Genomic DNA, 55,015 nt, shown 5'->3' on the forward strand with positions numbered 1-55,015 from the left:
TAGCGGGAAAAGCTAAAAACGTGGCCCTTACCGCTTGTATGAGAAAATTGTTGGTCATTCTGAATGCTATGTTGAAACATGGAACCCCGTGGAAAACTAATTTTATAATCTCCCCTTGACTTTTAAGACAGTTGCTTACAAGATCCCCGATTTTGACTCTATTAAAAAGATACCCGGGTATCATTAAGGCTTTACAAGGAAACCGTAAAGATTGTAAGGATTAGATCTTAAAAAGGTAAAAGTTTTTAAAAATAAGTATTATATTTCAATAAGGTAAGTATTTTAGGAACCAAAAAACCAGCGGGTAGGCGTCCCCATAGGGTTTGAAGGGGTGTGAATAAATTTTTCTCCGAAAGGAGTTAGACAAGAAAAAAGAAAGAAGAAAAAACAATTCAAATGGCTAAAGGGTGATGATGTCATCCCTGCTTTTTTGTTCAGCCTCATTTAAAGCTTGCACCCCTTGGCTAAGGATACTGTGGGGAGTCAAAAATTCATTGGGATAGGAAGAAACCACCACATTTAAAAAAATAGGCTCTTTGTTTTTACCTTCCATTAAAACACCATGTGTATCTTCCACCAATCCTTTTAACTTTTTCCCCACCCCAATGGCATTTTCTTTATCCGTTCCATCCAGCATGATTCCAAAGGTACTTCCATAGCAACGGCAAAGGAGGTCTCTTCCTTTTAAATTCTCCTGAAAGATTCGAGCAACCCCTTTGATGGTTTCATCCCCAACTTCTTTTCCTCTCCTTTTATTAAAGTTTTTAAAATGCCGAATGCGTGTAAAAACCAGAGCCAAAGGCTCTTTTCCTTCCTTGGATTTAAATTCGTTTCGGTGAAGAAAATCCTCGAGATATTTTTCATTAAAAAGACCAGTTAAAGGGTCAACCCAATCTTCTTTCCGTCCTTTTTGGGGTTCGGTGATAGGGTTTTTATGGATTTGAGGAATAACTTCCGTTGCCTCCAATTCCGAAGCCTTAATATGCAACCCTTCTTCAGATGCGATTCGTTTAGGCAAAATAAACGTAAAGGTACTTCCCCTCCCAAATTGACTGTCCACAAAAATCTGTCCGCCGTGCATATCCACATATTTTTTTGCAATGGGCAATCCCAAACCGCTGCCCATATGCTCCCGAGCATCAGAGGAATCCAGTTGTTTAAAATCATCAAAAATTTTCTCCCGGTCCTCTTTTCTTATTCCTTTTCCATTATCAATCACCGATATTTCTACAGCCGGTTCTCCCTTTAACAAACAAGAAGAAGACCGGATAGAAATGATCCCGTTCTTAGGTGTAAATTTTATGGCGTTACTTAAAAGGTTTAAAAGAATTTGTTGAACCTTGGTCTGGTCGGCATTAATCATTAACTCCCCATCTTCAAATTTATAATCCTCTCCCTGTGTTTTGATTTGGAATTCTATTTTCTGTTTTTTTTTCGCCGCCAAAGGAGCCACGGTTACCCGGCATCTTTTCACTAATTTTTCAACAGAAAACTCCCCAAGTTTAACTTCCATTTTCCCTGCTTTGATTCTGGAAAGATCCAGAAGATTATTAATTTCATTTAATAAAAGCTTTCCGCTCTCCTGAATACTTTCAATACATTCATTCTGTTTTGGGTTCAAATCACCGCCTTTCCCGGTTAAAAGGAATTCAGAATTACCAATAATCGAAGTCATCGGGGTTCTCAATTGATGGCTAATATTGGAAAAAAATTCCGTTTTAAAACGGTCCGCCTCCTGGAGTTGCTCCACCATGGCTTTCGTCCGTATGAACAAGGTGGCGTTTTCAATGGCAATGCTCAGTTGACTCCCAATAGACAAAAGCAATTCCATATCTTGGGGAGAAAAAGAACGGGGAGTTCGACTGGCTCCGGTTAATGTTCCCAACACCCTGTCCTTTGATTTCAGAGGAATGGCAACCACAGTGACCATTCCCAAACTTTGGAAGGGTCCTCCCGATTTTGGGGTCTTTTTCAAGTCCTCAACCACCACGGGTTGCCCTTCAAAGGCGGTTTGCCCCGCAAACATCTCTCCGATGGAAATCTCCTGATATTTCTCAATGACCTCACGGGGTAACCCCCGGGACACCTTCAAAACCAGTTTGTCCGTTGCCTCATCCCGAAGCCGAATGGCCCCCGCGTGAAAATCCATTACCTCCATTACTTTATCCAGGGTACCTTCCAGAAGGGCCTTTAACTCCAAGGTACGGTTGGTGGTTGTAGCAATAAGATTTAAGGTAGACAACTGTGTGGTTCGTTGTTCCACCTTCTGTTCCAAATTGGAATAGGATTCTTTTAGTTTTACCGCCATATTATTAAACTCATTGGCCAGTTGTTCGATTTCATCATTGGTTCGAATATCCAACCGAACATCTAAATTTCCACTGGCAATCTTCTCTGCCCCATCATGCAAGAGCTGTATGGGTCTGGCCAACTTTTTTGAAAGGAAAATACCCATAAAGGCCACAAAAACAATTAGCGCAATTCCGGAAAAAGCCACCGATTGAAGTAGAGAATTGATAGGGGCATAGAGCTCATCCGATCTCTCTCTGATAAAACTATGCCATGTCATTCCAGTGGAATTTTGGGTAATTTCTGAGGTTTTGACCACTGGGGCAAAACCAATAATGGAATTTTTTTCCACCCTCATCTCATGACTATCATCATCCGCTAAAACCCAATTCGGCAAGGGAGAGGTTATTCTGGAAACAAGGGTCTCATTTAATAATTTTCCCGTTGGCATGATGGGGCAAATGAGGACACGCCCTATGGAATCAACGAGCATCGCATGCCCAGATTCTCCAAACCGGATATCTAAAATTGGAGGCCCAAGCAACGCCCGAATGTTATGAAACACCACTAAAATCCCACTAACCTTTTGCTTTTTTTCATCAATAACGGGAACCGCCACATTGATAGCCCAAACCTGAGCTTTTTCATTAAAATAAAGGTCCCCTATATAGGTCCTCCCAATCCCGTCATTATAGGCCGTCTTCCACCAGGGCTTTTCTGCATTGATGAAATCAGGTAAAGGATTAACACTTGCCACCAAAGTCCCTTGATCATTGGTTAGAAAAAAGGCAATATATTTCTCCTTTTTGGTCATCATATAATTTCTTAAATATCGGGAACTGTCATTATGAAGTATTTCCTCTCTGAGGGAGGGATCTCCCTCTTTCCACAGCCTTTCCAACTGGTTTAAATTTTTTGTTTTTTGCATTCCCTCAATTTGCTGGGCTTCTAAATTGGAATTTTCAATGGCCTTTTTAATTTGTATGGTAGTGGCCAGATGTTTTTTACTATCCACTTCTCTTTCTATAACCAAATCGGTTTTTTGAGAGGCCTGCAAAGCCAACCCCTTAAAGTTCTCACCCATCGATTCCCGCAACTTCAGCGTTCCATTCCAATAGGTAATAAACAATCCAAACAAAACCGGAATCAAACCCACTATCAGCAGGGAAAGCACAATCTTCGTTCTGAGCCACCTCTTTTTAACTTTTAAATTTAAGGGCACCATATCCCTTCCTTGAAATTTTGGAATATAGAAATATAACCATAGAAGTTAAGTAAGGGAAACAACTAGTTAGGGAATTTTAACATATTATGAATAGGGATTTCTATGCCCTATCTGAATTAGGGAGAATTCTCTTTTTTGATGATTTTATTGGCTTTTTGGGGATCCAATTTAATCAGAAATAAAAAACAAACAAATCTATCCGGTGGGTCCCTGAATGAAGGCTTCAAAAAAAACCGACCATTAGATAAATTTACCGGTTCCAAACAAAGGTCCAACCTAACGATCAGGAAAGGATACTTTATTTCCCCCATTTGCTTTAGCAAGGAAAAGCATTCGATCTGCAGTGCACAATAAATGTGCAATATCCGGAGAGTGGGTAGGGAAACAGGCCCCTCCAATACTCACCGTCCGATCAACCGGTTTGGATTTAGGCGTATCAATATCTTTTTCAATAAATCCCCTTACCCGTTCAGCCACACAAAAAGCGTCTTCCCCTTCAACAAACGGGAGAATAACCCAAAACCGTTTGTCGTCTCTCCTGGCAATTAAGTCCGTTCCACGAATTTTCTTCCGAATCAACTGGCAAACATGGGGTAATGTTTCATCTGTTTCCGGGTGATCCAATTCCAAATCCAAAAAGGAAACATAATATAAATATCTCATGGCGAGTTTTCCCTCTAACTCCAAAAGGTATTTAAAGAAATTCATTGGGACAGTAGGACAATGGAAATCAAGCATGGGGTCACCTCCTTTCAAACAGAACGGAAAAAAAATCGATAACTGGAATCCTTTCCTCTTTAAAAAAAAACGCCTTACCTTTGAGCCCATGGTAATATCGTTTTTCGTGTTTGAAATGGTATCATTGGTATTTTTGGCCTCTTCCTCTCCGGTAAATAACAATTGACCCTTTGAGGTAAGAAAAAATATATCAAACATTTTTAAAGATGGGGTAATCAGTTAATCAAGAAATCTTCAGGGAAGGTCAAATTTCAATTTGGTGGAATTGGAAAATCAAAAAAAAGAAGATGACCAAGGAAGGGTCGACCCGCTTACAGGAAAGAATCCGGTTTAAAGAAAGGATCAGGAAGATTAAAAATCCTGAAAAAAGGGGGAGGATGGACACGAACCAAAAAGCCTATATGATGAGCGAAAAAAGTTTACACCACTTTCCCCTCTCGGAAGAAGGAGGGAAGTAATTTTAAAAAAAAGCCAGTACTCGCCAACCGGGAAAACTCTTTTTATTCGTCCTCTATATCTGCAAACTTATATCCCATTCCTCTCACCGTTTTGATATAAATGGGATTGGAGGAATCCTCTTCAATCTTAGCCCTTAAATTTCCAATATGAACATCAATCACGCGGTCAACCACACTTACATCTTCATAGGAATAAATTTTCTGAATGAGTTGTTCCCGAGAAAAAACCCTCCCGGGCAAATTGGCCAAGGCTTGAAGGATTTCAAATTCATAGACCGTCAATTTGATTTCCTGGTTTTTAACGGTGACTTTACATTTTTCAAAATCAACCTCCAGGTCCAAATATTTTATTTTTTTTCGAGAACCCGGATCTGTCGGAACACATCGGCGGAGAATGGCTTTTACCCGCGCAGTCAGTTCCCGGGTACTAAAAGGCTTGGTGATATAATCATCGGCTCCAATGGTTAACCCCAGGATCCTTTCAAACTCATCCCCCTTAACCGTTACCATAATGATAGGGACTTTCGACTGTTTTCGGATATGCTGACAGACCTCGAACCCATCCACCTTCGGAAGGCCCAAATCCAGAATGATTAAAATAGGGTCATGTTTTTCGAAAAAAGCAATTCCCTCCGGACCATCCTTTGCACAGATGGTCGGAAATCCTTCCGCTTGTAAGGTGTTGGAAATCAGAGAAGAAACACTGGAGTCATCTTCAACAATCAAAATGGGGTTGGCTAAACTTTTCTTTTTCATATGCATAGCCTCAGGGGCTTGTTCCATGAGTGCCATTCTAGCTCCTTTCTTTTCCTTTGTAAATAATCTTAAGGTTTATCCGTTGACGGGATTTGAAAACCTTTGAACCTCTTTCCTGATTTTTTTCCCAATTGCCCTCCGTTCTGACTTTAAGCCTCTTTGAAAAATTTTTTACCTGCTATAAATCAACATTGGCTATATAATAAACTGAAAGTGCCATGGCTCCAAAGGCTGCTCCCACCAGAACAAAAGCAAGCATTAAAGACTCCATCTTCTTAACCCTCCTTTCGAAAACTTAACCATCCCCTTTTTACCCACACTCAAACCGGATAGACCTAGACCAGTGGGTCAAAATCTCAAATTGGGAATGGTGATACAATTCATCCGTCAAATCAATTTATTTCAAAGGGATTCTACGCAAAATTTAAATCTCATCCCTGACCAAAGACCAAACACCAAACCCCACCATCATGGCTAGACCTAATATAGCAGCAATCCCATACTCAAAAAATCCATTCATCGGTTCCATTTTGCACCTCCTCTCTCTTATGGCATCTTCTCTCTGCCTCAAGTCAGGTTTAGGTTAAACCTTGAATAAAATTTTGGGTCCCCTTAGTTTTCACTGGTAACCAAGGACCAAATGCTGAGCCCGATCATTAATACCGCGCCCAATACAGCCGCAATTCCGTATTCAAAAAATCCATTCATTGGCTCCATGGTAAATCCTCCTTTTTGGTAACCCCCTTTTCGGATGGGGTAAACTGGTTTGAACACACCCTTTCATTAAGATTCCCCTCTCACCAGGCTCCAAATGCTAAAACCAACCATGAGGGCTGTCCCTATCAACGCTGCAATTCCATATTCAAAGAACCCCCCTAAACCTGTCATAAAATCACCTCCTTTCTAAAAAGTAACCGAATGGATTATTGTTGATATGGTTGTCAAGATACGCCGGGTTTATAAACTAAAATTAAGGGGGATATAAAAAAAAATATAGAATGTGTAAAGATAGGGTAAAGAACGGAAAATAGAGTGTCTTGGACAATGACGGGACAACTTTTTTTAAAAAAACCAAGAAAGGATAGAATAAGGGTCTTCAGAGAAAATAAATGGTGGATAAATGGAGGCGTTTATTTTTTAAAAAACTTTTTGAGAGGACTTTGCCATATCCTTCCGGAAGCGGATTTTTTTAAGCTCTGCCCGGAAAGCTTCGGTTATAAACTCGCTCAGTTTATCGTTACTCACCAGACGGTTTAAATCCTCTAAAAGTTTTTTTGGGACGGAGACCTTACAGGACTTGGGAGAGACCACTTTAATTTCAATTAGTTCACTCAATTTACCCCTCCAAAGATTACCTGCTTCAAAACGGGAATAAAACATAAATCCCTGCAGACCTGTTGAATTCTCTGATCAGGAGTAAATCCCATCCGATCTACAGAAATTTAAACCAACCCAAATGCTACCTTTTTTTTGTGAAGGGTTCATTAAGTTGGGGTTAAATTTATGTAAAGTTTAACTGGAAAATCGTTAAGAGTTGGTAAAATTAAAAAAGATAATTTTTGTTATTAGCAATCGGAACAAATCCCGGGGAATTAACCGGGAATAATAAGAAAGGATTCACTAGGCGTTGGGGGAGGAGGGCTAGGGGGAAGAGTGGTCGTAGTGGTTGTTGCAGAAGTAGTTGTTGTGGAACCCGATGTAGTCGTGGTGGTGGTTGAGGTGGTTGTCGCAGAAGTGGTTGTTGTGGAACCTGATATTGTCGTGGTGGTGGTTGAGGTGGTGGTCGATGTCGTCGTGGTGGTGGTTGAGGGAAGAGGATTAAGAACGTTTGAACTCAGAAAGTTAGTGATGGAATTAGTTAAGTCTGCCTTTAAGGCATCAGGGGATAAATTCACCCCGCTTCCACTCACCAACTCTATTGGCGAACCATGAACCTTCCCGTCAAAAGTTCCATCCGTAATATCCAGCTCAAGGGCCTCCAGCAAATCCAATACCGTAAAATTGCTAAATCCGGGATTGGCAGCGTCAATATCAAACGCCTGTTGCGACAGACCCAGGATAATTAAACCGTATTGTGTTGATGGATCCGTAAAATCAATGGGATTGGATAAAGACACATTGGGGAGTATGTTGGTTATATTAAGGTTGCTCAAATCCAAACCGGAGACCTGAATATGCTGACTGCTCATTTCCTGATTGGCGGAGGCAATGGCGGAGGAGGCAGGATTGCCATCTAAAATTTTAAAATCGGCTAAAATACACCCCAGTGTAGTATAAGGTGTAATGGCCACCGTATTTATTGCTCCCCCCGGACTCAATTGATCTAAACAGCTTCTCAGAGGATTTCGCCCTGCAAGGTCCAAAGGATCACCGGTCACTTCATCCACAAAATTTCCACTGTTCAAATTCAATTCCATCAGACCGGTGGCATTTCCAACGGATAAAGAAAAATTCCCGTTGGTATCGGTTAGTACTTCACCAATGGGGCTGGCCCCTCTCTTACCATCCGGGGCAATGGTCCAAACTTTTACTAAACCCTTATCTACGGGACCTTTAACTACACTTCCCATAATGGAAAAAGACTCACTTGGATTCGGCGGTTGGGGGCCAGGGGGTAGTGTCGTTGTGGTGGTTGAATTTGAAGTGTCATCCCCGCCCCCGCTCCCCCCACCACAGCCCCATGGTCCAAGAAAAAGAACAATCAAAATAAGAGAAAAAAACTGAAAACCTTTGCTTTTTAAAACTTTATTTAAAAAAAGGCTTAACCTCACTGAATCGCCCCCTTAATAAGAAAAAAATGCACCTTCAGGAAACATTCCTGCTTTGTATATGGCAATTTCAATGCCAATAAAATTTATTTAAAATCCATCCAAAATGGAATTTAATCTATTGATTTAATTTGGTTATTTTAAAATTTCAGTTTTAACCCTCCATCCTTTTGGGAAATTTTTTTCGCTTATTAAGAAAATTAATGGAAAGGTTGATCCGTTTTTCAGTAACCGGCTAATTCCAGAAGATGGGGTTTATGCAAAAAACAGAATACCCTTAATTAGGGATCAGGATAGCCCGTTAAAGGCGGGTTTAAAAAAGTCAAAGCAAGTGCTTTGATAATTGTTCCTTAAATTCCTCCTGAGTGATTTTCCCCTCAAAAGAATAAACCAAAGAACCATTTTTATAAAAATGCGTGGTTGGAAAAGACTCAAAGAAGTGTTCCCTTTTAATTTCCCGGCAGGCCCCCGGAACATGAAGGAGGGATTTCCCAAAACGGATTTTCTCCCCGAACTCTTTTGCGGTTTTTTCAACAATGGGCTCAAATTCTTCACATTGTTGACAGGAGGCAATTTTGAAAAGAATTAAAGCCCCCGGGGATTGGATAAAATCCTTATAATTCTCATCGGTGACACGGGGAAGAAGTTCTGTCTCTGACATAAATTTAACCCCACCAAAACAAACGGGTAAAAAATTATCATTACCGGACACCCTCTCCCTTTGCAACCCCTAAAAAGGAAAAAGGGCATCCGCAATGATAAGCTTTCCACTCGCAACACTTTTGATTCTAGTTGAGTTTCTTAAGGGCCTCTAATATCTCCTTATCATCCCGGGCAGTTGTAATTTCCTGGATCTTAACAAATTGAACTGTCCCGGCCTTATCAATCACCACCGTGGCCCGTTTTGTAATATATTTGTCCTCCATGTACATACCATACTTCTTGGCAACCGTTCCTCCCATATCACTCAAGAGTCTATGTTTAATGCCAAGGGAATCCGCCCATGCCTTATGCGAATAAACACTATCAATACTGATCCCAAGGACCTCGGTATTTGCAGATCCAAATTGGGGAAGGTCATCGGTTAAGCATTTGTTTTCATTGGTACAAACAGGCGACCAATCCAGGGGATAAAAGGCCAGAACCACATTCTTTTTTCCCTTTAAATCACTTAGTTTGACTTCTTTCTGGTCCTGATCCTTCAATGTAAAATCTGGGGCGGTTTGCCCAACTTGAATTTCACTCATCGGTTTTCCTCCTCATTTTAAAATGTATATGGTTTTTTTGTTAACAAAGACCTTTTCCCAGATCAATGCCCTTTTGTTCAACTGAGATCAGCCTTTTTTATCAAAGACCTTTTTCATGGCCTCTCCGATTACTGCAGGGTTTTTCACCATGGTTACCCCAGCACTCTCTAATGCTTCCACTTTCCCGGCCGCCGTTCCTTTTCCCCCGGTAATAATTGCACCGGCATGTCCCATTCTCCGTCCCGGGGGGGCGGTCATCCCAGCAATAAATCCAATAATAGGTTTCTTGACACATTTTGAAATATATTCGGCAGCGGTTTCTTCCGCATCTCCACCAATTTCTCCAATCATCACAATACCCCGGGTATCGGGATCCGCCTCAAACATCTCCAGAAGATCGACGAAATTGGTCCCCTGAACCGGGTCCCCACCAATTCCAATACAGGTGGATTGACCTAACCCCAACTGGGTGAGCTGCCATACCGCTTCGTAGGTTAAGGTTCCGCTTCTAGAAATAACACCCACAGTTCCCCGTTTATGAATAAAACCCGGCATAATTCCGATTTTACACTCCTCTGGGGTAATAATCCCCGGGCAGTTCGGTCCAATCAAACGGGTGGAACTCCCAAACATTTTTCGTTTCACGCGAACCATATCCATAACGGGAATTCCTTCGGTAATGCAAACCACCAGGGGAATTTGGGAAGAGATCGCCTCGAGAATCGCATCTGCCGCAAATGCGGGGGGAACAAAAATTAAAGATACATCGGGACGGACCACTTCAGCGGCTTCTTTCACGGTGTTAAATACCGGTATACCTTCAAATTCGACTCCTCCTTTTCCAGGAGTCACCCCTCCCACAATTTGGGTTCCGTAAGCAGCACAGGCATTGGTGTGAAAAGAGCCTTCCTTTCCGGTAATTCCCTGAACAATGACTTTTGTTGCTTTATTGACCAAAATACTCATAACAGGATTCCTCTTATTCCCATTAGGATGAGAGCAGTTTTACAATTTTCTTAGCCCCTTCCCAAAGATCATCAGCAACCACTAGATTTAAACCCGACTGGGCCAATAGAGCTTTTCCTTCTTTTGCATTGGTTCCTTCCAACCGAACAACCAGGGGAACTTTCACTTCAACTTCCTTGGCCGCATCGATAATTCCACCGGCAATTCTTTCACAACGGACAATTCCCCCGAAAATATTAACAAAAACCCCTTTCACATTGGGATCGGAAAGTAGAATTTGAAATGCATGCTTCACCGTCTCCTTAGAAGCCCCGCCTCCAACATCCAAAAAATTTGCCGGCTCCGCCCCCGCCAGCTTAATCACATCCATGGTGGCCATGGCTAATCCCGCGCCATTGACCATACACCCGATATTCCCGTCTAGCTTTACATAATTGAGTCCAAATTCCGAGGCGCGAATTTCCAAGGGATCCTCCTCATCGAAGTCCCTGTAAGCGCGAATATCCTCATGCTGGAAAAGAGCGTTGTCATCAAAGGAAATTTTTCCATCCAACGCAATGACCTTGTTCTCATTGGTCAAAACCAGGGGATTAATTTCCACCAAGGAAGCTCCTTTTTCTGTAAACAACCGATAGAGCTGACCCAACAGCTTCACAAAAGGGCCGATGGCCTCTTTTGGAAGACCCAAACGAAAAGCGACGTTTCGTCCCTGAAAAGGCTGAAACCCAACCGCGGGATCGATAAACTCCTTTAAAATTTTTTCGGGCTTCTGGGCTGCAACTTCTTCAATTTCCACTCCCCCTTCGCTGCTGGAAACAATGACCGGAAACCCGGTTTCCCGATCCACCAAAAGGCTCAGGTAAAACTCTTTTTTGATGGCAACGCCTTCCTCAACCAAAACCCGTTTGACCCGTTTTCCTTCCGGTCCTGTTTGATGGGTCACCAGGGGTTTTCCAAGAAGGCCTTCCGCAATGGTTTTGACCTGGCCCCTCTCTTTGGTCAGTTTCACACCCCCTGCTTTTCCACGCCCCCCTGCGTGAATTTGGGCTTTCACCACGTAGGGCGATGCACCCAATTCCTTCGCCCAAGCTTCTGCTTCCTGAGGGGTGGAAACCGCCCGGCCCTTTGGAACAGGAACCTCAAAGCGTGAGAAAAGTTCTTTTGCTTGAAATTCGTGAATATTCATTATGGGTTTTCCTTATGAACGGTTAAGGTCAACTGCTTGGTTTTTCTTTATTTCGCCGGACATAATCTGGAAAAAGCTTGGGGGAAGTCACCTTCGCTTCTATCCCGGCTTTCTTCGCCGTTTCCCGGAATTTTTTTAAATGACCTAAAGTCATTTCCCCATGTTTCATCTGCCCCGCTTGCTCGGCGGCGGCTTTTCCCGCTCTCCGCCCGTAAACGATAATATCCAAAAGGGAATTTCCCATTAAACGGTTCCGTCCATGAACTCCACCCGATGCTTCTCCGGCCACAAAAAGATTTTGCACACCGGAATGACAATTCACATCGATCTGGACACCCCCGTTTTGATAATGCAGGGTGGGATAAATCAGAACAGGTTCTTTTCGAATATCGATGGCATACTTTGAGAACTGTTTGATCATATTTGGAAATCGTGTTTCCAATGTATCCTTTCCATTTATCGAATCCACCAAAGGCATATCCAACCAAACTCCTTTGCGTCCGGCAGGGGTCTCAACTCCGCGCCCCTCCTCACACTCACGAATGATGCAAGCAGCTACCGCATCGCGGGTTTCCAACTCATTGACAAAACGCTCCCCACGGACATTTAAAAGCTGAGCGCCTGCGGATCGAATGCCTTCCGTGACGAGGGTGCCTGCCATTTGGTCAGGATAGATGGCCCCGGTGGGGTGGTACTGAAAGGTGTCGGCTAAAGTAAGCCTTGCTCCAATACGATAGGTGAGGGCCAATCCATCGGCGGTCGCACCGAAGTGATTACTGGTCGGAAACCCCTGAATATGCAAACGCCCAATCCCTCCGGTTGCCATAATAACGGTTTTTGCCTGCACCACTATCCATTGGTTATTATCCAAATTCTTCAATAGGGCCCCTGTACACCTTCCATCTGTTCCACTAAGAAGCTCTACTGCAGGGGAGAATTCTACGACCTGTATATCCTCATTAATCACGCAATCCTTGAGAACGCGCATGAGTTCCAAACCGGTATAATCCTTACAGGTTAAAAGCCGGGGTTTCGATGTTCCACCCCCTCCCTTCAGCCTTAGAGAACCCTCTCCCTCCTCACGATCAAATTGAACACCGAGATCCAACAACCACTGGGTAGCCGATGGCCCTTCCTCAACCAGCGTTTTTAATAACACGGGGTTATTCTTAAGGTGACCCCCAACCATGGCATCTAGGTAATGCCGTACAGGTGAATCATCGGATCCCACGGCAACTTGCATCCCCCCTTCAGCCATAACCGTATTGGCATCCCCCAATCGCAGTTTGGTGGCCAATAGGACCTTTGCCCCATTTGCCCGGGCTGTTAAAGCAGCCGCTGCACCCGCACCACCCCCTCCAATAATTAATACATCGGTGGTGTGATCAGGAACCAGTTCGTTGAATTCTTCTGGAACAGGACTCTCCCCCTCCAGAATATCGACTAATTCATGGACAGACGGGTCTCCCTGATTGGGACCGATTCGAATGGGCCGGTAGGCCTCCTTCTTGTAATCAGGGTGGTACCGGTGTATCACTTCATTTTTATCAGCGGGAGACATCACCGGAAAAGATTGTTGGATCCGTTTTTCTCTGTTTTTATTAGTCTTTTGCTTTGATTCTTCTAAACTCATCATTACCTTAAAGTCTCCCCGCGGGAAGCCCACTCCATAAAATCACTCTCATTGAAAGATTGAACCCTCTGCCATTCCGGATCAAAGAATCTTCCTTCAATCTCTTGAATTCGCTTCTGCAGTTCAAGGTCCCTTCCTCTATTTTCCTGGCCCACCACCCGTCTTGAATAAAGCCCCACCCAATGGGGTTTTATCCCAACATCACACACCATGGCACAAAGCCCGCACATGACACAATTATAAAAACTCTCTGAAACCGGTTCTAAGTTCCCCCGGATGGCATTTAAAACGCCATCCATCACATTAATGTCTTGGGGACAGGCATTGGTACACGCCCGGCAACTGACACATCTTTTGGTCTCAGGGTAAATCCGAAGGAGCTCATTCCGAGGATTTTCCAATTCAGAAAACCCGTATTTTCCTTTTCGTTGGATGTCGATCGGGAAAAGGCTGAAAGACATTCCCTCCTCAACCGGAATCTGGCAAGCTAACCCGGTTTTCATTTGAGAAGGATTTCCTAAACGGAGGGTTACCGTACAAGCCCCGCACACACCCCCTAAACAGCCAACCCCGTGGATGGGCTCTTGCCCACTGGCCCAATAGGCTTGGAGAATCGATATTCCCTCGGGGACTTGATAGGTCTTTCCTTGAATTTCAACAGAAACGGTTTTGTTTTTCTTTTCTTCCTCCATGTTTTCAGATATTAACGGGTCGCATGGCTATAAGACTTTATTTCTTCTTCGCTCATTTCAAGGACCTTTTTCCATTCCGTATTGTATTTCCCCTTAGAAATTTCCTGAATCCTCTGTTCCAATCCCTCAGGGCGTTTGGCAAAGAAAACGCCATGGGTCCGTCGCGCATAAAGCCCCACCTGGTTGGAGGCAATGTCCGCAATACACACCGGAACACATAAACCGCACATCACACAACTCATAAATTCATTGGATGCGCCTTCAAAATCACCAAATACCGTTTTCCAAAGGCCCTCTCTCACATTGATCCCTTGAGGGCAGGCTTCGGTACACGCATTGCAATTCCGGCACATGGAGGATTCCGGAAAAAATTTAAACAGGTCCTGTTTGGGATCGTTGATTTCCTCTAATTTGTAAGCGGCCCGATGAACGGGGGTATTGGGCATTATGGAAAAGGACATCCCCTCTTCGATCAACATCTGGCATCCCAAACCCGTTTTCAGCTCGTAACTTCCCGGTGTTCGGTATACGGTGGAGCAGGCACCGCAGACGCCTCCCAAGCACCCGATTCCCCGGATGAGTTCATGGCCGGTATACCAATAAGCCTGCACCACAGAAATTCCTTCCGGAACATGGTAAGGTTTACCCATGATTTCAACCTGAACCGTTTTCGTTTCTTCTTTTTGACTTGTTTTTGCCATTGATCAGCCTTCTCTTCCCAGCCTTTTTGGGAAATGGTTCGTGAGTGAAAAGGTGAAAACCACTCGCCAGACCCCTTCCTTTTTACACCCAAGAAAACCGGATTGCATTAGATGATTGAAAACCTTCATCTAATGAAGCGGGGGAACCTCTCTTTTTTTAGGGCTGGCATAGTTGACCAAATAATTAAATAGTCTGATCAGACGGCTCCCTTGCTGTTTCTGATCAATCCAATGCCCGATCATACCAATGGTCCGAGCTAAAATAAAAAAGCCATTCAAGCTTTCAATGGGAAAACCAAGATCAATCAGGATCGCCGCAATGGTTCCATCCACATTTAGGATTAAGGTGTCTTTCTTGGCCGTTGTTATTTTTTCCAATTGAAGGGCAAAATCCAAATGAGGGGCAGGAATTCCCAAGCTCTTCACATAACTCACCAGCTCCTTAACCCGCTTATCCGGGTTTCGAACGCTTTTGACCCGATGGCCAATTCCCGGAACAGGACCCACATTGGCCTTCATATAAGTTAGGAAATCCTCAGGGGTTAATTGATTCTTTACCGCATAAGTAAACCATTTTCCTGCATCGGTCACTGCCCCACCAAAACGGGGACCAATCATAATCAAGCCCGCAGCCACCGCTTGGGCCATCTGGATTCCCGCACATGCGGCAATAACCGTGGTGAGGGCACCGCTGACACAAGGCCCATGGTCTGCGGACAGCATAATAATCCGCTTGATGATTTCAGCCTCGTGGGTTGAAACCAATTTCTTGTTCCATAATAACCCGATCACGTGAGGAATATGGTAACCCTTATTGATCAGCTCCGAGGCAGGATAACCCTGATAAAGGGGCTCATCCCCACGATCATCGCTGATGGTGGATTTAATGAGCGGTTGGACAAATACCTCCCCGCTCTTTACGGCTTCGTCCACGGTCATAGGAAGCTTCGGCAATTTGGAAATGTCGATTTCCACTTCAGATTTGACCTCACCGGTTTCAATCAGTTCTTTATAGACCTCTTTAATGGCCGGTCCCAGTGCGCCAAAAGTCGCGGGAACAAGGGCACCCGCATCTTTCAGGGCATCGGCTTTGCTTCGTGCAGACCCTTCACCTTGAACACCCTCTTTCGCACCGGCATGGCCGAACTTCATTCCCTTGGGTAAAACCTCCTGGCAAAACCCGGAAATGACCCCGATTAATCGGATTCGGCGCTTTTTTGCTTTATACCACTGCGCGGCTTTTTCTTCTAAGTCTCCCCCCATTTCGCCGACGATAATAACGGCCTTGGTTTGGGAATCCTTCTCAAACATTTCAAGGTAGGTCACATAATCAGACCCAGGATAGGCATCCCCGCCGATCCCAATCACGGTGGTTACCCCGTCCGCAAATTGACTGGCTATCCAAATGATCTCATTGGAGAGCCCTCCTGATTTGGTCAAAACACCAAATGAACCGGGTCTGTACAATTTAGACAGAACCAAATTGTCAAAGGCTCCCCCGGCTACGCCTAAACGGCACTCTCCTGCGGACATAATGCCAATGGCAGAGGGTCCGTTAAAAATCTTTCCAAGACGCCTCGCCTCCCGGCCCAACATTTTGGCGTCTTTTTCAGGAACACCCTCCGTAATCATAGAGACCAGCTTAATGCCATTTTCTTTGAGAGCCTCCATGGCCGCTTTATAGGCCCGGTCAGGACCGACATAAATCAGACTGGTGTTAATTTCCGGAAAATGGGCCATGGCCTCACCCACGGTTTTAAAAATTGGAATAGATATTAGTTCACTCCCGTAAGGAACTTCAGCAGTATTTCCTGCATCGGGAGGAAATACAAACGCTTTTACATTTAAAGGACTCTTAATTAAATGACAAAATTCCGCCATCCTTCGTGCAGCATTGACCCCTGCAGGCCCACCCTGGATGACCACACGCGTGCCTTTCGTAGCAACGATACTCATTTTCTCAACCCCCTCCTTTAATCGAGAAATTCACAATATCCGTTAACGGGGTGGTCCGATCAAACACATGGATCTTAAACCCTTCCTCTTCGAGGGCCTGCATGGCTTCTAGTCCCTCTTTCTCATAAGGTCCTCCCCGTCTGACCCAAATCTCAACACCGTCCAGTTTTCCCTTTGCCTTAGCACGCCTGAACCCATTGATGATTCCAGAAAAGGTTTTCTTAACGTTGGTGAAGTTTGCAATGGCTCCCCCCACAATAATCCGCTTGATTCCAGGAAGGGAACACACTTTGTCGGTCAGCGCTTCCACCGCCCAATCCGCCGGATCTCCGGAATACTCCGCATAATTGGCCAGCTTTCCACCCATCGCGACCACCGCATCCGCATAAAACACACTGGCACCTCCACCCGCAGGCAGAAGAGCGGTATCCCCACCCGGGATTTGGATAAATTTTACGGATCCTTTGATTCGGGAATCTATTTCTATAATCGCTTTTTCATCATCGGAATATGGCCGCCCAAACTCCGATGCAAAAGAGAAATCCCAATCCTTATGGCGGAACCGGGCATCCCCATCCAGCATGGTCACGGCGTCCAACGCAACTACAGAATCATTCGAAGACCGCAATACCAGCGGGTTGATCTCAATATACGTTCCGTCTTCATTCTCGTAGGCGTTAAACAACTTGATGGTAAATTCAACCACCTTTGGGGTTAGCTTGGCATCAAAACCGGCCTCCTTGGCAAGTTTTTTCAAATCCTCCTCTTTGGGTTTTTCACCCAATTCGACAAAAACCCTCTTGACTCGATCCCAATGCCCTTCAATTTCAATTCCCCCCATGGAAGCTAAAAGTATTTCTGCTCCTTCACGAACGGATTTTACTGCGACATAAAATTCTTCTTTATGGGGAACCATTTCCGAAACGATGACTTGAGAAATGGCCAATCCCTCCACTGTTTTGCCCAGCATTTCTTTGGCCTCCTTCTTTGCAGTGGCCAAATTAACATCCACTTTTACCAAACCCAGTTTGAAACGGGACCCGATCGCCTCATGGGCTTTGACCACCAGCTTCCCTTTTTTTAACCAGTCGTTGGCTTCAGCCAACTGCTCCAACTGGTCCACCGAAGTAATCACTGCATAGTTCGGGACGGACATTCCCCACTTTCTTAAAAGGCCCATTCCGGGGCCTTCTAACACCTTAGCCATAAAAACCTCCCCTTTGTTAATTCAACCTAAAAATTTGATTCAAATAAAAGGATTTTACATCTCTCCCAGAAAATAAAAACCTTAAATTAACAATTAAATCAATGAGTTATCATAACATCTCTTTTGGGGACAAAACAGCCGAAAAGAACAACTAAGGTAGCAAGGGGACCCGACTTTTGTCAAGAAATTTCTGGTTGGTTTTCTTAAAGAAACCGGGTAGAAAGGGCTCTTCTCTGATTCATCAGGCTACACATTAAAGGTTAATAAAAAATGTTGGAGGTTTGAGGCGTTAGGCCTGAAAAAACAAAAAAAACGTGAGGGGTGAAGGGTCAGGAGTTAGGGGGAGAGAAAACTTCTACCCCCCTTAATCCCTCCTAACAAAGGAGGAAAATCAAAGCAACACTCGGAATCAGTAAAAAGATAGATTACTTTTTCGGTTGCTCGACTTTAATAATGGAAATCAGTGTTTTCCAGATTTTGAGAACTTTGGTATTGGTATGATCCCGCTGCTCTACCCCCTGGGGAGGCCCCATAATGTTGATCACCACTCCATCCGAGGTGGTAATGGCATAGGTATGAGTGGACTCGGCTAAATACCCTTTCTTCCCTGTTGATGTTTCATAGTAACCCACAATTTTTTCAGCCGTGTCATCAGAAAAATATTGGTTCTGAAACCAATGAGCCCCGCTGTTTTTATCTTTTAAATCATCTTTTCGGTTGAGTGTCCACCCCGGATAGATGGGCGCACCTAAAATCGTTTCTTGACCGGAACCACCCTCGGAAAATCCTAAATTGGGTTGAAAAACAAGTAAACACACTCCCCCTAATAAAATTCCAAGCACTGATAATACTTTTTTGGCCATTATTTTTCCTCTCTATGTGGGTTGGCAAAATAAAAGGCTGTTTTTAAGAGACCTGGGCTCCATTTAAAAGTACCAGAATCTACCAAACGCGCAACTGGGGGGGGATTTAGGTTTTTTAGGGGTTTAGGGGGAGAAAAAAAGCCTGTGCAGAAGGCCTGTTTCAATGGCACCGGCACCTTTCAGGGAGATCAAAAAGGAAAATTGGTCTTTCTCAGGAAGGTCCTGAAAGGCAAAGGCCACAGCCCAGCATTGGCTCTCGTATTGAACCCCGTAAACCATTTCGGTTTTGGCGTGGCGGTTTAAATCATAATAAGCCCGATTGGCAAATGTAAATCCAAGGGGAAGTTTTAATGTGGTGGAAAGTGTAAAAAAATGAACTTCGGGGACTGAGATCCGCTGATTGATTGCAGAAGGATTAAACAGATCCCCCCGCTGGGGAAGTACGGTGGTTTGGGTAAACCGATGACCGAAGGAGGCATTCCACCAACTCATGAGTGTAAAATTTAAATCGGAATTCACAGAACTCCACCGTCCTTTTTCCAAATCCAAAAAGCTATCCACTTCCAAACCCACGGGCCAGGGGGTTGCAACCCACATTTCCCCCCGAAGGTCCGAAAAAGGGCGCTGAACGGGGGCCCCGTTTAAAACCGGGACCGGGGGAATTTTGATGTTGTAACTCTGCGTGAATTTCAAAGAAAGAAATTCTAAACGCTTTACCTTTGGGGTTTGATCATCCGTTTGGTAAAAAGCTAAAAACCGCTGAAGAATCGAATAGGTCACCCGGTGTTGGGGATCCACTACATCGAGCTCATCAAAAAAGGGGGGAGGCGATTTCTCATCCTCTTCCACATATTCGTAAAGGACGGAGGGTTCTATTTGATGACGAATGCTATTTAAAGTAGACCCCTCCTTCATCATAAAGGTCCGGGCCAATTTGGTATCGGCACGGAGGCTGGTCCAATAGATTTCGCGATGTGTATTTTCCCTTGAGGCTTGTTCCCTGGAATATAGGGTCTCCCGAAACCCTATGGCAGGGACCATCACCAAACCCCGCAAGGGTTCAAAATGCAGGAAAATTTTTGGGGCTAAATCCAGCCTACGGGCTTTGATCCCTTCTTCCCGCCAAAATTGATCCCCACTGGTCTCAACACTTGCAAATAGGGGGAGAGATCCTAGCCGAAAGGGAATCAATGAGTAGCCTACTTTTGGAAGGGTTTGAAGTGTCTGGTCACTGCCGGAGGTTAAATCCTGGGTATAACGGCCCAATAAAAAGGCAAAATGGTTTTCTTTTCCATAAATCAAGGAAACGTTGGATTCAAGACTTCGTTGGGACCGCTCCTCAGTAAACTCACTTAAATCCCGGAAATAAGAATCATCGTTTACATATTTTCCATCAACCCTCCCCTTAAAATGCGGGGTAAACTCCTGTAGGTGATGGTAGCTCATATCCAGGCGATCCTCGTTGATGTCCGTGTCATGAAACAAAAAGGTATTGAGGCTCCCCTGAGAGGTCCGACTCAGTTTATACCGGTACTCCAATCCACCCCCAACGCCACGATCGCTCCTGGTATCCAAAGTCAGTGTCGCATCCATGTGGGGGTTGAGGGCCCAAAATAAGGCCTGGCTATATTTAAATCCCTCCGTGGAGCTGTAACCAAAATGAGGAATTAAAAGTCCCGTCTGCCGCTCTCTTTTCGCGGGGTACACAAACCAGGGCACATAGAAAACGGGAACTTTTTTGACATAAAAAGTAACATCTTTGGCCACCAGATACCCCTCTAACTGGACCCTCATATTTTGCACACGAAATCGCCAATCAGGGGTTCCCTCCTCTTCTTCGCATTCACAGGTGGTAAACCAGCCTCTCTCCAAGGCATATCGATCCTCTGAAAGCTTTTCCAGTATTTCCCCTTGAATGCGGTAACCGCCCGGTTGAAGAACCAATCGGCTGTTGTAAAAACGGCCCTGCCGCGTTTTAATATTTAGCTCTCCTTCCTCCCCTTCAAGGGAATTCTCCCCATCAAGGAAGAAAAAATCTCCGGAGATGTGTGCATCCCCTGTTTTGTTCTCCAAAATAATCCGGTTGGCATTGAGTTGCAGATCTCCCTGGAGAATCTTCACCGAACCTTCTGCCTCATACCGGTCTTTTTCTTTTTGATATTCCAAACGGTCTGCTTGAATTTCAACGGGAATTTCTAATTTCGGCACTAGTTCAATTTCGGAAATTTCTTGTGCCTGGGCAGGATAATAAAACAATAAAAGAAACAGGCCAATCAAACTGGAGAAAAATTGGGATGGAGTTGCAGGTGGGTTCCCGCTCCTCATCTCACCCTTTAAGCAGGGAGGGGACCTTTCCCTCCAGGTGGGCTTTTACTTCTCCAACCGTGTAAAGAGAACCTGTGACACAAATTAGATCTTGAGGGAACGCATGGGACCGGGCCAAACCCATTGCGTCTGAAACCCTTTGAATACAATGGTAAGGAACATGGTAGGACTCAACGGCAACTTCCAGTTGAGAAACAGAAGCGGCCCTTTCATAATCAGGGCGGGTCAATATCACTTCGTCTGCTAAAGGAATGATTTCATTAAAAAACCCGGGAAAATCTTTATCCTTAAGCATTCCGATGACCAGAATCACCCGTTGTCGCCCTATGCGTATTTCCCTAAGAGCACGGGAAAGCACGAAAGCAGCGGCGGGATTATGTGCACCATCTAGAATGATGAGAGGGTCCTCTTCTACTATTTGAAGCCTTCCCTCCCATTTAACCTGCTTCAACCCCAAAAGGACTTTTTCGGTTTCTAGATGATAACCTTTTTGCGAAAGGATTTCTAAAACCGCTAGAGCAGTTGCGGCGTTCTGGACTTGATGGGCCCCTTTGAGAGAACAAGACAAATCATCCAAAGAAAATACAGGGCCACGATAGGAAAAACACCCCGGATCTTCCCCCCTTACCTGAACAGTTTCATTCACACAGGTCAAGGGCGCTTTTTCTTCCAACGCTCGGGAACGGATCACCCCCAGGGGCCCTTCTTTGGTCTCGGAGGTCACCACGGGCACCATGGGTTTGATAATTCCCGCTTTTTCAAAGGCAATCTGCTCCAGCTGATATCCCAGGTGTTGACAGTGGTCCCGGTCTATTTGTGTAATGACCGACACTTCTGGAATCAGTAAATTGGTGGCATCAAAACGGCCTCCCATCCCCACCTCCACCACAGCCATCTCTACCCCTTCCCGCGCAAAGTGAAGAAAAGCCATTGCGGTCGTAAATTCAAAAAAAGTGGGAAGAACAGGGTTTTGTTGATTTGAAATGTGAGGAGGATGTTGGGAAAGGACATTTTGAATTTCATGGGTAAGCAGAACCAAATCCTCATCCTGAATGAGATTATGATTCACTCGAATCCGCTCGTTAAAATCAACCAGGTGGGGGGAGGTATACAATCCCACCCGAATCCCTTGCGCCTGGAGAATAGAAGACAAAATAGCCGCAGTAGACCCCTTTCCGTTGGTTCCTGCAATATGGATAGAGGGAAAACAACGATGAGGATTGCCGAGAAATTCCATCAAGCGGGTCATATTTTCCAAACCCACTTTCATCCCCCGCCATTGAAGACTAAAAAGAAAATCGATGGTGTCTTTAATTCCCATAATCAAAAAAACTCGATAAGCTTCGCCAAAACATCTTTGAGGCGTTTTCGCTCGACGATCATATCCAGCATTCCGTGCTCCAGAAGAAACTCCGCCCTTTGGAACCCCGCCGGAAGCTGTTGTTTAATCGTCTGTTCAATCACGCGGGGCCCGGCGAAACCGATGAGCGCTTTCGGTTCGGCAATAATCACATCACCCAACATGGCCACACTGGCGGTAACGCCCCCAAAAGTGGGATCAGTTAAAACAGGAATAAAGAGGACCCGATTTTCATGTAAACGGGCAATGGCCGCACTGGTTTTGGCCATCTGCATTAGGGACAGGGTTCCTTCCTGCATACGGGCCCCCCCTGACGCGGTAACCAAAATAAAGGGACGCCGGGTCAGAACAGCCCGTTCCGCGGCTCGGACAATTTTCTCCCCCACAACGGACCCCATGCTCCCGCCCATAAATGCAAAATTAAACAATCCAAAAATAACAGAGTGCCCTTTAATTCCCCCCTCTCCCACCACAATGGCTTCTTGGGTCCCGCTTTTTTCCCGGTGAACCTTCAACCGGTCCTTATATTTTTGGGTATCCCGAAAATCCAATACATCCACGGGATAAATTTCCTGATCCCATTCCTTGAAGCTCCCCTCATCCAGCATGAGGGCGATCCGCTCCCCAACGGAAATGGGGAAATGGTAATCGCATTTTGGACAGACCTTTTCATTCTTTTCCACTTCTTTTCGATAAACGATTTCACGGCAGTTGTTGCACTTCACCCAAAGGCCCTCCGGAATTTTTCCTTTTTTCCGTTCAGGGCTGGGCTCATCAGAGGAACCTTTTCGAAACCATGCCATGACTATTGCTCTCCCTTTAATAGGGGAATGATTAAAACGAAAATCATGAGATGACGGATATGGTTTTTTAAAATGGTAACAAGAATACCATAATTTAACATTTTAATAAATTTCATTCAAGACCGGAAGGCTTTATTTTTAAAGAATTTTTCTCTTATGGAGATTATTGAATCCTCAACACATAGGAACCAAAGCGGCCTGCGGAAGCAGGAACGGAGGGAGAACGGGTAATGCGGACATAATGGACCCCCGTTTGGGTCGCCATGAAAATTCGGCTGGAAGATAGGGTTGTTTGATCGTTTGGAGGACAGCTTAATCCGCAATCAAACGTGTAGGTCTGGCCGTTCAAATTATCACTGAAAGCAATAAAAGAAGGGACGGAATCACAGCAATAGATTTCCATAAAGGTATCCGCGCCATTGGTGAGGTTTTCGGTTTGAACCGTATAAAACTGATTACCCACTGCATCAAATCCCACCACATCAACATCATTTCCAAAAGTGGATAAATAAAAGGTGTGGAATTCTGTTGATCCTGTGATTTTCCGATTAGGATTAAAATTGTCGTCATTGAGTTCAAATATATCTTCAAAAAAATCAATTTTTCGATCCCCAAAAATCGATGTCATTCCTACTAATTCATTATGGCCGCGATCAAACCAACCCTCCCAAAAGGTTCCCAGCTTGGCCGGGGACTTGTTAGGAAGGGATTGCGTAAACACATCCCAGATAGGAGAACCCCCCAAGGTCAAGGTATCAAAAGCTTCTGGCTGAGATCCCGTGATGGAAACATCCATTGGGTCATCAAAAATATCCCATAGAACCGCTGCAACCGCAATTTCATTGGAAGAAAAAAGGGCAAGAGAAGAAAGGGATGGACCCTCAATTTCAAAAAATGTAGAACCTCCGTTATCTCCTCCTTTCGTATCAATTTGACTGGATTTTTTTTGAACAGCGCTGGAGAGAAAATGGGCAAATCCCTCCGACCAAGCCAAACGGGTATCCTGGGTTGAATCGCGGAGGGTGTGGGGACCTCCGGGGGAATCATCCCTGGATAATTTCTCGGATAGAAAATGAGCATACTCATGGATAATGATATCATCGTCATATTCATCGGTATCAGTTGCTTCTCCAAGAAGGAAGATGGAATCAAGAGCGGAATTGAAACAGGTACCATCCGTGGTACCTGTTTCCCAATAGGCTTTTAAGAGGGGTGGAGCGGTTCCATCAAGGTTTCGAACCCATTCAGAAGCCTCAGTGAGAACATCCAGAATATTAAAAGGACCGCCCCCACCGCTTGCCACCGTGGCATGAATATTGACAGATGAAGGGACTGAATTTTCGTCAAAGGAGGTTGAAGTCACTGCATAGAGGGCATTTTGTGTCCGATTATCTCTCACTTCCAAATTAACGTTCTGGCCGCTGTCCGTCTTGGATAGAACACGAACATAGACCCCCGTGGCTCCATCGTTTGAAAAGGAAATGGAATAAACCCCACCGCCATCACTGGCCCCGGTGGCTAATACCGCCCCATCGTTTACCCGTATAACCTGCACCTGGCCAAACCGAATCGGATTCGAGGTCCGATTACCGGTAAACCCAGCGGAATTATATTCCCGGTCTTCGTAGGTTACATTTCCGGTAACCATTGCTGAAACCCCTTGGGCATTGGCAACCTGAACCCCTTTTTGGGATTTCAAGAAATCCCGTCCACGTTCAACCCAACGCTTAAGCAAACCCACAGTGTTCCCAAAGGCCTTGGGACCTTCCTGGGCAATTAAAATGGCTTGGGAAGACGCGGAGGCCGAGCAACCTAAAACAGAATTGCCAGAGACCGTACTGGAAGAACCCCCATCGCCACACCCTTGGACGAGGATTAAAAAACATAATGAAATTCCGAAAACTTTATTGAAAATCATAATTATGTTAAGAGGTCATGTTGAATAGGTGAATTTAAGTATATGGAAGGAAATTAATCTTAAATTAGAGGGACCCACTATTGACCGGTGGAATTTCGTGTCGCCAAAACCGCCCATGGTAATCCCCCGCTTCAATATAGGAAAGCAAGTCGGGTTGGTCATCACCAATCGGTTCATTAAATTCAATTCCCATGGCATAGGATTGGCTAATGGGCTTGACCCAACGAACCCTACCCTCCAACCATTCCGTTTTTTTGAACCATCCATCGGAGGCAAAATAAATCCGCATATTAATATCCGCTTCAATCTGAAAAGGCTTTTTACTCATAAATCCCAATCCCCCTCTTCCGATGACCCATCCATAAGTCATCACACTTTTATTATCCGATGAACGGGAGATAACGAGACGAAACGGAATTTGGGTTCGGTGAAAGCGCCGGCTTTCCATCCATTTGGTTTCTGTTTCCGTAAGGGACCCTCCCCAATCTTTTGACCCATATCACACGCGGTTATTTCAAAACATAACGCAACAATGGGGATTAGTCAATGAGAAGCCCCCGCCATAACTGGACCCAAAGAGGGGGGGGAAATTCCAAGAAAATTGCAATGCAATAAAGATCCCCGCACCGCAAAACTTCGGGGTATCCAGAGCAAAAACTGAATTTTCAAATCCCCCTTATTCCGCCTTTTCTTAAGGGAGAGAGAAAGGGAGTACCCCTTATTCCAAAGGGAAAAACATTCAAAATCTCCCCATCCCTTGGAATTGAGGCCTCTCCAAACTTTCCCCTCTTTGGAAAAGGCCCGCACCGAACTCCCCCTCTTTTTTAAAGAGGGGCCAGGGGAGATTTTATAATCTCAAATCCCCCTTATTCCCCCTTTTCTAAAGGGGGAGAGAATTGGAGAATCCCCTTTTTCTAAGGGGAGAGAAAGGGAGTACCCCTTATTCCAAAGGGGATACTAAGGGGTCACCCCCTTGAAAACTAGGAAGAATAACAAATATAAACGTTCCAGCTTCAAGGGTGTATTTGGCCAATGAATCGCCAAATTTGAAAACGACCTCGGAGGATCAAACAAGCGTTCGATAAATTTCCTTCAACAGGTCCATGTGAGCCAACTCGTCCTGCGCCAGGTGTTTCAGAAGTTTTTTCAATTCCTCATCTTCTGTTTCTTCATATTCTCTCTGGTAACGAAGATACGCTTGGCGTTCATCTTCATAATCCTGCGCCAACATCTCGTGAACGGATCTCCCTTCCTGATGGGCCGGTTTTTCTGAATTCACATGAACTTCCATATGCAACCCCAATACCTTTTCCAAAACCTGCACATGTTTCCGCTCAATTTCACAGAGTTTCTCCAGCTTGGCCTTGACCACTGGATGGGGGACTTTTTCAGCCTGGAATCGATACTTTTCCAGAGAGTTATATTCATCCTGCAAATCCGCCATTAACTTGGTTAATGTGCGCTCGTTGGGTTTCATGTTCTCAGCCCCAAACCGTTCATCATTGCCTCAAAAAAATATTCTAATTTCCCGATATGTCTACCCCCCCTGGGAGGGCCCCTCGTCGCTCATCTTCCCTCCGATCCTCCTGTCTTCGCTCTTCGAGGCGCTTTTCAACCTCAATTTTTCGAGGAGAACGGTGGACTCTACGATCTTGTCCACTTCGCCGGGTTCTCAATCTTCTCAGTAAATTTTTTCTTCGGGATAAACCCCTGCGATCTCCCCTTCGCCGATCCTGGTTCATATCTCTCCTCTTGTTTCCAAAACGATCTGGTTCTTTCCTTTTTCAAAACACCTCTTCTCAAAGAATTGCTAAAACCCAAAAAACCATTGAAAATAAAATAGAATGGGATAGTAAAGAATTCCAAAAAAGGAGTCAAGCGTAGGGAGTCCCTTTTCCCATTCTCTTTACCTAACACCCCATTCGTGAGGTAAAGGCAAACCAGGGTTTCCACTGAAATCCATTTTATCATAGAGGTGTTCTTTTCAATCATTGTTTAATGATATGAAACTCAGAGAAATTTCATTGACAAACTGACCTATTCACACCATATAATCCATGGGTTCGGAAGAAATCACTTCATTTTCCAAAAGGAGAGGATCAATGAGTCAACAAAATCCAGGAAATCCACCCGATTCGCCAAACGCTCAGGACCCGGTTCAAAAGGCACTTGATCAATTTATTCCCAATTTTCCCATCGGGCCCATTGGGGCAGAAAAAATTCCAATCGAAAAAGCGTTGGGAAGGGTAACCGCAAGGGACATCAAAACCCTGGTCGACTCCCCTCCCTATTCCCGCTCTATCATTGAAGGGTTTGTCGTAAATACTCTGGACATTCAGTCGGCCTCCCCGGAAAACCCTCTTTTCCTTTCTCTCCTTGGAGAAATAACATTGGGAATGTCCAAAATTACCCCCATTACCGCAGGTGGTGCTTACCAGGTCTCCACGGGAAGTTTAATCCCCTCGGGGGATGTCAGCGTCATCCGTTTATTCGAGGTTGAACGATCTGGAAAGCAGATATTAATTAAAAAAGCCCTTCAAAGCGGCGAAAATATTGAAACCAAAGGGTGCGACCTCAAAAAAGGATCCATATTGATTCCAAAAGGAAAAAAAATGACACCCGATGATATTGGAATCCTCGCCAGCCAAGGGATACTTAAGGTTCAAGTAGCCAAAGCCCCTAAAGTCGCTATCTTTTCATCCGGCAATGAAGTCATTCCTCCCACAAAGCCCCTCAAACCCGGCCTCATTTGGGACTGTAATTCCTATTCTCTCGCAGTCAGTGTTCTGAAAGAAGGTGGTATTCCAATTTTTAAAGGGATTATGAAGGATGATTTTAACGGTTTTTTAAAACGCTTAAACAACACCCTCGCCCAGGCCCATATGGTTCTTATTTCGGGAGGAACGGCCGTTGGGGGACGGGATTTTATCAAAGACCTCATCAACGCCGCCGGAAAGCCGGGAACATTGGTAGATGGGGTTCCCATGCGTTCGGGTAAACCCCTTATTATGGGTGTTATTGGAAAAAAACCCATTGTCTGTGTGGCAGGTCATCCGCCAGAAGCCTTACGGGGATTTTCATTATTTGGTGCCCCCGCTTTAGAACGCCTTTTAGGAAAAACCGCGCCCTAGAAAGACCGAGTGAACGGGTTATTTAAAGGGTGAACCCTTAACAATTTTTCCCATAATGACCCGTCGCTTTGCTCCCGTGACGCTCGGGAGATTATTAGGTATGCCTTCATGGGTGAGAAAAGCCAAAAAGGCAAACGCCATGGCTTCAACCGCACGGCTGTGGAACCCATAATCTTCATAGGTCTGAACGGGAAGAGGGGAAAAAATCTTTCTCAGATATAACATGAAAGTTCGGTTCATGACACCGCCCCCTCCCACGATAACCTCTTGAAGACCTCGGCCCTTTTGGGGCAACCATTGTAAACAGGAAGCGATTCCATATACGGAAAAAACCGTTAAGGTGGCTAATATATCCGAGTGGGATAGATGAAGGGTCTTTGCTTTTTGAATGAGCTTTTCAAGATATGGGAGACCAAAGGTTTCACGGCCACAACTCTTTGGAGGACGTTGCCGGAGAAAAGGGTGGCGGGTTAGCCATCCCAATAATTTTGAATTGACCTGACCTTTACGAGCCAGAGTCCCATTTTTGTCCATCCTTTTTTTTCCATGAGAGCAAAAACCGATATATCCATCCAACAACATATTGCCGGGCCCCACATCAAACGCAAGAACATCCTCCTCTTTGGTCCCAGATGGAAGAAAGGTCACATTACTGATACCCCCCACATTGACCACCAGCCGTGTCTTTTTGGAATGGCCTAATAAAGTCTGATGAAAAAGCGGGGCCAAAGGGGCTCCTTCACCCCCCGCTGCCATATCCCGAGGCCTAAAATCCGCCACAGTGGTAATACCGGTCCTCTCCGCAATTACCGAAGGTTCTCCAATTTGAAGGGTGGAGGCAATGGTCCTTTTCCCTTCTGGGATCCCTTTGGAAAGGTGGTGAACGGTTTGCCCGTGGGACCCGATCAGACGAACCTTATTCGGCTCATAACCATTTTTTCTAAGAAGACGAAGGACAGCATCAGAAAATAACTCTCCCAGATAAAAATTAAGATGGCAAATCTCATCGACGGTTCCGCTCAAAGCCGCATGGAGTATCCTTTTTTGAACCCCCACGGGATAAGAAAAAGTTTCAAATCCCAATAAACGGATTTTGGGGTGATGCCCTTTCCCACGAACGTCTACCAAAGCGGAATCGATTCCATCCGCGGAAGTTCCCGACATTAATCCAACAATCTTCATAGAAAACCAATTAGAAAGTTTTTAGGTTTCAATATCCAGGAAACTGGTTTTTCCCACTCCATAAAAATTAAACTTAAAAAACCGTTTCAAACCTCCCCAATGTCCTCTAGCAAACGGAAGCCTACCTCATCAAACAAACCTGGGTCAAGAAATTTGTCGGTTTGACAACATTTTGAAATAAATGTTATTTTCCAGCTTCCATGGCATTTAAAAAATTAAAAAGATGGGGAAAAATCCCTGAAAAAATGAACCGGAGAAAACCACGCTTGTGGGCCTTCAAGCTTGGATTTTTACTGCTCATCACCCTCATGGGTCACTCAACCAGTTGGGGGAATGAACGGGTCCGTGTGGTAACCACCATCCCCATCCTCAAAAACATCGTCCAGGAAATCGGGGGCGAAAACGTTTCGGTCAAAAGTCTTTTAAGAGGGGTAGAAAGCCCCCATACCTATGGTCCAAAACCGAGCGATCTCACCGCCCTTCAGAAAACTCAACTTTTTATTCAAATCGGGGCAGGACTCGAAGGATGGGTAGAGGGATTCATCAAAAACGCACAACACGAAAATTTGCTGACCGTCACCACTTCACAAGGAGTTGCCTTGCTGGAGGATAGTGAACCCCAGCGAGAAAAATCTGACCACACCCACTTTAGAAACCCCCATATTTGGCTGGACCCCCGGAATGTCAAGTTGATGGCAGAACATATTAGCAAAGCGCTGATCCAAGTTGCCCCGGGGAAAAAAAACACATTCATTCAAAACCAACACCTCTTTTTTAAAAAATTAGATGTACTAGAAATGGAGATTCATCACTTGTTCGAGGGTATTCCTAATCGAAAAATCATCAGCTACCACCCTGCTTGGCCCTACTTTGCACACCGGTTTGGAATTACGATATCCGGAGAAATCCAAGGGCAAATTGGAACGGAACCCTCTGCAAAACAGTTGGCCAGTTTGGTCAAAACCATCAAAGAACAGAACATCCGAGTTATCGTCTCGGAACCTCAACTCAACCCTAAAATTCCCCGAACCCTCGCACAGGAAACGGGGGCTCAATTGGTCACCCTAACCGTTCTGCCCGGAGCCATTCCTGGAACAGATGATTACTTTTCAATGATGCGGTATAATGCCGCTACCCTTGCAGAAGCTTTGCGGGAAAAATCATTTTGAGACAGGGTCTCCTCACCCGGGAAAAACTCCTTGGCCTTCAAAAATAAAAACATAATCCACTTTTCCCAGGTCACGGTTGGCTATCAACAATCTTTGGCCTTGGAAGACATTAATCTTGAAATTCCAACCGGAGAATTTTTAGGGATTATTGGTCCCAACGGATCAGGAAAAACCACTTTATTAAAAACCATCCTGGGGCTCATCACCCCGATACAGGGAACCGTTCACATTTTCGACTGCTCATGCGAAAAACTTCGTTGCCACCACAGGGCGAGGATCGGGTACCTTCCCCAAAAAGGATTTGTCAATCCGGACTTTCCCATCACCGTTCGAGAAACGGTCCTGATGGGGCGGTATAGTTCAGTGGGCCTTCTGAAGCATATCCAAAAGAAGGACCATGAAATCGTTCAGGAAGCATTAGAGGCAGTGGGTTTAGTGGATCAATTGAATACCCCTTTGGGCTACCTCTCGGGAGGACAACAACAACGGGTGTTTATTGCTCGAACCCTGGCCCAAAAACCTGAAGTCCTCCTCCTGGATGAGCCTACCACGGGGATTGATGCCCACACCCAGCACAGTTTGATGAGTCTGATCAATAAACTGCATAAGAATTTTGGCCTCACTATCCTCATGGTGACCCATGATATTAACCTCATCAGCCCCCATGTGGATCGGATGGCCATTTTGAATCACCGTCTTTTTGCCATCGGGAAACCCCGTGAAATCCTGAACCAGGAAACCCTCTCCAAAGTCTATGGAAAGGAAGTGATTATTATGGAACGCCCTGCTGGCTCGTTTGTGATTGTGGGGGATCATCACCATGCCTGAATGGATCTCTTACGGGTTTATTCAACGGGCATTGCTTTCATCGGTTTTGGTTGGATGTCTCTGCTCCATCATCGGGGTTTTTGTCATTCTTAAGGGTTTTTCTTTTATAGGAGCAGGAACTGCCCATTCTGCTTTTGCAGGGGTCACCTTGGCTTATCTGTTGGGGATCAATCCCATGGGGCTGGCCATCCTTTTTGGGGTGGGAGCAGTCTGGGTGATCGGGTTTTTAGAACAAAAAGGCAAAATGAAACTGGATGTTTCTACCGGAATCTTCTATACCTCTACCATGGCCTTGGCCATTCTCTTTATTGGTATGATGAAAGGCTACAATGCAGAGGTGTATGGGTATCTTTTCGGTTCTATCCTTTCAGTCAGTCAAACCGATATTTGGATCATGAGCTTCGTGACCTTCTTGATTCTTTTCATTATTTTTCTTTTCTATAAAGAATTTCATTTTATTGCCTTCGATCAAGAAATGGCAGATGCTTCCGGAATTCCAGCCCGAACCCTTTCTTACCTCTTGCTGACATTGATTGCTCTAACCATCGTCATTTCTTTGAAATCGGTCGGGGCGGTTTTGGTTTTTGCCCTGGTCATTATTCCCGCCGCAACCGCCTACCAGCTCACCCACACCATGAAAACCATGATGATCTGTTCGGTCCTGGCCGGAACGAGTTCCTCAGTGGGAGGGGTTTTCCTTTCCTATTGGTTTGACCTTCCATCTGGAGCAACCATTGTACTGTTGGCAACGGGTTTTTTCTTTTTATCCATTTTGTTTTCTCCAAAACGAAAGATGTATCAAAAAACCTGATGTTTTTTATTCCGTTTTTATCGGATCAGGCGGTTTTGGGGGAAACCTTCGCGGGTCCCTTTGAATCCTATCCATCACTTCTTGAATGGCACGCTCCAATTGAAGGTCCTTCCCTTGAATCACCGACTGGGGGTCGTTTTCCACCACCCTGTCGGGTTCAACGCCATAATTCTCAATGATCCAACGCCCATCATCGGAGGCAAACCCAAACTCCGGAACAAAAACCGAACCTCCATCAATCAGCGGACCGTGATTCTGAATTCCCACCACCCCTCCCCATGACCGTTTTCCAATTAAGGGCCCCAGCCCGGCTTTCTGAAACATGGCCGAAAAAATATCAGCATCGGAGGCCGACGTCTCATCCAAAATCCCAACCATGTGACCATGAAATGCCATGGAGGGATAGGGGTGGGGAATATCACTGTTTCTGGAATACTGCAAGGCCAACAGCTCCCGCTTTAACCGCTCAATTACCATCTGAGAAACATACCCCCCCCCATTTCCTCTGATATCGATAATGAGCCCCTCCTTGCGAATCTGTCCATAAAACCATTTTGTAAACTCACGAAGGCCATTGGCTCCCATATCCGGAAGGTGGAGGTAGCCCACCCGCCCTTTGGTTTTCTCAGAAACCATTTGTCGATTTCGATCCACCCAACTAAAATAGAGGAGTTGATCCTCACGGGTAAGGGGCTGAAACACCACCTCTCGCGCCCCTTCCAAAGTGGGTTTTTTATTAACCGTCATTTGGATGGGCTGATCCGCTTTGTGACGAAGCCATTGATACGGATTCACCTCGGTTGTCAAATCTTTTCCATTGATGGCCATCACATATTCCCCCTCCTCCACATGAACCCCAATTTCTCGGAGAGGTGAACGGTAACGGGCCTCTTCATTCTGCCCTTGATAAATCTTTCCGATTCGAAAGCGTTTCACGCTCGGATCAATTTCAAACCGAGCTCCGGGAAGGGCTACCTGAGGACGCGGGGGGATTTCAAAATCACCCCCGCTAACGTAGGCATGGGAAACATTCAGTTCTGATACCATTTCCCCTAGGACATAATTTAAATCGGCCCGGTGGGCAACATCTTTAAGGAGCGGACGATACCTTTCCCGAATTTCTTCCCATGGATACCCGTGCATATTCTCCACATAAAAGAAATCCCGAAATCGCCGCCAGACCTCTTCAAAAATCTGGACCCATTCCTCGGAGGGTATGCGATCCACCATAAGGCCATTGGTGGGAATTTTTTTCTTGGTCTCCTTTCCCTTGGGAGTGGCCTCGTAAACCCAGAATTGGGCTCCTTGCTTGGCAATTATTTTCTTTCCGTCATGGGAGACCTGGTAGCCGGAAACGTGTTCTGCAAGGAGCGTGGCTTTCCGGTCCTGTATAGAAAACAGATAAAGGGAAGGGATCACATCACTGTTTCGGCCGAAATAGGAGGGACCGGTTTTTCGATACAGCAAGTAACCTTCGGTGGCGGATAATTCCTCATAATTATCTGCTTGAACCGGAACCTGGGTAATCCTTTCCGATAGGCCCTCAAAATCAATGGGTCCCTTTATCATTTGATTCTTTCCTTTATTTTTTTCTTTTTCATTTTCCGTATCCTTCTGCATATCCTCCCCGGGAGAAACTTCATCACTCTCCGGTGGAAAAGGATGAGGAACATCCTTCCGTAACGCCAGGGCATAGATGCTGACTTCCCGATTTAAAATAAAGTTGGGCTCAATGGCACCTCCCTGAGGGTTAAAAGCCCGAACACCCAAAAAAAACAGATAGTTTCCCTGAGGGTCCCAGACCGGATTGAACTCGCTAAAAAAGGACCCCGTTACCCGTTGCAATTTTTTATTTTTTATATCCCATATATAAATAGACCGATAGTAGGTGTCATCGCTTAAACTAAAAGCCAGGTAGTTCCCATCCCCCGACCAGGTATAATCCACCACTTGTCCCACCTGGTCATCGGCAATTTCAGAAAGCTTTTTGGTTTTTATGTCCAAAATAAAAATTTTTCCGTTTTTATCACTCAGGGCAATGCGCTTTTCATCGGGAGACCATTTGGGCAAATATCGCATGGCATTCCCTCCTTGAGTGAGTGGTTCCAAATCCCCAGAGCCGTCTTGAGGGATCAGGAAGAGCTCTTCTTCTCCACTGCGATCGGAAAGAAAAACAACATGGTTTCCCTTGGGAGACCATGCGGGCCATTTGTCATGGGCATAAGAGGATTGGGTAAGATTCCGGGTAGGTCCCTTTTCCACCGGAACGGAAAAAATATCCCCCCGTGCCGCAAAAAGAGCCCGTTCCCCTTTCGGGCTGAAAGCAAAGGATTCGATGAACTTTTCCGCGGAAATCCTGGAAGGCCGCATGGCCACCCCATCATTGGGAACCGAAATAGATAGGGGCCGGGTTTGTTCGCTTTTCAGGTTGAAAATATGAAGGGTTCCATTTAATTCAAAAATGATTTGTTCTTGCCCGTCCGAACTGGGCCACCGAAGATCATATTCCTTATAATGGGTCAGTTGTCGGGTTTTTTGTGTGGAAGGGTGATAAGAGAAAAGATTCAACTTTCCATCCCGGTCGGAAACATAATATATAGTATCTCCGATCCACATCGGATCCCGGTCTGAACGAGGGGTTGATGTAATTTTTTCGGTTTGGAAGGTTTTCAAGTCAAAGATGAAAAGGTTTTGTGCCCAACCCCCTTCATAACGCTTCCAGGTCCTAAAATCCCTCATCAAAGGGCTGTATATCATTTTTTTTCCATCCGGGGAGAAATCACCCGCTCCGGAACTGGGCATGGGCAGGGGCTGAGGGAAGCCTCCCTGAAAAGGAACAGTAAACAATTTCCCCATATTATAATGCCATGCATAGCGCAGGGAACGGAAAAGGATTTGACTCCCATCCGAGGTCCATCCGTAAACCTGGTGATCAAAACCAAAGCGGGAGGGGATCGAGGGCTGGGCAGGATAAAAGGTGAGCTGTTTGGGAATGCCTCCCTCCGAAGGAATAACATAGACCTGTTCATCCCCATCATACTGTCCGGTAAAAGCAATCCATTGACCGTCCGGGGAAAATTTTGGAAAAAGTTCCTGTCCCGGATGTGAGGTAAGCCGTGACGCTTGCCCTCCTTTTGAACCCACCTGCCAAAGGTCCCCCGCATAACAAAACACAACCTTTTCCTGATGAATATCCGGAAAACGAAGAAGACGGGTTTCACCCCATACAGAAGGAGCGCATAAAAACACCGCACCAAAAAAGAAATAAGAAAAAAACTTAGAAAAAGGGAATCCCATTTTTCCTCCCCACCGTTCCAAAAAGAATCCTTTAAAAACCATGAGCAATGTATATTCTAAATATCAGGGAATCTTCCATTCTTGATCGATTCGAAAAAAATCGTCATTCCCTTTAAAACGGGACCCAGGAAATATCAATTGATTTAAAAAGACTGGATTCCTGCTTTCGCCGGAATGACAAAAAACCATATTTTATGACTTTTTAAGAGTGACTCAATTATGATCGTCAAAAAATCCGTTTTCCCCCAAATGTTTCTTCAAATCTCACACTCATTTTAATTTCAGCCCTTCACGGAAACAAGGATCCAGGCTACATTTTTGGGCAAAAAAAGATTCAAAGGGGTTGAAACGCTACTTAAAAACCCTTTCGGTTTAAAGAGATTGTATACCAAAGGAGAAACCCCCTTGACCCGAAGATAGCGGTAAAAACTGGGAATAATATTGGGGATCGTATCAAATCCTTGGGCCATTATGGTCAGGTCCAGGCTCTCCAACAAAAATCTAAGGGCCCGGTGATTATAATGCCACAAATGCCTCGGAGGATCCCAAAATCCCCAATATCGTCCTAATATACGCCGTTCTAGACAAGCCGTATTGGGAACCACAATATAAAAATGAGAAGCCCCATATTGAATGAGTTTCTCAAGAAACATTTTAGGGTTCCGGACATGCTCCAAAACATGGCGCAAAATTACCGTAGACGAGGGGAACCTTTCGAGGCCCCGGATCTCACATCGGTCAAAATCAATGGGGTAATAGGGAATGGATCCACTGGCTTGAACTGCCGATGGGGGCTCCTCTCCTGCATCTGCGGTCATCACCGAATGTCCTTTTCGATGAATAAAACAGGCAAAATCCCCCGGACCACACCCCACGTCAACAAAAGTGGCGGGAGAAACCCGTGAAATGATTCTCCTCAATTCCAACCCGAGTAATAGACCTTTTAAAAAGGCATGGGTCTTACTGGGAGCGGTCACCATCATCCTTCCCATATCGGAATCATAAAAAGCCCCCAGGTGATCAGGAACCGGAAGCGTACGCATCATGGTACAATGGGGACATTCCACAATAGAAAAAGGTCGCTGGGTAATCATATCCTCAATGTTCCAAACAGTTTTCATCCCTTCTGAGGAATGACAAACCGGGCAGGAATCTTCAACCTTCACCATTGAAACCCCGATCCGGTCATATTTTTTCCAAGTTTAAATATTTTCGGCAATCCTCTCCTCCGTTCCACCCTGTATTTTTGTTCCGGCGCTCTGAAACCGGATTAACATTTCGGGAGCAATTCGAATGAAATATTCCAAAAAACAAATGAGAAAAAAAGTGGTTTCCAACATTTCCAAAAATTCCCCAAACACCTTTCCAAAATGGCGGACGGTTTGGGAATCCCAAGAAAAGGACTCGGCAACAAAATCAAACCCTCTTTCCATTCCCTCCACAAAATCGATTCCTATGGCAATGGCGAAAAAAACCAGAAGGAGCTCAAAACTCATCAGGCTGATAAAAATAACCCTGATGAATTTTTCGGAGTGGACGGTCATCGAAAAGGAAGGGGAAGGAGATTTTAATTTGGAAGAAATATCTTTGGAAGCCATCACCAATTTTTTTAATCACGGACCTTATTTCTCAATGACCTTAAGATTCACAATGGCGGCACAGGGGGATTCCTCATTCTTTGCACTTTTTATGTAGAGGAATAACCAGTCCCGATAGGTCTCCGCCTCTTCAAAGCATTGATACGCATCCGGAAATTCTCCGGTTTTGAGGGGAAGATCATCACTGGTACTCCGCACACCCACAATCACATTGTTCACCCCTAAAAGCTCAAAATCTTTTTTGGTCATAGGGTCTTTATACAGACGACGCAGGTAGTTTTTTTTTCCAAAACCATCCCCCATCAAATCTTCCATCGAAGAGGGGTATTTTAGGGCACCGGGTTTATTAAAATATAAAGCAATGGCCCTTCGAATTTGATCCCCCCGGAAAAGCAGTTCCGCTTCCTTGTCCCGTTTCACAATGGTCTTCCATTGCTTTACCCCAATGGACGTTGAAATACCGATGATGACAATGGTGGCAAGAAGCACAAAAAGAGTAAATCCTTTTTGATTGAAAAGGATATTAAGGGTTCTTCGGGATTTTTTTTCCACCTCACACCTAACTCCTTACGGGTTTACTTTTCTTGCCTCTAACCTAGTGCCTCACCTTTACCCCTTTCGCCCCCCTTTTTTTTACCATTCATTATAGGGGGTCCCATCCGTTCCCACAAGATTACTTCCACTGTGAACATCATAAACCCCCTGTTCATCTCCTTCTGCCTCCTCTAAAAATATTTCAATCCAGGTTTCTTTAGATTGGGTCATGGGATCCACCGGAATGGCTCTTAAGTAACCCATTTCCACCAAATCCTCCAGGGCAGAAGGATAACTTCCGTGATCGGAGTAGTATTGATCCAGAAGATCCCGAAAAACAAAAAGATCTTCTTTTAGGGTTGCTTCTTTCGCTTTCAGTGTGGCCAATTGATAAGAGGGGATCGCAAGAGTCACCAAAATGCCAAGAATACTCAAAACCACTAATATTTCAAGCAATGTAAACCCGGCGTTCCTTTTTAATACCGGCAGACGCATTTCAAACCTATTTAATTTCATTTTCCAGATACCCTCACCACTCCCGATAATGAACCCCGTCTAGCCCAACTCCTTCGCTGAGGGTGAAAACATCAAACACGTCATCCCCACACCACTCGGTTTCATCGGGAGGATCTTTATAACATCGAAGGCCCCATTCCCTTTCTCCGGTCATCGGGTCTTTTGGAATTCTGCGAAGGTACTTTCGTAACGTTCCTTTAACATCCCCACTGGGAGCCCCCTCCACCAAAATGTCTAAAGAAACAGGGTAGCCGCTTTCACTATTGACCACATCACTTTCAAGACGTGAAATCTTTTTTGCCTCATAATCCCATCTAAACCGATCAATGGCAACCCGCATTTCCCTTAAACTTCTTCGAAGCTCCAGCTCTTTTCCCCTTTTGATGGTAATTTTTGATATCGGGAGTGCAATAGAGGCCAGTATAAAAATGACGGTCAGGGTAATGATAATTTCAACAAGGGTAATCCCGCTCTGGGAATGGGAAAATGAAACCTGCCGGTAAAAACTGAAAAGTCCTTGTTTCATTGGACACGGATCTGTGCCTGCATGGATTGAATCGGGAGATAACCTTTTGCGGGGGTTAACATTTGGGGGTTTTCAAGAAAAATAGGAGAGGTGCCCACACCTTTTCCGGAAAAGGTCAATTGAATCAGATCTCCCGATCCCGAAATGCCCCGGGTATCCCCCAGGCGCTTTAAATGAATTTTAACTTTTCCCTGTCCATTGCTTGATGTGGTAAAAGAGGTTTGAACCCCACCTTGCCGGAGGAAAGAACCCTCCTGGGCACTTTTGAGGTGCAGGATTTCAGGATCATAAGAAAGGGTCAGCATCGCCTCGGACATACTGGGGATTTGATTGACCATGACCGCCATACCTAATTCCTGTTGAATGGTCAAGTTTCCCTCTTGAGGGCGAAACATGACTACGGTTTCTTTCTGGCTCTGAACGCCCGGAAAGGGTCCTAATTTGGAGCGGGGGAGAAAACCGGTTGGGGAAGGAGGAACGGGAGGCCGAGGGTTGTTTCGTGGCGCATTAAAGGATGAGGGTGGGACTCCGGGAACCGAAGGGGGAATAATCGATGGAGGAATTTGCCCGCGAGGAGGAGTCCCAGGAGATCTCCCGGTTCCCGGCGATGGGCTTTCCACAGGAATTTCTGGGAGCGGGGGAAGGCCATCGCTTTCCTTTAACCCCCCAAAGGGAGCAAAATCTGAAAATAGGGGTTTGGTAGAATAAGCCTCCCCCGTACCCGACCAAAACGACTGGATCGCCTCAGCAGGGGTCTCCAATCCCCGGACCACATGAGGGGTGATGGTCAAAAGCAAATCGATATTTTGTTTTTCGGTGTCCAATCCTGAAAAAAGGTAACCCAACACGGGAATATCACCTAACCCGGGGATTTTGTTGACCGACTTCTTCTCGTCCTCTTGAATGAGCCCCCCAATCACCACCGTTTCCCCATCCCTAATATTTAATACGGTTTCCACGGAACGGTTTCCGAATTGAAATTGCGATTGGTTCTCCCCGAGTTCAACCCTGGGACCTAGCGTCGTAATATCCAAACTGAGTTTTACAGTCACATCATTATTTAAATGAATATTGGGTTTATCCACTGATAATTTGATCCCCGTATCTTTAAATTCAATATTGGTGGTCACGTTGACGTTTTGGCTCACGGCCTGGGTACCGGTTCCTGAAGCAAACTGGGTTGAACTCAAAAGAATCGGGACCTTGTTTCCAATGTTAATTTTTGCGGATTCATTGTTGAGGATTCGGATTTTAGGATTGGCTAGTGTCTTTGCATCGGAGTTCGTTTTTAGAAAATCAATGATCACACTGGGAAGTGTGAAAAGATATGCCGCGGTTCCCAGATTGGTTAACTGTTCCACACTAATGGTTGTGGCTCCTGACGATGAGACTGTTCCCCCAGGAGGGGTCAGGGAAAATTGGGCTTGATTGGAAGAAAAATTCCACCCCAATTTGCTCATTTTTTGTTCGTTGACTTCCAAAATTTCCACATCAAATGTCACCTCGGCAACTTTTCGATCATTGGCATGAATAATCTTTTCGGCAAGCTCAATTTTCTCAGGAGTATCCCGCAAGACAATCGCATTGAGGTCATTGTTTACAAAGACCCGGCGGGTTTCCAACATGGTCCGAAGCAGGTTGACCATATCCTTTGCCGGAACGTTTGAGAGGTAAAAGGTCCGAATCAACAAATCTTGATACTGATCCACCTTTTGCTTAATTTTTGGAACGATGAGAATGGTTTCTTCATTGATTTTTTTCATGAAAAGGTTGTTGGTGGCCAGGATCAAATTCAATGCTTCATTAAAAGAAACGTCCCTTACAAAGATGGTCACATTATCATCACGGACATCCTTATCAAAAAGGATATTGATCCCTGAGGTTTTGGCCAGCAGTTCGAAGACCTCTTTCAACCGGGCATTTTGAAATTTAAGGGTAATGGGCTGTGTCGATTTTAAAGCTAATTCTCCCTCTGCTTTTTGTTTCTCCATAAGAGCATTAATTCTGATCAAACCCTCTTGTGCCAAAACATGGGAGGGATCCAACTCCAGCGCCTTCTCAAATTCAGAGATGGCATCATCAAATCTTGAAATGTTGGCAAACCGTTCTCCTAATTTGTAGAAGCTTTGGGCCTCTCTCAATTTCATGGCCCCCGCCAGGGAATTTTGATGTTCTTTTTTAGAGGGATCCAAGCTTAAGGCACGTTTAAATTCCTGAATCGCCAATTCGATTTCCTTCTCTTGAAGCAGTTGTTTTCCCTGAACGAAGTGCAGAGCAGCAACCCGTTTTTTGGCTTCAATTAATTTTTCTCTAACTTCTAGATTGGTGGGATCCTTATCGAGGGCCATTTGGTAATGGATCAGGGACCCTTCCCAGTTTCCCTCCTCGGCAAACTGATCCCCCAGCCGAATCTCTTTCATGGAAACACAGCCCATCACCGAAAACACCACCAACCATACAAAAATTTGGGTTGCCCCTTTTACGAAACAGATTTTCAAAATTTTCTCCTTAATCAAGGTCCGATTTTTAAAGAAACTTTTTTTATTTTTCCGAACATTACGAAAATGACTTATGAAGTCTTCTTTAGAAGACCCTCCACCCTAACCCATATTTTTCTGACCGGAACGGTAAATGTTTCAGCCGGGTCTTGAAATTTCAAAATGTATTTCTTAATAGCCTCCAGCACTTTATAAAACCGAACCATCCGGTTCGGGGTCATTCAACCACAATGGTCACCTCTACGTTCGTCCCAGGATCCATTAAAACCACCCTCCCTTGACTCAACTCCTTCAAAAGATATTGGTTTTGAATCAAATCCCCTTGATGTGCAATAAACAGCTCTCCTTCTCTGCTTAAAAAAACTTCTTCCCGGTTTCCCTTATTTAAAAAACCCAAAACCCTAAACTGACTTAAATTCTGCCGTGCATGTTCAGCGGCTATCTCTTCGGGAGTGGGTATATAGAGGGTCGTCGTGGGAGGGGGAGCCAGGGTGGTAGTGGTGGTGGTGGCTTTAAAGAACCTCACGGTTTTAAAAATATCCTTGGGCTTCTTCCATTCCACCTGTTGCCTTTTTTCTAGAAGATCCAGCTGAAGCGCAAAGGTTTCCTCTCTATTGGGTTGCTTCGTTTCCCCTCCCTTTGCGAAGGTTAACGGCACCCTTTTTTGGGGTTCAGAGCGTGTCCACTGATAAACGATGATGAGCACCCAAAGGCCTAGGAACACCACCAGGATTAATCTCATATATTCCTGGCGACGTTTCACGAAAACTCCTTTTCATTAAAAAATGGAAAACGCTTTACGGTACGTTTTGGCGGGAAAAATTGCAAAGTGAGCTCCCTCACATAAGTGATTGCCATTGTAGCACTTTAGAGTGCCGCTGGCAAACCATTAACCCCCGGATAATCGCCTCACTCTCTCTTGAATCTCCTGGTATAAAGGCCCTTCTTGGGGGCCTTGGGATAAAAGGATTTTATATTCTTGTTGGGCCTCCTTCAAGCTCCCCGCCTTCTCTAATAAAAGGGCCAGGGAATAACGCGCTTGGACATGGGTGGAATGATACTGGACTGCCAGCCGATAGGCCTGCATGGCTTCTGAGACCTGTTCCAACCTCTCCAGCGTTTTTCCAGCCCGAAAATGAATCTCCCCGTTTTGAGGCTGATAATCCATGGCTTTTCGAAACGCCAACAGCGCCTCTTTCCATTGATGAGAAGAAAATAACCGCCCTCCTTTTCTGAAATAAATACCCCCCAAATTCACCTGAGCATTTTGGACGGTGGGAGAGGAAATTCCTGATGAAAGGGACAAAAACCGCTCATATGCCGTCAAGGCCCTCCCCTCATTTCCAAGCCTTAACTCCAATTGCCCTAATTCAAAATAGGCCTGTTGATAATAAGGGTTTAGGTCAATGGCTTTTTGGAAAAAATACTTGGCACGATTGAAGCGTTCACCCTCACTTTTGAAAGGCCCTTCATTTGAGTCCCACTGATAGGTGTAAAGAAATCCCAGTGCATAATAAACATAGGGAGAGGCCACCCCCGTATTGAGGGATTGCAGGAACTTTTTTTCCGCATCCTGATTTTTTCCCTGACGCATCTGGGTAATTCCAAAACTGGTTAAGGTGGCGGCCATTTCCTCCGGCTTTTTTGAAAGGGCCAAGGCCAATTGAAATTCCCTTTCGGCTTGAGAATAGGTTCCGTTTTCATGGAAAACCAGGCCCAGGTTTTGGTGCGGCAGCCAAGATTGAGGGTTTTTTTCCGCCGTTTCCTTCCAAAAGGTCTGGTTGTTCTCCCAAATCGGAAGACGCTGCCAAGTCAGAAACATCAATCCGATCAACATGAAGGCAAATGGGGCCATGAAAAAGAGAAAAAGTGCCGAAACTCCTTTTTCCGTTGACCTCCTTCCCTGCAAAAAACGAAATCCAAACAAAAAGAGACCCCCGATGAGGAATGACACCCCCATAGAAGGAATGTAAAGGTAACGCTCCGCTAAAGGTGTTGGAACACCGGTCAATGCGATCAGAGCTGAAGGAAAAAGAGTGGCCAAAACCCAAAAACTTCCCAAAAAAAGAAACTCCTTTTTTTTGACTAAACCGATTAGGACCATACCCAAGAAAAACCCCATTAACCCCAAGGACAAAATGTCAAAAGAAATGGAATCAGGGAGAACATCAATAAATGCGTTAAAATCAAAGGGCCCAATCATCTTCCAGATATAAAAACCATAAGCCAAAAAAATCCTTATTCCCCCATCCCATAGTGATGTAAATACCCAAAGATGATCTCCCACAAAACTTTGCATGGCCCAATTGCGTACTAAAAAATACCCAATCACTACCAAAACCGGTAAAATAGAAATTCGAATCATTTTATTCCAGAGCCTCCCCCCTTTCTCTTTTCTCCAGAACAATGGAACAAAGGGAAAAATCAATAACAACGAAATTGACGTCTCTTTACTTAAAAGAGCGAAAAGGAAAAAGACAGAAGACCCCATATCAAAAAACCATTTTTTCTTTCCTTCCCCGTGATTTAAAACAAACAGCAATGAAACCAGCATAAAAAATCCCGATATCACATCGCTTCGCCCGGACATCCAGGCAACCGATTCGATATGCATGGGGTGAACACCAAAAAACAGGCTGGACATCCAGGCACCCCAAGGGATTCCCCGAAATTCTCCAAACAGGTTTCGGGAAAGAAAAAAAACCAGTAGTGTACAGGCTAAATGAAATAATAGAACGGTCAGGTGATAACCCCATGGGTTAAAACCCCATAAGGTCCGATCAAAAAGATAAGACACGTAGATTAAGGGACGGTAATAACGGTCATAAAATTGTCCGACCTTTTCACCCGGGAAAAAGGCATCCCAATAGGTTTGAAAAGCCGGAAGCTGACTTTGTAAATAGATGGTATCATCCCAAACGAATTGGAATTGCAGTACCGATCCGTAAAGCAGGAGAGTGATCCCTACCGGAAAAAGGGCAAACCCATAGGTTTTCCATCCCCCCCCGATTCCTAACGGGGAAAACCCTTCTTTTCGCGTTAATCTCACCTTCCCAGCTGCTCCAATCGTGAGACTTCCGTTTTCACCCTATCTAAAAGCAGGGAATCCCCCTTCCAATGTTGAAGAAAGAACTGGTAGGATTCGATAGCGAGTTGATATTGTTTCTTTTGGGTATAAATTTGACCCAGCTGGTAGTAGGCTTCGGCAAAAGTTCCCTTTCTTTGAACCGCCGCACGGAGGTGGCCGAGGGCTTCTTCCACACTCCCCTTGGAGAGGAGGAGGTTTGCCAACTGGTAATGGGCTTCAGCAAAGCCGGGATCCTTCTCAATGGCAACCCGGTAAAGAACCATCGCACGATCGGTTTCTCCCTTCTGTACAAAGCCATTGGCTTTGAGAACATCCATCAGAGCCATTTGTCTTTTGGCCGTTTGAACTTTCTCGGCCCCTGGTGGCCCCAATTCAACCACCTTGTTCAGGTGTTCCCGGGCAAGGACCTCATCCCCCAGAACCCTTCGCAAAGAGCCGGCCGCCAAAAATGCATCGATATAAAATGGGTTATATTCCAAGGCTTTTTCGAAATGATAAACTGCTTTTTTCAATTGATTCGTATCTGCGGTCATGGAATGGGTGCCCGGGTCCACCTGATAGAGAAAACCCAAATTATATTGAAGATAGGCCGAGGCTTCATCGTAGGTTAAAGCCCCTTTTAAATGAATTTTCGCTTTTTCGTAGGCTTTTTGCTTTAGCGCATCGATGCCTAGACTGGTGAGTGTTTGCTGTCGCTCATGATTATCATTGGTGAGCCCAAGGGCTTTCAGGAACTCATTTTCCGCCTCTTGAAACCTCCCCTCTTCGGAATAAGCCAAAGCCAAATTCTGATGACTTCCCCACCGTTCTGGAATTTCTCGAACCGTGGCCTCCCAAAACCGTAAATCACTCTCCCATACCGGTGTCCTGGCCAAGGATTGAAACCCCATCCACGCCACGGGAATTAAAAGGATCGGGAGGATTTTCCATGAAAAGGACATTTTCCCTGCACCTACCCCAATCCAGTAAGCCAGTAACAGAATACCCCCCGCGGAGGGGATATATATATACCGTTCGGCCACGGGAGTTGCCGGAAAACTGGCCGAAATCAATAAGGCGGGAGCGAGGCCCATCCACCACCAACCCATCAGAAGAAGAGAGGGATCCACCCGTCTTTTTTGAATGGCTAAAACCAAGAGCCCTATTGAAATGGCCACGCTGATAAAAGCAAACATTCCCAGGAAAAGGGTATGGGGAAGATTGGGAAAGGCGGATAAATGAAATGGCCATAATAATAACTTTAAATAAAAACCTGAAGCAAACCATCCCTCCATCCATAGGGCGGACAACGTGGGCCACTGAAAGTCCACCGAGGGGGTTACCTCACCTAAAGCCACCGATCGCATAATGGCCCAAATGCCCAACGAAACCAAAAAAGGCAACCCCATCATGAGAAGGTCCTTCCAATGGATGGCCCCCCTGTCTTTCCCCCAAAAAACCAATGGGAAAAGAAACACTAAAAGCAGCGTGGCCTCTTTACTTAAGATGGAAAGAAGATAGAAAAAGGAAGCACTCCAAAGGAAAAGCCAAGCGTTTCGTTCCGCAAACTTTAAAAACAATAAAAAAGAAACAAGAAAAAAACAAAGGGCCATCATATCGCCCCGGCCCGAAACCCAGGCCACCGACTCCACATGAGCCGGATGAACGGCAAAGAAAAGAGAAGCCCAAAAACCGACCCACCTTCCCACAGAGGCATCACCGATTAAAGTCTTCCCTAAAAAGAAGATAAGAATCGTATTTCCCAAATGAAAAAATAGATTGGTTAAATGAAAACCGAAGGGATCCACCTTCCAAAAAAAAGTATCCCAAAGATAGCTCGCATAAACCATGGGCCGGTATGACCGTTGGCTCAACCCATGAACCCCTTTTTCCGGGAAAAAAGCATCTTCCAAACTTTGAAACGCCGAAATCTGCTGTTCAATGACCACGCGGTCATCCCAGACAAAACCAAACCGAAGGCTTTGGGCATAGACCAAACCAGCGATCAAAAAAGGGATCATCCAAATAAAGGAATGGGCCTGATGGATTGAAAAAAAATGGAGGTTAAAATGTTTCATGGGTCTATGATTTCAAACACCTTTTCCGAATAAGGGGAATTTTGAAAAACGTTATTCCAGAGAAAGGATGGATCTCCCATCCGAGCCGGAAACCATGGGAAACCCAGTGAAAATAAAAGGGCCGACAAAGGGAGGGGGAAAAAAACCGTTAGGCGTTTTCTCACCCATTAGGATCTTATCTCCTTTAATAATTTCCATGCGGCCTCCTCCACTTCCTCAACAGAAATCGTCTCCAAACAGGCCACTTCAATGGGACAGGGGGGAGTTACCCCAAAAACAGTACAGGGACTGCAGGAAAAGTGTTTATTAATACTTCGATGGCGCTTCCCTTTGGGAGCCCATTTGACCTCGCTTCCCGCACCGAAAAGGCTTAACGAGGGAGTACCCACCCCATAGGCCAAATGTAAAACCCCTGTGTCACAAGAAATCAAAAGGTCTCCTTCACCAATGACTTTCCACAAATCATTCAGGCTGGTTTGTCCTGTCAAATCCACCAAGGGCCCTACCAGATGATCGGTAATGTGTTTGGATTCGGAACGATCCATGGGTCCCCCGATGAGCACCACTTCCACCCCCCGATCCAAAAAACGTTTCACCAATTCCCGGTATTTCTCCCAACCCCATTTTCGTTCGGGAATGGTGGCCCCGGGGGCCATTAAAACCCGCATTGGTTTTTTGGGAGAAACAGATTCCTGTGTTTTAAATTCCTCCTCTTTCCCCGGTTTGGGGAAAAAAGGGCGATCCGGATGGAAAGAAAATGTTGCCCCGGTAATGGCTTCCATGAGGTGGAGAAAACTGTTGATTTCATAATCCTCTTGGCAATAGTCCACCCTGCGATGAAACAGAATTCTGCGTTCGTTGGTTCCAAACCCAACACGATATTTTGCTTGAATCAATCGAGCCACCAGAGCGGAGAGATAATGGGATTGTTCGGTATCGATGATTAAATCGTATGATCTCCTCAGGACCCTAAATAAGTCAACCCCACGATCATAAAAATATAACCGATCCGCCAGAGACCCCTCACAACGAAAAATGTCTCCATTTCTCACCTCCGCCAAAATCTCCAATACAGCTCCCTCATAATGGGTGCGGACCGCATCGATCATGGGTGCCAGCAAAACAGCATCCCCCAACCCCCCTGGGCGGATGAGTAATATTCGCTGGATCTGCTCCTTGGGAAATATCCCATGGGTCTCCTCTACTTTCAAATACCAGCCTAACCCCTTGATCACTGCTTTTCCAACCCAACGGTCCAAGAACTTTAGGACGGTAATTTTTCTAAACATAATTTTTTAAAGAGGGGGTTCCTGAATGAATGAGGAAAACTATAGGAAGAGTTGAAATCCCTAGAAAATCCATTGAAAAAATAGCCGGATATTGGCCAGCGTAATATCCCAACCCTCAAAATACCGTTTCAGATGAAGAAAAAGATATAGAGCAGACATATATCCCATTCCATGAAACAATAAAATGATTTTTCCTTTCCACGCCCGAATCCCTAAAAACCAGGAAAGGATACCCGCCACCAGAGCAAACCCCACTGCAACCCAGGGAATAAAACCCCAACCCAAGGTTTTTAAAAACCCCAAATAAAGGAAATAGGAAGCCAAGAGTAGGGCATCCAACGGATGTGTCTCCCCCCCCATCTTCTCCAAGGCACCCCCTAAAACCAACCCCACCAGAACCCCTATGGGAAGGGAAAGATAAAAGAAATGCATCACCGCCGAAAGGTTTTCCTCGAAAGGGTCCGCCTGGAGAACGCCCAGGAAAAAACCAAAAGCCAACCCTAAAGAGAGAGACCTTGGAATTCCTTTTTTCCAATCCATCATCATTATGGGTTCCGCCTTATCCTTTGCTCAAATCCAAAAAAAAAATTATCCCTCTTTGACATTTCGAAAAACTTCAAATTCTTCTTCACCCAAGAGAAATTTTTTCACCGACTTTCCTTGATATCCCCGGAGAGGCCGACCCAACGAATAAATGACCTTTTCCCCAAGACGCTGGGCCACCAGGTCATCCCCCCCCGCCGGGGCCAAAACCACCCGGATGGGAAACTCGTTGGCTAATTCCAAATGACGAAATGCATACCCCATGAGTGTACTGGTCAAGATTACGGCATTGGGGTCCATTTCAGCGGCGATCTCTCGGGCAAGGGGAATTAACTGAAACGATATTCCCCCGTAGAAATCCGAGAGCGTATTTCGCTGAACCGGATTTTCCAGAACAGAACGCTTTAAAAAAAACAGATAGTTTACATCGTGTAGGATCAAAAGATACCTGGGATCGAAAATTACATCCTCTGGGGCAATTCTCCGGTTCAGGTAATAAATGGTCCTGTCCAAAGGGTCATGGAAAAAAACAAACGCATCGGGGTCCTGGGAGGGATGGGTTTGAAAATTCCAAATCCGGTTTTGAACTTTGGAACCGTAAAAATGGGTCGTAAAAAAGAGTCCATGAGGAGCGGCCACATACACATTTAAACCCCGCCCCTCCTGAGTGAGGAGATCCAAAGACTCAAGGACTTCTCCCATAAACAAATAACGAAAGGGAGATCCGGTGTTTCCCTCCACCCGATCAGAGAGCGGCCTTTGAAGGTTTAGCATGGGAAGCCGGTAGTTTCCCAATTGAACAAAGGTTAATAATACCCCTCCGAGGCACAACAGTTTTAGGAATGGCCGTGTCCCGGCTAATTCACTGGTAATTTTTGGCCAAACCACTCCTAAAGCCACCAATCCCAGACCGGTCACATAAAGAATGAGCCTTCCCGAACGGGAGAGTAAATCAATAGAAACCGCATAGTAAAATAGGGCAGCCAAGGCTATGACGAACTGCCCCCAAAAGAAAAAAGGAAAAAAATCCTTCTTTGCATGCTGACTTTCTTTTTCCCAGCATTGGGGGAAAGAAGGAAAAACAGGATGACGGATCGCCCGAATGGCGTTAACGAAAAGGTAAAGAAGACTGGGAAAGCACAAACCCCAAAAAATTAACCCAAATCCCCCGTGAAGGCTTCCCAGCCCTAAATCCCCGAAAAAAAATTGTGTCAGATATTCAAAACCCCGATCTACCATTCCTTTGTTTCATCCTTCTTTAACATTAATTATGAGCCTTATTCCTCTTTGAAAAGGAACCCCTACCCAAATTCCACCTCTTTGGAAAAGACCCACCCCAACTTCCCCCTCTTTGGAAAAGAGGGCCTAGGGGAGATTTTATAACCTCAAATCCCCCTTCATCCCCCTTTTCTAAAGGGGGAGAGAAAGGGAGAGTCCCCTTTTTCTTAAGGAGGAAACCTTCAAAACTTTCCCCCTCTTTAGAAAAGAACCCTCCCCCAACTTCCCCTCTTTGGAAAAGACCTCTTCCCAAACTGCCCCTCTTTGGAAAACAGGGGCCAGGGGAGATTTTATAACCTCAAATCCCCCTTCATCCCCCTTTTCTTAAGGGGGAGAGAAAGGGAGAGTCCCCTTTTTCTAAAGGGAGATTTCTATAAGGGTTCCCTTTTTTGGAAAAGAGGACTCCCCAAACTCACTCCTCTTTGGAAAGAACTCCATTCAACCTTCTCCTCTTTGGAAAAAGAACCCCACCCAAATCCCCCTCTTCGGGAAAAGACCCCTCCCCAAATCCCCCTCTTTGGAAAAGAGGGGCCAGGGGAGATTTTATAATCTCAAATACCCCCTTTTCTAAACAGAAAAAAGCGGTACTTAGGAAACGGAAGGTCCTAAAAAACTTCCTAACACCATTAGATTTCTTAAGTACCAATAACTCCCCCCAATAATAAAAAGCAAAATATAAATGAGGGCGGGTCGGGTTCCCTCAAACCCCAGGCCTTTCCAAAGGGGATACAAAACCAACGGTTGAATTCCTAACACCAAAAAAACCATGGAGTATTTCATCCCAACCAATAAGCCCGCCACCAATCCCACCATATAAAAAGAAGCGAAACGGCCGGTTTGCCAAAACCCCACCGCCAAAGCCAATGCGGACAAAAAATAGACCGAAATAATCAGGTCCACATAGGCGCTCCCTGCTTGTCCAACCACCACCGGGGAAAATGAAAAAAGAAGGGAAACAAAAAGGGCCACGCGGGGGGGACTCCCCAAACGGGTAGCCAGCGAGTAGATGGCCAGACAGCCTAAAAAAATGAGGAATAATTGAACCATGTCCACCACACGGACATCCCCAACAAAAATTAAAAACCATAAGAAAAGTAATTCCGCGTTTTGAGGATAAGCAAATTGAGGCCGCAGATCTAAAGGAAGAATGGAGATCCGGTGATCCTGGTAATATTGATAAACGGGAGGGAGATGGTATACATCATCCATTCCCCTCGGTGGAAACAGGTAGGCGGCAACACCAAGCCATAGGATTAATAGAAGGGTAAGGCCCATAAGAATTCCATTTTCCCATCCCTTCGTCCTTTCCCACCAGGTGGGGATATCTTTGCCTACTTGTTTGAACGGTACAGCAAAGTTTCTGAGGGGTATCAACCCTCTGAAAAATAAGCCTCCCAACAGGATTCCAGAAAAAAAGAAATGAATCAGTAATACTCCCCCCAGCGTCAGGAAACCCAAATGGCCCAAAAGAATTTCCACTAAAATGATTTGGGCAGTCGCCCCAACAGCAGAAGCAATCAATCGATCCACGTTTCCCTCTTCTTTAAATCCCCAAAAAGAAAAAAGAAGGAACCAGACACCAAAGATTCCAAAAGATATGATAACCAACCCAACCCAACCTAACATTTAATCCTCCTGCCCCATGCTGGAGTGGGGTCCCTTTACCTGCTGGAAAATTTGATCAAATCGGGAGGCGATATGATTCCACTCACATTTTTCTTTCACCTTTTCCATACCTCCTTGAACCAGCCGATCCCGTAAAGCCCCTTCGCATAAAATCCTCCGAATGGCCGCCGCCACCCCTGGGGGATCTCCCTCTTCCACCATCAATCCGGTCTTTTGGTCTTCTATTAAAGATGAAATCCCACCGGTCCGGGTTCCGATGACAGGGAGTCCCGAAGCCATTGCCTCGGCTAACACCAAACCAAAGGCCTCTTCTTCTCCCCGTTTCGTCCTTATAGATGGGAGAATAAACACATCACTGGCACGGTAATAGTCCGCCAATTGAGTTTGGGGGATTCCCCCTTTAAATTCAACCACGTTTTGTAGACCTAATCTTTCCACCAGTTGAATCAAACGTTTCCGTTCCGGCCCTTCACCGATTAATATCAACCGAACACTTTGAAATTCTTCACGAATAAAAGAAACGGCCTCAATTAAATAGTGAAAGCCTTTCTGTTCTGATAACCGGCCAACCCCTAGTAGAAGTACTTCATCACCCAAACCCACCTTTAATCTTGCTTCTCTTTGATTTCCGGGATGAAAAACCTCGAAATCAACCCCCATTGGAATTAAGTATACACGGTCTTTAAATTTCGTTGGAATTTTCTCTTTCAGCGTTTGGCTGTTGACCGTAATAGCGGCACTTCGGGACAACACGAAACGAATCAACCACCCAAAGGGCCCCCGTCTAAATACCATCAGGTCACTTCCATGAATCGTGGTTACCACGGGAACTTTGAACCAAAAGGACCAAAGGACGGCAAAAAGCCCTTGAGGCAAAAGCCAGTGGGCGTGGACCACATCCACCTTCTCCTGACAGATGGTATGTCCAATGGCCCATGCTTGACACCCCAGAAAAAAAGGGAGATTGACCCAGGCCATTAAATTAGATCGTAGTTTTGGAAGAATTCCCCCTTCATAACACAATTTCTCCCATCGGTCAGGGTAAAAATAGCGGAACCGGAAAATTTTTAACCCCTCCACCTCCTCTACCCTTTTTGCACCCGGGGCATGGGGGACCAGGACAAACATCTCATTTCCCTCTTTGACCAGGGAGGCTGACAACCGAAACACATAAGAGGGCTCGGTATCTCCCGACCATCGAGGAAATGTGGTGGCAAGGACCAAAATTTTCATTTTAAATTTCTACTTTGGGATTCTTCTTCCTCCTGCAGCTGGCGCCAAAAACCAAAAGCCCAGACCACCAAGGCTGAAAAAAGAAAAGGGCTGAGCAATACAGACAACGCCAAAAGCCGAAGATTCCATCGAAGTTTAACTAATATCGAACCCCATCGCACAAAGGGAATGAAAAGGGATAACAGCGGAAAGACCACAAAAATCCGTCCGGGCATGGAAAAACGGCTACGAGTAATCGCAAAAGCCTGGCCATACCGGTATTGATGCTGAAAAACCCGCCAGAAATCTGTACGGTGAAGGTGAGAGACCTGTAGTGCGGGGTCGAAAAGGTATGTTTCCCCGGCGCTGGAGAGGCGCCAGTTAAAAACCGAATCCTCCCCCGGAAAAAAATCCGTGGGAAAGGGACCGTATTTTTCGAAAACCTCCCGGCGCAGACAAAGATTGCAGGTGGGAATATGACCCGTGGGGTGCTTTGGGTGTTTGGGGGAAAACTCCTTAAAACTAAGGATATATTCAACCCACCCTGCAAGACTTTCCCGCGTCCCGTTTAAAACGGAACCCCCAATTCCTGCATAATGATCATCCGTCATTCCTTGAACCATCCCTTTCAGTAAATCTTTATCCGGGACACAATCAGAATCGATAAAGGCAATGAGTGGGGCTTGAGACTGTTTTACCCCCAAATTTCTCGCTTCACCCGGAAGGGTTTTTTGAGGAAGATGTATTAAATGAACCGATGGAAAATCCTTTTGGATCAATTCATCCGTTCCGTCATCTGAGCTATCCACCACAATGACTTCATAGGAATCCCGTGGTAGACTTTGCGCCATGATCGCGTTCAAGCAGTCACGGATGGTTCCTTTAGAACGATAACAAGGAACCACCACGGAAATCTCAATCATCATTTAAAATCGTTCCCCGGAATCTGCCCATTTTGGAAAACTGCCTCCAAGGTCAACCCCGATTAAGGTTTTATGGCCTCTCATTTTTAAAAACCTGAAATTCTCCCTCGGGAAGGGAGAACAGTATCCACACTTCACTGTTAAATCCTTCCAACGGCCGTTTTAAAGAAAAAATGATCTTCTCGGGAAGGGTTTTCCCAAATTCATTTTCCATTCCGTTGGGAACGAAAATAATGGTCTGAGAAATATCCCCCTTCAATTCCAAATGTTTTAGCGAATACCCCAATGGTGAAGAAGTTAATATGACCCCGTCGGAATGGATTTGGGAGGTGAGCCTCCGGGCAAAAAGATTGAGTTCCGGGTAGATTCCCTCATAGTACCTCTCCAAATCCGTCTTCCGTCCTGGATGATCCAGGAGAGATTTTTTTAGGAAGAAAAGCGCGTTTGAGTCTTGGAAAATCAGCATATAACGCGAATCCAGTGTGACCTCCCTTGGGGAAATGCGACGACCCAAATAAAAAAGGTCCTGATCCTCCTCCGTTTGGTGAAAAACAAAAGCATCCGGCTCCGCGGAGGGTGCTTTTTCAAAATTCCATATCCGGTTTTGAAGGTTGACGCCATAAAAAGGGGCTGTCCAAAATAGCTTTCGAGGCCCGGAAACATACACCGATAAACCCCGTTCCCCTTGGGTTAAAATTTCAAGGGGTTTTAAAACATTACCCAGGTAGAAATAGTGATAGGGTGAAGGACTCTTTCCCGCCATCCGGTCTTGGATCGCTTCCCGAAGGTCAAATTGAGGATCTCTGAAATTTCCCATGAGAATCAACCCTAAAACTGAACTAGAGATGCAAAGCGTTTTTAAAAAGACCTCCGCCCCCTGAATTTCAAAAGACAATTTGGGCCAAACCACAGCCAAAGCCAACAAACCCAACCCCGTGACAAAAAGAACCAGTCTTCCGGACCGCAACAAAAGTTCCTGGGAATGGGCATATAAAAAAAGGGCAAGTAACCCCAAGCCCAATTGTCCCCAGAACAAAGAAGGAAACCAATTGCTTCCGGTCCCGGGAACCCAACCCCCCATGGAAAATGTTTTTCCGTTTGACCAAAGGACACTGATTCCGGACCCCATAAGGTAAAGAAATGCGGGAAAACTTAAACCCCAAAAAATTAAACCATACCCTCCAAACAGATTTCCAAGGCCTGGCTCGCCAAAAAAGAAATAATTGATATTATCCACCCTAGGAATTCCTCAACTTTGTTAATACAAGGCTGTTATACAATTTTTCCCTCTTTGAAAAAGGCCCCCATTCAAATTCCCCCTCTTTGGAAAAGAGGGGCCGGGGGAGATTTTATAATCTCAAATCCCCCTCTTCGGGAAAATACCCCTCCCCAAATTCCCCCTCTTTGGAAAAGAGGGGCTAGGGGAGATTTTATAATCTCAAATCCCCCTTATTCCCCCTTTTCTTAAGGGGGAGAGAAATGGAGGGTCGCCTTTTCCAAAGTGGAAACTATCAAAACTTTCCCCTCACTTTGAAAAAAACTCCTCCCCAAATTTTCACCTCTTTAAAAAAGACCCCCCCCCAAAAAACTTTCCCTATTTTGAAAAGAACCCCACTCAAATCCCCCTCTTCGGGAAAATACCCCTCCCCAAATTCCCCTCTTTGGAAAACAGGGGCCAGGGGAGATTTGATTAATTTAAATTCATCCATATCTTTTCCAAGATAGCCTCAATATCCTTCAATACTTCTCTATCGGAAAACCTCAGAACCTTAATTCCTGCATCAGCCAAATAATCATCCCTTACCCGGTCTTTTTCTC

45 protein-coding genes are annotated in these 55,015 nt (G+C 45.3%); 5 read left to right on the forward strand and 40 right to left on the reverse strand.

Translation table 11 applies throughout. The annotated features are described in order from the left end of the window. A partial coding sequence (locus tag VGB26_04805; GenBank protein HEX9757105.1) for an IS110 family transposase occupies positions 1-119 on the forward strand: 119 nt, incomplete at its 5' end. A gap of 281 nt (positions 120-400) precedes the next feature. On the opposite strand, the gene VGB26_04810 is transcribed toward VGB26_04805, so the two are convergent. From VGB26_04810 to VGB26_04915, 22 genes are all read right to left on the reverse strand, one after another. Next, positions 401-3,514: an ATP-binding protein gene (locus tag VGB26_04810; GenBank protein HEX9757106.1), complete on the reverse strand. Its 3,114-nt coding sequence runs from the start codon at positions 3,512-3,514 to the stop codon at positions 401-403. A gap of 276 nt (positions 3,515-3,790) precedes the next feature. Beyond that, positions 3,791-4,252, reverse strand: coding sequence for a diguanylate cyclase (locus VGB26_04815; protein ID HEX9757107.1), 462 nt, complete (start codon positions 4,250-4,252; stop codon positions 3,791-3,793). 500 nt (positions 4,253-4,752) lie between these two features. Next, positions 4,753-5,502 (reverse strand): response regulator transcription factor, encoded by a 750-nt coding sequence (locus VGB26_04820; protein HEX9757108.1) that lies wholly within the window; start codon positions 5,500-5,502, stop codon positions 4,753-4,755. Between the two features lie 1,101 nt (positions 5,503-6,603). After that, positions 6,604-6,801 (reverse strand): hypothetical protein, encoded by a 198-nt coding sequence (locus VGB26_04825; protein ID HEX9757109.1) that lies wholly within the window; start codon positions 6,799-6,801, stop codon positions 6,604-6,606. Positions 6,802-7,058: 257 nt separating this feature from the next. After that, positions 7,059-8,237, reverse strand: a complete 1,179-nt coding sequence (locus tag VGB26_04830; protein HEX9757110.1) for a hypothetical protein — start codon at positions 8,235-8,237, stop codon at positions 7,059-7,061. Between the two features lie 319 nt (positions 8,238-8,556). Continuing rightward, complete coding sequence (locus VGB26_04835) at positions 8,557-8,895, reverse strand: thioredoxin family protein (protein HEX9757111.1); 339 nt, start codon at positions 8,893-8,895, stop codon at positions 8,557-8,559. A 127-nt stretch (positions 8,896-9,022) separates the two neighbouring features. Further along, positions 9,023-9,481, reverse strand: coding sequence for a peroxiredoxin (locus VGB26_04840; GenBank protein HEX9757112.1), 459 nt, complete (start codon positions 9,479-9,481; stop codon positions 9,023-9,025). A gap of 87 nt (positions 9,482-9,568) precedes the next feature. After that, the gene (gene sucD, locus VGB26_04845) at positions 9,569-10,447 is read right to left on the reverse strand and encodes a succinate--CoA ligase subunit alpha (protein HEX9757113.1); all 879 of its coding nucleotides are present in this window, start codon (positions 10,445-10,447) and stop codon (positions 9,569-9,571) included. Positions 10,448-10,469: 22 nt separating this feature from the next. Further along, positions 10,470-11,633 (reverse strand): ADP-forming succinate--CoA ligase subunit beta, encoded by a 1,164-nt coding sequence (gene sucC, locus VGB26_04850; protein HEX9757114.1) that lies wholly within the window; start codon positions 11,631-11,633, stop codon positions 10,470-10,472. 28 nt (positions 11,634-11,661) lie between these two features. After that, on the reverse strand, positions 11,662-13,269 hold the full coding sequence (locus VGB26_04855) for an FAD-binding protein (protein HEX9757115.1): 1,608 nt from the start codon (positions 13,267-13,269) through the stop codon (positions 11,662-11,664). After that, complete coding sequence (locus VGB26_04860) at positions 13,269-13,958, reverse strand: 2Fe-2S iron-sulfur cluster-binding protein (GenBank protein ID HEX9757116.1); 690 nt, start codon at positions 13,956-13,958, stop codon at positions 13,269-13,271. Before VGB26_04860 ends, VGB26_04855 begins: the two co-directional genes overlap by 1 nt. An 11-nt stretch (positions 13,959-13,969) precedes the next feature. After that, entirely contained in the window at positions 13,970-14,659 is a 690-nt protein-coding gene (locus VGB26_04865) for a 4Fe-4S dicluster domain-containing protein (GenBank protein ID HEX9757117.1), read from the reverse strand. A gap of 129 nt (positions 14,660-14,788) precedes the next feature. Further along, the gene (locus VGB26_04870) at positions 14,789-16,615 is read right to left on the reverse strand and encodes a citrate/2-methylcitrate synthase (protein HEX9757118.1); all 1,827 of its coding nucleotides are present in this window, start codon (positions 16,613-16,615) and stop codon (positions 14,789-14,791) included. 4 nt (positions 16,616-16,619) lie between these two features. Continuing rightward, complete coding sequence (locus VGB26_04875) at positions 16,620-17,822, reverse strand: ATP citrate lyase citrate-binding domain-containing protein (protein HEX9757119.1); 1,203 nt, start codon at positions 17,820-17,822, stop codon at positions 16,620-16,622. Positions 17,823-18,247: 425 nt separating this feature from the next. After that, positions 18,248-18,685, reverse strand: coding sequence for a hypothetical protein (locus VGB26_04880; GenBank protein HEX9757120.1), 438 nt, complete (start codon positions 18,683-18,685; stop codon positions 18,248-18,250). Between the two features lie 123 nt (positions 18,686-18,808). Continuing rightward, positions 18,809-21,010 carry an LPS assembly protein LptD gene (lptD, locus tag VGB26_04885; protein HEX9757121.1) on the reverse strand — a complete coding sequence of 734 codons (2,202 nt, stop codon included), beginning with the start codon at positions 21,008-21,010 and terminating at the stop codon, positions 18,809-18,811. Between the two features lies 1 nt (position 21,011). Further along, positions 21,012-22,331, reverse strand: a complete 1,320-nt coding sequence (locus tag VGB26_04890) for a folylpolyglutamate synthase/dihydrofolate synthase family protein (protein ID HEX9757122.1) — start codon at positions 22,329-22,331, stop codon at positions 21,012-21,014. A gap of 2 nt (positions 22,332-22,333) precedes the next feature. Further along, positions 22,334-23,173 carry an acetyl-CoA carboxylase, carboxyltransferase subunit beta gene (accD, locus tag VGB26_04895; protein ID HEX9757123.1) on the reverse strand — a complete coding sequence of 280 codons (840 nt, stop codon included), beginning with the start codon at positions 23,171-23,173 and terminating at the stop codon, positions 22,334-22,336. 163 nt (positions 23,174-23,336) lie between these two features. After that, positions 23,337-25,091 (reverse strand): hypothetical protein, encoded by a 1,755-nt coding sequence (locus VGB26_04900; protein ID HEX9757124.1) that lies wholly within the window; start codon positions 25,089-25,091, stop codon positions 23,337-23,339. Between the two features lie 64 nt (positions 25,092-25,155). Beyond that, the gene (locus tag VGB26_04905; GenBank protein ID HEX9757125.1) at positions 25,156-25,539 is read right to left on the reverse strand and encodes a PilZ domain-containing protein; all 384 of its coding nucleotides are present in this window, start codon (positions 25,537-25,539) and stop codon (positions 25,156-25,158) included. A 618-nt stretch (positions 25,540-26,157) separates the two neighbouring features. Continuing rightward, entirely contained in the window at positions 26,158-26,568 is a 411-nt protein-coding gene (locus VGB26_04910; protein ID HEX9757126.1) for a ferritin-like domain-containing protein, read from the reverse strand. A 43-nt stretch (positions 26,569-26,611) separates the two neighbouring features. After that, positions 26,612-26,833: a hypothetical protein gene (locus VGB26_04915; GenBank protein ID HEX9757127.1), complete on the reverse strand. Its 222-nt coding sequence runs from the start codon at positions 26,831-26,833 to the stop codon at positions 26,612-26,614. Positions 26,834-27,193: 360 nt separating this feature from the next. Here VGB26_04915 and VGB26_04920 point away from each other — a divergent pair, with 360 nt between their 5' ends. Further along, entirely contained in the window at positions 27,194-28,222 is a 1,029-nt protein-coding gene (locus tag VGB26_04920; GenBank protein ID HEX9757128.1) for a molybdopterin molybdotransferase MoeA, read from the forward strand. An 18-nt stretch (positions 28,223-28,240) separates the two neighbouring features. On the opposite strand, the gene VGB26_04925 is transcribed toward VGB26_04920, so the two are convergent. Next, the gene (locus VGB26_04925; GenBank protein ID HEX9757129.1) at positions 28,241-29,404 is read right to left on the reverse strand and encodes an anhydro-N-acetylmuramic acid kinase; all 1,164 of its coding nucleotides are present in this window, start codon (positions 29,402-29,404) and stop codon (positions 28,241-28,243) included. Between the two features lie 245 nt (positions 29,405-29,649). Between VGB26_04925 and VGB26_04930 the strand changes: the two genes are divergently transcribed. The 3 genes from VGB26_04930 to VGB26_04940 are packed head-to-tail and all read left to right on the forward strand — an operon-like array spanning position 29,650 to position 32,212. After that, positions 29,650-30,573 carry a metal ABC transporter substrate-binding protein gene (locus tag VGB26_04930; GenBank protein HEX9757130.1) on the forward strand — a complete coding sequence of 308 codons (924 nt, stop codon included), beginning with the start codon at positions 29,650-29,652 and terminating at the stop codon, positions 30,571-30,573. Positions 30,574-30,603: 30 nt separating this feature from the next. Then, on the forward strand, positions 30,604-31,401 hold the full coding sequence (locus tag VGB26_04935) for a metal ABC transporter ATP-binding protein (protein ID HEX9757131.1): 798 nt from the start codon (positions 30,604-30,606) through the stop codon (positions 31,399-31,401). Continuing rightward, positions 31,394-32,212 (forward strand): metal ABC transporter permease, encoded by an 819-nt coding sequence (locus VGB26_04940; protein ID HEX9757132.1) that lies wholly within the window; start codon positions 31,394-31,396, stop codon positions 32,210-32,212. Before VGB26_04935 ends, VGB26_04940 begins: the two co-directional genes overlap by 8 nt. A gap of 6 nt (positions 32,213-32,218) precedes the next feature. Here the strand turns inward: VGB26_04940 and VGB26_04945 are convergent, their stop codons facing one another. The 17 genes from VGB26_04945 to VGB26_05025 form a co-directional block, all read right to left on the reverse strand. Further along, positions 32,219-35,509 (reverse strand): S41 family peptidase, encoded by a 3,291-nt coding sequence (locus VGB26_04945; GenBank protein HEX9757133.1) that lies wholly within the window; start codon positions 35,507-35,509, stop codon positions 32,219-32,221. Positions 35,510-35,790: 281 nt separating this feature from the next. After that, positions 35,791-36,678, reverse strand: coding sequence for a class I SAM-dependent methyltransferase (locus VGB26_04950; GenBank protein HEX9757134.1), 888 nt, complete (start codon positions 36,676-36,678; stop codon positions 35,791-35,793). A gap of 33 nt (positions 36,679-36,711) precedes the next feature. Further along, on the reverse strand, positions 36,712-37,107 hold the full coding sequence (locus tag VGB26_04955; protein HEX9757135.1) for a hypothetical protein: 396 nt from the start codon (positions 37,105-37,107) through the stop codon (positions 36,712-36,714). Between the two features lie 24 nt (positions 37,108-37,131). Continuing rightward, a complete protein-coding gene (locus VGB26_04960) occupies positions 37,132-37,659 on the reverse strand; it encodes a type II secretion system protein (GenBank protein ID HEX9757136.1) in 528 nt (175 codons plus the stop codon). An 81-nt stretch (positions 37,660-37,740) separates the two neighbouring features. Continuing rightward, the gene (locus VGB26_04965) at positions 37,741-38,157 is read right to left on the reverse strand and encodes a prepilin-type N-terminal cleavage/methylation domain-containing protein (GenBank protein ID HEX9757137.1); all 417 of its coding nucleotides are present in this window, start codon (positions 38,155-38,157) and stop codon (positions 37,741-37,743) included. Between the two features lie 13 nt (positions 38,158-38,170). After that, positions 38,171-38,683: a prepilin-type N-terminal cleavage/methylation domain-containing protein gene (locus VGB26_04970; GenBank protein HEX9757138.1), complete on the reverse strand. Its 513-nt coding sequence runs from the start codon at positions 38,681-38,683 to the stop codon at positions 38,171-38,173. After that, complete coding sequence (locus VGB26_04975) at positions 38,680-41,181, reverse strand: secretin N-terminal domain-containing protein (protein HEX9757139.1); 2,502 nt, start codon at positions 41,179-41,181, stop codon at positions 38,680-38,682. The genes VGB26_04970 and VGB26_04975 overlap by 4 nt, the downstream gene beginning before the upstream one ends. Positions 41,182-41,398: 217 nt before the next feature. After that, positions 41,399-41,944: a hypothetical protein gene (locus VGB26_04980; protein HEX9757140.1), complete on the reverse strand. Its 546-nt coding sequence runs from the start codon at positions 41,942-41,944 to the stop codon at positions 41,399-41,401. A 126-nt stretch (positions 41,945-42,070) separates the two neighbouring features. After that, entirely contained in the window at positions 42,071-44,230 is a 2,160-nt protein-coding gene (locus tag VGB26_04985) for a tetratricopeptide repeat protein (protein ID HEX9757141.1), read from the reverse strand. Continuing rightward, positions 44,227-46,326 carry a tetratricopeptide repeat protein gene (locus VGB26_04990; protein ID HEX9757142.1) on the reverse strand — a complete coding sequence of 700 codons (2,100 nt, stop codon included), beginning with the start codon at positions 46,324-46,326 and terminating at the stop codon, positions 44,227-44,229. Before VGB26_04990 ends, VGB26_04985 begins: the two co-directional genes overlap by 4 nt. A gap of 167 nt (positions 46,327-46,493) precedes the next feature. Further along, positions 46,494-47,615 carry a glycosyltransferase family 9 protein gene (locus VGB26_04995; protein ID HEX9757143.1) on the reverse strand — a complete coding sequence of 374 codons (1,122 nt, stop codon included), beginning with the start codon at positions 47,613-47,615 and terminating at the stop codon, positions 46,494-46,496. Between the two features lie 60 nt (positions 47,616-47,675). After that, a complete protein-coding gene (locus VGB26_05000; GenBank protein ID HEX9757144.1) occupies positions 47,676-48,161 on the reverse strand; it encodes a hypothetical protein in 486 nt (161 codons plus the stop codon). 42 nt (positions 48,162-48,203) lie between these two features. Beyond that, on the reverse strand, positions 48,204-49,397 hold the full coding sequence (locus tag VGB26_05005; protein ID HEX9757145.1) for a hypothetical protein: 1,194 nt from the start codon (positions 49,395-49,397) through the stop codon (positions 48,204-48,206). Positions 49,398-50,024: 627 nt separating this feature from the next. Continuing rightward, positions 50,025-51,062, reverse strand: a complete 1,038-nt coding sequence (locus VGB26_05010; protein HEX9757146.1) for a glycosyltransferase family 39 protein — start codon at positions 51,060-51,062, stop codon at positions 50,025-50,027. After that, positions 51,063-52,295, reverse strand: a complete 1,233-nt coding sequence (locus VGB26_05015; GenBank protein ID HEX9757147.1) for a glycosyltransferase — start codon at positions 52,293-52,295, stop codon at positions 51,063-51,065. Next, on the reverse strand, positions 52,292-53,200 hold the full coding sequence (locus VGB26_05020) for a glycosyltransferase (protein ID HEX9757148.1): 909 nt from the start codon (positions 53,198-53,200) through the stop codon (positions 52,292-52,294). The genes VGB26_05015 and VGB26_05020 overlap by 4 nt, the downstream gene beginning before the upstream one ends. A gap of 67 nt (positions 53,201-53,267) precedes the next feature. Continuing rightward, complete coding sequence (locus VGB26_05025; protein ID HEX9757149.1) at positions 53,268-54,434, reverse strand: hypothetical protein; 1,167 nt, start codon at positions 54,432-54,434, stop codon at positions 53,268-53,270. Between the last annotated feature and the right edge of the window lie 581 nt (positions 54,435-55,015).

Source organism: Nitrospiria bacterium, assembly GCA_036397255.1.
GTDB lineage: Bacteria > Nitrospirota > Nitrospiria > DASWJH01 > DASWJH01 > DASWJH01.

Bases quoted from the DNA above. Each gene is read 5' to 3' on its own strand.
- VGB26_04810 (HEX9757106.1), bottom strand. From the start codon at position 3,514: ATGGTGCCCTTAAATTTAAAAGTTAAAAAGAGGTGGCTCAGAACGAAG.
- VGB26_04815 (HEX9757107.1), bottom strand. From the start codon at position 4,252: ATGCTTGATTTCCATTGTCCTACTGTCCCAATGAATTTCTTTAAATAC.
- VGB26_04820 (HEX9757108.1), bottom strand. From the start codon at position 5,502: ATGGCACTCATGGAACAAGCCCCTGAGGCTATGCATATGAAAAAGAAA.
- VGB26_04835 (HEX9757111.1), bottom strand. From the start codon at position 8,895: ATGTCAGAGACAGAACTTCTTCCCCGTGTCACCGATGAGAATTATAAG.
- VGB26_04840 (HEX9757112.1), bottom strand. From the start codon at position 9,481: ATGAGTGAAATTCAAGTTGGGCAAACCGCCCCAGATTTTACATTGAAG.
- sucD (HEX9757113.1), bottom strand. From the start codon at position 10,447: ATGAGTATTTTGGTCAATAAAGCAACAAAAGTCATTGTTCAGGGAATT.
- sucC (HEX9757114.1), bottom strand. From the start codon at position 11,633: ATGAATATTCACGAATTTCAAGCAAAAGAACTTTTCTCACGCTTTGAG.
- VGB26_04855 (HEX9757115.1), bottom strand. From the start codon at position 13,269: ATGATGAGTTTAGAAGAATCAAAGCAAAAGACTAATAAAAACAGAGAA.
- VGB26_04860 (HEX9757116.1), bottom strand. From the start codon at position 13,958: ATGGAGGAAGAAAAGAAAAACAAAACCGTTTCTGTTGAAATTCAAGGA.
- VGB26_04865 (HEX9757117.1), bottom strand. From the start codon at position 14,659: ATGGCAAAAACAAGTCAAAAAGAAGAAACGAAAACGGTTCAGGTTGAA.
- VGB26_04870 (HEX9757118.1), bottom strand. From the start codon at position 16,615: ATGAGTATCGTTGCTACGAAAGGCACGCGTGTGGTCATCCAGGGTGGG.
- VGB26_04875 (HEX9757119.1), bottom strand. From the start codon at position 17,822: ATGGCTAAGGTGTTAGAAGGCCCCGGAATGGGCCTTTTAAGAAAGTGG.
- VGB26_04880 (HEX9757120.1), bottom strand. From the start codon at position 18,685: ATGGCCAAAAAAGTATTATCAGTGCTTGGAATTTTATTAGGGGGAGTG.
- lptD (HEX9757121.1), bottom strand. From the start codon at position 21,010: ATGAGGAGCGGGAACCCACCTGCAACTCCATCCCAATTTTTCTCCAGT.
- VGB26_04890 (HEX9757122.1), bottom strand. From the start codon at position 22,331: ATGGGAATTAAAGACACCATCGATTTTCTTTTTAGTCTTCAATGGCGG.
- accD (HEX9757123.1), bottom strand. From the start codon at position 23,173: ATGGCATGGTTTCGAAAAGGTTCCTCTGATGAGCCCAGCCCTGAACGG.
- VGB26_04900 (HEX9757124.1), bottom strand. From the start codon at position 25,091: ATGATTTTCAATAAAGTTTTCGGAATTTCATTATGTTTTTTAATCCTC.
- VGB26_04905 (HEX9757125.1), bottom strand. From the start codon at position 25,539: ATGGAAAGCCGGCGCTTTCACCGAACCCAAATTCCGTTTCGTCTCGTT.
- VGB26_04910 (HEX9757126.1), bottom strand. From the start codon at position 26,568: ATGAAACCCAACGAGCGCACATTAACCAAGTTAATGGCGGATTTGCAG.
- VGB26_04915 (HEX9757127.1), bottom strand. From the start codon at position 26,833: ATGAACCAGGATCGGCGAAGGGGAGATCGCAGGGGTTTATCCCGAAGA.
- VGB26_04920 (HEX9757128.1), top strand. From the start codon at position 27,194: ATGAGTCAACAAAATCCAGGAAATCCACCCGATTCGCCAAACGCTCAG.
- VGB26_04925 (HEX9757129.1), bottom strand. From the start codon at position 29,404: ATGAAGATTGTTGGATTAATGTCGGGAACTTCCGCGGATGGAATCGAT.
- VGB26_04930 (HEX9757130.1), top strand. From the start codon at position 29,650: ATGAACCGGAGAAAACCACGCTTGTGGGCCTTCAAGCTTGGATTTTTA.
- VGB26_04940 (HEX9757132.1), top strand. From the start codon at position 31,394: ATGCCTGAATGGATCTCTTACGGGTTTATTCAACGGGCATTGCTTTCA.
- VGB26_04945 (HEX9757133.1), bottom strand. From the start codon at position 35,509: ATGGGATTCCCTTTTTCTAAGTTTTTTTCTTATTTCTTTTTTGGTGCG.
- VGB26_04950 (HEX9757134.1), bottom strand. From the start codon at position 36,678: ATGGTGAAGGTTGAAGATTCCTGCCCGGTTTGTCATTCCTCAGAAGGG.
- VGB26_04955 (HEX9757135.1), bottom strand. From the start codon at position 37,107: ATGGCTTCCAAAGATATTTCTTCCAAATTAAAATCTCCTTCCCCTTCC.
- VGB26_04965 (HEX9757137.1), bottom strand. From the start codon at position 38,157: ATGAAATTAAATAGGTTTGAAATGCGTCTGCCGGTATTAAAAAGGAAC.
- VGB26_04970 (HEX9757138.1), bottom strand. From the start codon at position 38,683: ATGAAACAAGGACTTTTCAGTTTTTACCGGCAGGTTTCATTTTCCCAT.
- VGB26_04990 (HEX9757142.1), bottom strand. From the start codon at position 46,326: ATGAAACATTTTAACCTCCATTTTTTTTCAATCCATCAGGCCCATTCC.
- VGB26_04995 (HEX9757143.1), bottom strand. From the start codon at position 47,615: ATGTTTAGAAAAATTACCGTCCTAAAGTTCTTGGACCGTTGGGTTGGA.
- VGB26_05000 (HEX9757144.1), bottom strand. From the start codon at position 48,161: ATGATGATGGATTGGAAAAAAGGAATTCCAAGGTCTCTCTCTTTAGGG.
- VGB26_05005 (HEX9757145.1), bottom strand. From the start codon at position 49,397: ATGGTAGATCGGGGTTTTGAATATCTGACACAATTTTTTTTCGGGGAT.
- VGB26_05010 (HEX9757146.1), bottom strand. From the start codon at position 51,062: ATGTTAGGTTGGGTTGGGTTGGTTATCATATCTTTTGGAATCTTTGGT.
- VGB26_05015 (HEX9757147.1), bottom strand. From the start codon at position 52,295: ATGAAAATTTTGGTCCTTGCCACCACATTTCCTCGATGGTCGGGAGAT.
- VGB26_05020 (HEX9757148.1), bottom strand. From the start codon at position 53,200: ATGATGATTGAGATTTCCGTGGTGGTTCCTTGTTATCGTTCTAAAGGA.